General features: G+C 67.7%; 49 protein-coding genes, 3 tRNA genes and 1 other RNA gene (2 of these 53 cut by a window edge). 29 read left to right on the forward strand and 24 right to left on the reverse strand.

Annotation, left to right across the window (positions count from 1 at the left end):
* The 8 genes from CEP17_RS04930 to leuA all read left to right on the forward strand — a co-directional run.
* Positions 1-318, forward strand: the 3' end of a protein-coding gene (locus CEP17_RS04930) for a 16S rRNA (uracil(1498)-N(3))-methyltransferase (protein ID WP_112931468.1). It extends 435 nt beyond the left edge of the window; 318 of the gene's 753 nt are visible here — the last part of the coding sequence; its start codon lies off the left edge, out of view; it ends in the stop codon at positions 316-318.
* Positions 319-341: 23 nt separating this feature from the next.
* Positions 342-689, forward strand: coding sequence for an HIT domain-containing protein (locus tag CEP17_RS04935; protein ID WP_036315526.1), 348 nt, complete (start codon positions 342-344; stop codon positions 687-689).
* A gap of 64 nt (positions 690-753) precedes the next feature.
* Entirely contained in the window at positions 754-1,824 is a 1,071-nt protein-coding gene (locus CEP17_RS04940; RefSeq protein WP_239498620.1) for a PhoH family protein, read from the forward strand.
* Positions 1,821-2,288, forward strand: coding sequence for an rRNA maturation RNase YbeY (gene ybeY, locus CEP17_RS04945; RefSeq protein WP_036315531.1), 468 nt, complete (start codon positions 1,821-1,823; stop codon positions 2,286-2,288). The genes CEP17_RS04940 and ybeY overlap by 4 nt, the downstream gene beginning before the upstream one ends.
* Positions 2,285-3,604, forward strand: coding sequence for a hemolysin family protein (locus tag CEP17_RS04950; protein WP_112931470.1), 1,320 nt, complete (start codon positions 2,285-2,287; stop codon positions 3,602-3,604). Before ybeY ends, CEP17_RS04950 begins: the two co-directional genes overlap by 4 nt.
* A complete protein-coding gene (era, locus tag CEP17_RS04955) occupies positions 3,601-4,503 on the forward strand; it encodes a GTPase Era (protein ID WP_112931471.1) in 903 nt (300 codons plus the stop codon). Before CEP17_RS04950 ends, era begins: the two co-directional genes overlap by 4 nt.
* 1 nt (position 4,504) lies before the next feature.
* Positions 4,505-5,452: an NADP-dependent oxidoreductase gene (locus CEP17_RS04960; RefSeq protein WP_036315536.1), complete on the forward strand. Its 948-nt coding sequence runs from the start codon at positions 4,505-4,507 to the stop codon at positions 5,450-5,452.
* A gap of 162 nt (positions 5,453-5,614) precedes the next feature.
* The gene (gene leuA / locus CEP17_RS04965) at positions 5,615-7,375 is read left to right on the forward strand and encodes a 2-isopropylmalate synthase (RefSeq protein ID WP_112931472.1); all 1,761 of its coding nucleotides are present in this window, start codon (positions 5,615-5,617) and stop codon (positions 7,373-7,375) included.
* Between the two features lie 64 nt (positions 7,376-7,439).
* On the opposite strand, the gene CEP17_RS04970 is transcribed toward leuA, so the two are convergent.
* Positions 7,440-8,126: a TRIC cation channel family protein gene (locus tag CEP17_RS04970; protein WP_036321079.1), complete on the reverse strand. Its 687-nt coding sequence runs from the start codon at positions 8,124-8,126 to the stop codon at positions 7,440-7,442.
* 55 nt (positions 8,127-8,181) lie between these two features.
* On the opposite strand from CEP17_RS04970, the gene recO reads away from it, so the two are divergent.
* The 3 genes from recO to CEP17_RS04985 are packed head-to-tail and all read left to right on the forward strand — an operon-like array spanning position 8,182 to position 10,417.
* A complete protein-coding gene (gene recO / locus CEP17_RS04975) occupies positions 8,182-8,910 on the forward strand; it encodes a DNA repair protein RecO (protein WP_039415914.1) in 729 nt (242 codons plus the stop codon).
* Positions 8,907-9,722 (forward strand): isoprenyl transferase, encoded by an 816-nt coding sequence (locus CEP17_RS04980; RefSeq protein ID WP_039415915.1) that lies wholly within the window; start codon positions 8,907-8,909, stop codon positions 9,720-9,722. Before recO ends, CEP17_RS04980 begins: the two co-directional genes overlap by 4 nt.
* A gap of 29 nt (positions 9,723-9,751) precedes the next feature.
* On the forward strand, positions 9,752-10,417 hold the full coding sequence (locus tag CEP17_RS04985) for a DsbA family oxidoreductase (protein ID WP_036318389.1): 666 nt from the start codon (positions 9,752-9,754) through the stop codon (positions 10,415-10,417).
* A gap of 105 nt (positions 10,418-10,522) precedes the next feature.
* On the opposite strand, the gene CEP17_RS04990 is transcribed toward CEP17_RS04985, so the two are convergent.
* Positions 10,523-11,026, reverse strand: coding sequence for a glutathione peroxidase (locus CEP17_RS04990; protein ID WP_036318388.1), 504 nt, complete (start codon positions 11,024-11,026; stop codon positions 10,523-10,525).
* A 62-nt stretch (positions 11,027-11,088) separates the two neighbouring features.
* On the opposite strand from CEP17_RS04990, the gene dusB reads away from it, so the two are divergent.
* The 6 genes from dusB (at position 11,089) to CEP17_RS05020 (ending at position 16,943) form a co-directional block, all read left to right on the forward strand.
* Positions 11,089-12,255 (forward strand): tRNA dihydrouridine synthase DusB, encoded by a 1,167-nt coding sequence (gene dusB / locus CEP17_RS04995; RefSeq protein ID WP_112931473.1) that lies wholly within the window; start codon positions 11,089-11,091, stop codon positions 12,253-12,255.
* Positions 12,245-13,633 (forward strand): deoxyguanosinetriphosphate triphosphohydrolase, encoded by a 1,389-nt coding sequence (locus tag CEP17_RS05000; protein WP_036318387.1) that lies wholly within the window; start codon positions 12,245-12,247, stop codon positions 13,631-13,633. The genes dusB and CEP17_RS05000 overlap by 11 nt, the downstream gene beginning before the upstream one ends.
* Complete coding sequence (gene dnaG, locus CEP17_RS05005) at positions 13,633-15,525, forward strand: DNA primase (RefSeq protein ID WP_036318386.1); 1,893 nt, start codon at positions 13,633-13,635, stop codon at positions 15,523-15,525. The genes CEP17_RS05000 and dnaG overlap by 1 nt, the downstream gene beginning before the upstream one ends.
* Positions 15,526-15,593: 68 nt before the next feature.
* A complete protein-coding gene (locus CEP17_RS05010; protein ID WP_036318385.1) occupies positions 15,594-16,364 on the forward strand; it encodes an ATP-binding cassette domain-containing protein in 771 nt (256 codons plus the stop codon).
* Positions 16,365-16,437: 73 nt separating this feature from the next.
* A tRNA-Asn gene (locus CEP17_RS05015) sits at positions 16,438-16,510 on the forward strand.
* A 58-nt stretch (positions 16,511-16,568) separates the two neighbouring features.
* Positions 16,569-16,943 (forward strand): bleomycin resistance protein, encoded by a 375-nt coding sequence (locus tag CEP17_RS05020; protein ID WP_036318384.1) that lies wholly within the window; start codon positions 16,569-16,571, stop codon positions 16,941-16,943.
* Between the two features lie 20 nt (positions 16,944-16,963).
* Here the strand turns inward: CEP17_RS05020 and def are convergent, their stop codons facing one another.
* On the reverse strand, positions 16,964-17,530 hold the full coding sequence (gene def / locus CEP17_RS05025) for a peptide deformylase (RefSeq protein WP_112931474.1): 567 nt from the start codon (positions 17,528-17,530) through the stop codon (positions 16,964-16,966).
* 42 nt (positions 17,531-17,572) lie between these two features.
* Here def and CEP17_RS05030 point away from each other — a divergent pair, with 42 nt between their 5' ends.
* The 3 genes from CEP17_RS05030 to CEP17_RS05040 all read left to right on the forward strand — a co-directional run bounded on the left by CEP17_RS05030 (position 17,573) and on the right by CEP17_RS05040 (position 19,363).
* Positions 17,573-18,640 carry a DMT family transporter gene (locus tag CEP17_RS05030; RefSeq protein WP_112931475.1) on the forward strand — a complete coding sequence of 356 codons (1,068 nt, stop codon included), beginning with the start codon at positions 17,573-17,575 and terminating at the stop codon, positions 18,638-18,640.
* A gap of 14 nt (positions 18,641-18,654) precedes the next feature.
* Positions 18,655-18,731, forward strand: a tRNA-Ile gene (locus CEP17_RS05035).
* A 119-nt stretch (positions 18,732-18,850) separates the two neighbouring features.
* Positions 18,851-19,363 (forward strand): DUF3145 domain-containing protein, encoded by a 513-nt coding sequence (locus CEP17_RS05040; RefSeq protein ID WP_036318382.1) that lies wholly within the window; start codon positions 18,851-18,853, stop codon positions 19,361-19,363.
* Positions 19,364-19,509: 146 nt separating this feature from the next.
* Here the strand turns inward: CEP17_RS05040 and CEP17_RS05045 are convergent, their stop codons facing one another.
* The 7 genes from CEP17_RS05045 to CEP17_RS05075 form a co-directional block, all read right to left on the reverse strand.
* Entirely contained in the window at positions 19,510-20,748 is a 1,239-nt protein-coding gene (locus tag CEP17_RS05045; RefSeq protein WP_036318381.1) for a beta-ketoacyl-[acyl-carrier-protein] synthase family protein, read from the reverse strand.
* 67 nt (positions 20,749-20,815) lie between these two features.
* On the reverse strand, positions 20,816-21,064 hold the full coding sequence (locus CEP17_RS05050; protein WP_005049448.1) for an acyl carrier protein: 249 nt from the start codon (positions 21,062-21,064) through the stop codon (positions 20,816-20,818).
* Between the two features lie 93 nt (positions 21,065-21,157).
* Complete coding sequence (locus tag CEP17_RS05055; RefSeq protein WP_036318380.1) at positions 21,158-22,174, reverse strand: beta-ketoacyl-ACP synthase III; 1,017 nt, start codon at positions 22,172-22,174, stop codon at positions 21,158-21,160.
* The gene (locus CEP17_RS05060) at positions 22,171-23,091 is read right to left on the reverse strand and encodes an ACP S-malonyltransferase (protein ID WP_039415923.1); all 921 of its coding nucleotides are present in this window, start codon (positions 23,089-23,091) and stop codon (positions 22,171-22,173) included. The genes CEP17_RS05055 and CEP17_RS05060 overlap by 4 nt, the downstream gene beginning before the upstream one ends.
* Positions 23,092-23,184: 93 nt before the next feature.
* Positions 23,185-24,408: a PucR family transcriptional regulator gene (locus CEP17_RS05065; RefSeq protein ID WP_036318379.1), complete on the reverse strand. Its 1,224-nt coding sequence runs from the start codon at positions 24,406-24,408 to the stop codon at positions 23,185-23,187.
* A gap of 8 nt (positions 24,409-24,416) precedes the next feature.
* Positions 24,417-27,146 (reverse strand): pyruvate dehydrogenase (acetyl-transferring), homodimeric type, encoded by a 2,730-nt coding sequence (aceE, locus tag CEP17_RS05070; RefSeq protein WP_039415924.1) that lies wholly within the window; start codon positions 27,144-27,146, stop codon positions 24,417-24,419.
* Positions 27,147-27,314: 168 nt separating this feature from the next.
* Positions 27,315-28,067, reverse strand: a complete 753-nt coding sequence (locus CEP17_RS05075; RefSeq protein WP_239498590.1) for an alpha/beta fold hydrolase — start codon at positions 28,065-28,067, stop codon at positions 27,315-27,317.
* 51 nt (positions 28,068-28,118) lie between these two features.
* On the opposite strand from CEP17_RS05075, the gene CEP17_RS05080 reads away from it, so the two are divergent.
* Entirely contained in the window at positions 28,119-28,541 is a 423-nt protein-coding gene (locus CEP17_RS05080; RefSeq protein ID WP_112931479.1) for a MarR family transcriptional regulator, read from the forward strand.
* 1 nt (position 28,542) lies between these two features.
* Here the strand turns inward: CEP17_RS05080 and CEP17_RS05085 are convergent.
* Both CEP17_RS05085 and CEP17_RS05090 read right to left on the reverse strand, forming a co-directional pair.
* Positions 28,543-28,615: transfer RNA gene (locus CEP17_RS05085), tRNA-Val, on the reverse strand.
* A gap of 30 nt (positions 28,616-28,645) precedes the next feature.
* Positions 28,646-30,148 carry an amino acid permease gene (locus tag CEP17_RS05090; RefSeq protein ID WP_112931481.1) on the reverse strand — a complete coding sequence of 501 codons (1,503 nt, stop codon included), beginning with the start codon at positions 30,146-30,148 and terminating at the stop codon, positions 28,646-28,648.
* Positions 30,149-30,265: 117 nt separating this feature from the next.
* Here CEP17_RS05090 and CEP17_RS05095 point away from each other — a divergent pair, with 117 nt between their 5' ends.
* Both CEP17_RS05095 and CEP17_RS05100 read left to right on the forward strand, forming a co-directional pair.
* Positions 30,266-30,997 (forward strand): C4-type zinc ribbon domain-containing protein, encoded by a 732-nt coding sequence (locus tag CEP17_RS05095; RefSeq protein ID WP_112931483.1) that lies wholly within the window; start codon positions 30,266-30,268, stop codon positions 30,995-30,997.
* On the forward strand, positions 30,994-32,721 hold the full coding sequence (locus CEP17_RS05100) for a bifunctional 3'-5' exonuclease/DNA polymerase (RefSeq protein ID WP_112931484.1): 1,728 nt from the start codon (positions 30,994-30,996) through the stop codon (positions 32,719-32,721). Before CEP17_RS05095 ends, CEP17_RS05100 begins: the two co-directional genes overlap by 4 nt.
* A gap of 31 nt (positions 32,722-32,752) precedes the next feature.
* On the opposite strand, the gene CEP17_RS05105 is transcribed toward CEP17_RS05100, so the two are convergent.
* Positions 32,753-34,540: a DUF4012 domain-containing protein gene (locus CEP17_RS05105; protein WP_112931485.1), complete on the reverse strand. Its 1,788-nt coding sequence runs from the start codon at positions 34,538-34,540 to the stop codon at positions 32,753-32,755.
* A complete protein-coding gene (locus tag CEP17_RS05110; RefSeq protein WP_112931486.1) occupies positions 34,533-35,201 on the reverse strand; it encodes an LPXTG cell wall anchor domain-containing protein in 669 nt (222 codons plus the stop codon). The genes CEP17_RS05105 and CEP17_RS05110 overlap by 8 nt, the downstream gene beginning before the upstream one ends.
* Positions 35,202-35,308: 107 nt before the next feature.
* Here CEP17_RS05110 and rnpB point away from each other — a divergent pair.
* Positions 35,309-35,684: RNase P RNA component class A (gene rnpB, locus CEP17_RS05115), an RNA gene on the forward strand.
* Positions 35,685-35,693: 9 nt separating this feature from the next.
* Here rnpB and CEP17_RS05120 read toward each other — a convergent pair.
* A complete protein-coding gene (locus CEP17_RS05120) occupies positions 35,694-36,452 on the reverse strand; it encodes an ROK family protein (RefSeq protein ID WP_039415929.1) in 759 nt (252 codons plus the stop codon).
* Positions 36,453-36,553: 101 nt separating this feature from the next.
* On the opposite strand from CEP17_RS05120, the gene CEP17_RS05125 reads away from it, so the two are divergent.
* From CEP17_RS05125 to CEP17_RS05135, 3 genes are all read left to right on the forward strand, one after another.
* Complete coding sequence (locus CEP17_RS05125) at positions 36,554-36,739, forward strand: hypothetical protein (protein WP_036285081.1); 186 nt, start codon at positions 36,554-36,556, stop codon at positions 36,737-36,739.
* A 105-nt stretch (positions 36,740-36,844) separates the two neighbouring features.
* Positions 36,845-38,182 (forward strand): type I glutamate--ammonia ligase, encoded by a 1,338-nt coding sequence (gene glnA / locus CEP17_RS05130; RefSeq protein ID WP_036285083.1) that lies wholly within the window; start codon positions 36,845-36,847, stop codon positions 38,180-38,182.
* A 3-nt stretch (positions 38,183-38,185) separates the two neighbouring features.
* Positions 38,186-41,185 (forward strand): bifunctional [glutamine synthetase] adenylyltransferase/[glutamine synthetase]-adenylyl-L-tyrosine phosphorylase, encoded by a 3,000-nt coding sequence (locus CEP17_RS05135; RefSeq protein WP_112931487.1) that lies wholly within the window; start codon positions 38,186-38,188, stop codon positions 41,183-41,185.
* Here CEP17_RS05135 and CEP17_RS05140 read toward each other — a convergent pair.
* The 5 genes from CEP17_RS05140 to CEP17_RS05160 form a co-directional block, all read right to left on the reverse strand.
* Entirely contained in the window at positions 41,176-41,739 is a 564-nt protein-coding gene (locus CEP17_RS05140; RefSeq protein ID WP_112931488.1) for a hypothetical protein, read from the reverse strand. The two genes, CEP17_RS05135 and CEP17_RS05140, sit on opposite strands and share 10 nt — an antisense overlap.
* Positions 41,736-42,095, reverse strand: coding sequence for a hypothetical protein (locus tag CEP17_RS05145; RefSeq protein ID WP_036316919.1), 360 nt, complete (start codon positions 42,093-42,095; stop codon positions 41,736-41,738). Before CEP17_RS05145 ends, CEP17_RS05140 begins: the two co-directional genes overlap by 4 nt.
* On the reverse strand, positions 42,092-43,879 hold the full coding sequence (locus CEP17_RS05150; RefSeq protein WP_112931490.1) for a TIGR03767 family metallophosphoesterase: 1,788 nt from the start codon (positions 43,877-43,879) through the stop codon (positions 42,092-42,094). The genes CEP17_RS05145 and CEP17_RS05150 overlap by 4 nt, the downstream gene beginning before the upstream one ends.
* A gap of 104 nt (positions 43,880-43,983) precedes the next feature.
* Entirely contained in the window at positions 43,984-44,316 is a 333-nt protein-coding gene (locus CEP17_RS05155; protein WP_061683163.1) for a YbjQ family protein, read from the reverse strand.
* 388 nt (positions 44,317-44,704) lie between these two features.
* Entirely contained in the window at positions 44,705-48,841 is a 4,137-nt protein-coding gene (locus CEP17_RS05160) for a hypothetical protein (RefSeq protein ID WP_162722408.1), read from the reverse strand.
* A gap of 376 nt (positions 48,842-49,217) precedes the next feature.
* Here CEP17_RS05160 and CEP17_RS05165 point away from each other — a divergent pair, with 376 nt between their 5' ends.
* A complete protein-coding gene (locus CEP17_RS05165) occupies positions 49,218-52,799 on the forward strand; it encodes a hypothetical protein (protein WP_162722409.1) in 3,582 nt (1,193 codons plus the stop codon).
* Positions 52,800-53,117: 318 nt separating this feature from the next.
* On the opposite strand, the gene CEP17_RS05170 is transcribed toward CEP17_RS05165, so the two are convergent.
* The 3 genes from CEP17_RS05170 to glnA (CEP17_RS05180) all read right to left on the reverse strand — a co-directional run bounded on the left by CEP17_RS05170 (position 53,118) and on the right by glnA (CEP17_RS05180) (position 56,708).
* Positions 53,118-54,275, reverse strand: a complete 1,158-nt coding sequence (locus CEP17_RS05170; protein ID WP_162722410.1) for a hypothetical protein — start codon at positions 54,273-54,275, stop codon at positions 53,118-53,120.
* 529 nt (positions 54,276-54,804) lie between these two features.
* Positions 54,805-55,008: a helix-turn-helix domain-containing protein gene (locus CEP17_RS05175; protein WP_112931497.1), complete on the reverse strand. Its 204-nt coding sequence runs from the start codon at positions 55,006-55,008 to the stop codon at positions 54,805-54,807.
* Positions 55,009-55,283: 275 nt separating this feature from the next.
* Complete coding sequence (gene glnA, locus CEP17_RS05180; protein ID WP_036289844.1) at positions 55,284-56,708, reverse strand: type I glutamate--ammonia ligase; 1,425 nt, start codon at positions 56,706-56,708, stop codon at positions 55,284-55,286.
* Between the two features lie 131 nt (positions 56,709-56,839).
* On the opposite strand from glnA (CEP17_RS05180), the gene CEP17_RS05185 reads away from it, so the two are divergent.
* A complete protein-coding gene (locus tag CEP17_RS05185) occupies positions 56,840-57,289 on the forward strand; it encodes an RDD family protein (RefSeq protein WP_039415935.1) in 450 nt (149 codons plus the stop codon).
* A 3-nt stretch (positions 57,290-57,292) separates the two neighbouring features.
* Here CEP17_RS05185 and CEP17_RS05190 read toward each other — a convergent pair whose 3' ends face one another.
* Positions 57,293-57,671, reverse strand: the 3' portion of a protein-coding gene (locus CEP17_RS05190) for a DUF4191 domain-containing protein (RefSeq protein WP_112931498.1). 332 nt of this gene lie beyond the right edge of the window; 379 of the gene's 711 nt are visible here — the last part of the coding sequence; its start codon lies beyond the right edge, outside the window; its stop codon occupies positions 57,293-57,295.

Raw genomic sequence — 57,671 nt, forward strand, 5'->3', positions numbered from 1 at the left:
GCCAAGCAGGCGCACCGCCCGTGGGTTCCACGCGTGTCGGCGCCGGTGTCCGTCGCCGGCCTCGCCGCACGTGCCGCGGACGCGCGCGTTCTCGTGCTGGAGCCCACAGCCGCCACGGCCTTGAGCGCCGTCCCTGTGGCCGACGGCGCGGAGATCGTTCTCGTCGTCGGCCCCGAAGGCGGCATCGCTCCCGACGAACTCGACGCGCTCGCGGATGCCGGAGCCATCGCCGTCCGCCTCGGCGACACGGTGCTGCGCACCTCCACCGCGGGACCGGCTGCCCTCGCCGTGGTCAACGCCCGCCTCGGCCGCTGGTGATGGGCGCTGACTACACTCGGAGTATGAGCGAACCGTCCATCTTCACGCGCATCCTGGAGGGCGAGATCCCGGCCGAGATCCTTGCCGAGACCGAGAACGTGTTCGCGATCCGCGACATCGCACCACAGGCACCGGTGCACCTGCTGGTGATCCCCAAGAGCGCCGCCTACCGCGACGTCGTCGAGCTCGCCGCATCCGACCCGGCTCTCATGAGCGAGATGGTGGGGCTGGCGAACACGCTCGCCGCCGAACACGCCGACGGCGACTTCCGCCTCGTGTTCAACACCGGTCCGGCCGCCGGCCAGACCGTGTTCCACGTCCACGCGCACGTGCTCGCGGGAGGACTGGACGAGGGGAGCCTCGGTGGCTGATTCCACCGACGACGCGAACGCGACCGCACCCGCCGTCGACCGGATTCTCGCCGACGGCGTGGCGATGGTCCAGCTGCTCGGACCGCAGGACCGGCTGCTGCGGGTCGTGGAGCGCGAACACCCCGACGTGCAGGTGCACGTGCGCGGCAATGAGATCACACTGACCGGCATTCCCGCCTCCGTCGCCCGCGCCCGCGCTCTGGTCGACGAGCTGATCGCCATGGCCCGCGCAGGTCAAGGTCTCGAACCCTCCGACGTGCAGACCTCGAACCGTATTCTCCGCGCCGACACCGGCGAACGCCCGTCAGAAGTGCTCGGCGAGGCGATCCTCAGCTCGCGCGGGCGCACGATCCGCCCGAAGACGCTCGGTCAGAAGCGGTATGTCGACGCGATCGACGAGAACACGATCGTCTTCGGCATCGGTCCTGCCGGAACCGGAAAGACCTACCTCGCGATGGCGAAGGCCGTTCAGGCCCTGCAGCGCAAGGAAGTCGACCGCATCATTCTGACTCGACCGGCGGTGGAGGCGGGGGAGCGCCTGGGCTTTCTGCCCGGCACCCTGACCGACAAGATCGACCCGTACCTGCGCCCGCTCTACGACGCGCTCAACGAGATGATGGACCCCGAGATCGTCCCCAAGCTCATGGCGTCGGGCACGATCGAGGTCGCTCCGCTGGCGTACATGCGCGGGCGGACGCTCAACAACTCGTTCGTCGTCCTCGACGAGGCCCAGAACACGACGCCGGAGCAGATGAAGATGTTCCTCACGCGTCTGGGCTTCGGCACCCACATGGTCGTGACCGGTGACATCACGCAGGTCGACCTGCCGCAAGGAGCCTCGGGGCTGCGGCTGGTCACCCGCGTGCTGAAGGACATCGACGACATCCACTTCGCGATGCTGACGAGTGAGGACGTGGTGCGCCACAGCCTCGTCGGCCGGATCGTCGACGCGTACAGCGTGTACGACGAGCAGCGTCTCGCCGCGCGGCGAGAGCGCGACGAGGCCGCCGAGTTCGCCAACCGCGCCGAGCGGCGCAGCGGCATCCCGCGCTCCAGCGGACCGAGAGACCACCTGCCGCCCCGGGACAACCGGGGACACCAAGGCCCCCACGGAACACAGCGAGGACGCTCATGACCATCGAGATCACCAATGAGTCCGGCGTCGAGATCGACGAGACCGTGCTGCTGCGTCTGACCGAGAACAACCTCGCCGAGCTGCACGTCAGTCCGGATGCCGATGTCGCGATCCTCCTCGTCGACGAGGGCGCGATGGAGGCCCTGCACGTGCAGTGGATGGACGAACCGGGTCCCACCGATGTGCTCAGCTTCCCCATGGACGAGTTGCGACCGGGAACGCAGGAGCAGCCCACGCCGCCGGGTCTGCTCGGCGACATCGTGCTCTGCCCCCAGGTCGCCGAGACGCAGGCCCAGGCGGCGGGCCACACGACCGTCGACGAGCTGATCCTGCTCACCACGCACGGACTGCTGCACCTCCTGGGCTTCGATCACGCCGAGCCCGAGGAAGAGCGCGAGATGTTCGGTCTGCAGCGCGATCTGATTGCGGCATTCCACGCGTCGGAGCGCCGACGACGCGCATGACAGAGATCCTCCTCCTCATCGCGGCAGCCCTCCTGGTCGCGCTCGGCGGTCTGATGGCGGCGCTGGATGCGGCGCTCGGCGTCACCTCGCGCGCCGACCTCGCCGAGATGGCGACGACAGGACGCAGCGCGGCCGCTCTTGGCCGGATCGGCGCCGATCCCGAAGCGCACGGCAACGCCGTCGTATTCATCAGGATCCTCGCCGAGACGACGGCGGCCGTCGTCGTGACCGTGGCGTTCACGATCGCGTTCGACAGCATCTGGTGGGCTATGCTGGCCGCTGCGGTGCTGATGACCGTGGTGTCGTTCGTCCTGGTCGGGGCGAGCCCTCGCGCCGTGGGCCGCCAGCACGCGCGCGGACTGCTGCGGGCGTGCGCCCCGCTCGTGCGCGGCGCGCGCATCGTCCTCGGCCCCCTCGCGCACCTGCTCGTCATCGTCGGCAACCGCGTGACCCCCGGCATCCATCGCGGAGCGTCGTTCGCCAGCGAGGAGCAGTTGCTGAGCATGGTCGACGAGGCCGCGTCCCAGGACCTCATCGAGGAGGACGACCGCGAGCTCATCCACTCCGTGTTCGAGTTCACCGACACGTACGTGCGCGAGGTGATGGTTCCGCGCACCGACATGGTGACGATGGATGCCGCCGCCACCACGCAGCAGGCGATGCAGCTCTTCCTCGACAAGGGCGTCTCGCGCGTGCCCGTCGCCGACGGCGAGGCCGACGACATCACCGGCGTCGTCTACCTCAAAGACCTCGTGCAGTTCGCGTATCGCGACGAGACAGCATGGCGTGACGCGCCGGTCGCACAGATCGCCCGCCCCGCCGTCTTTGTCCCGGAGTCGATGAAGGCCGAGACGCTCCTGCAGCAGATGAAGCGGGATGCCGTGCACGTCTGTCTCGTCGTCGACGAGTACGGCGGCGTGTCGGGACTCGTGACCCTCGAAGACCTCATCGAGGAGCTCGTCGGCGAGATCTCCGACGAGTACGATGCCCGCTCCAACGAGATCGTCGACCTCGGCGAGGGACGTTTCCGCGTGAGCGCACGACTGGGACTCGACGAGGTCGGGGAGTTGTTCGGCCTGGAGCTGGAGGACGAGGACGTCGACTCGATCGGCGGCCTGCTGGGCAAGCTGCTCGGCCGCGTGCCCCTGCCGGGGGCGACCGCGGAGTACTCCGGGCTGCGGCTGACGGGAGGGGCCTCCCGCGGACGCGGACGAGGCCTGGCCACCGTGTTCGTCGAACCCACCGACAGCCTGCTCGCCGTCGACGCCGCCTTCGGCGACGACAACCGCACCGATCGGGAGGACTCCCACCGATGACCGCCAGCCCGCAGACCCGCTCCGGGTTCGTCACCTTCGTCGGCCGACCCAACGTCGGCAAGTCCACGCTGACGAACGCCCTGGTGGGTGAGAAGGTCGCGATCACCTCCGACAAGCCACAGACGACGCGGCGCGCGATCCGCGGCATCGTCAACCGCCCCGCCGGCCAGCTCGTCATCGTCGACACCCCCGGCATCCACAAGCCGCGCACGCTGCTCGGCCAGCGCCTGAACGACCTCGTCGAGCAGGTCCTCGGCGACGTGGACGCGATCGGCTTCCTCGTGCCGGCCACGGAGAAGGTGGGTCCGGGCGACCGGCGTATCGCGGCATCCCTCGACGGGTACCCCCGCGCGAAGAAGGTCGCCATCGTCACGAAGACCGACATCGCATCGCGCGACGAGATCACCGAACGACTGATGGAGGTCGACAGTCTGCGCGAGGACTGGGATGCCGTCATCCCCATCTCCGCCGTCGCGAACGAGCAGCTGGACGTGCTCGCCGACGAGCTGCTGACGCTCATGCCCGAAGGACCCGCCCTCTACGAGGACGGTGTCGTCACGGATGAGTCGCTGGAGGACCGCATCGCCGAGATCATCCGCGAGGCGGCGCTGGAAGGCGTTCGAGACGAACTGCCGCACTCGATCGCCGTCACGATCGACGACATCTCCCGCCGCGACGAGGGCGAGCTGACCGACATCTACGCGAACCTCGTCGTCGAGCGCGACAGCCAGAAGGCCATCATCATCGGGCACAAGGGCTCGCGCCTCGCGTCGGTCGGCGCGCGCGCCCGCGCCCAGATCGAACCGCTCGTGGGCACCAAGGTGTTCTTGAAGCTGCACGTGCGCGTCGCCAAGGAATGGCAACGCGATCCGAAGCAACTCGGAAGGCTGGGATTCTGACATGACGCACACGACGGCACGGCAGTGGCGGGCGGTACGGGCCGGTGGGCCCGAGACGTGGGAACTCGCCGAGGTCGAGGTTCCCGCCCCGGCCCCCGGAGAGGTGACGATCCGCGTGCGCGCGGCGGGCATGAACCCCGCCGACGCCAAGCACGTCGCCGCCGAGAACGGGCAGTCCTGGCCTGTGCCGATCGGGTACGAGGTGTCGGGCGAGATCACCGCGATCGGTCTCGATACGGAGATCGGGTCGGGACCCGCGGCGAAAGGTGACGAGGTCGTCGCCTTCCGCGTGCAGGGCGGCTATGCGACGGAGATGACGGTGGATGCCGCGAAGGTGTTCCACAAGCCTGAGCCGCTCAGCCATCCGGAGGCGGCGAATCTGCTGCTGACCGGCACGACCGCCGCGGAGATGCTGCACGTCGTCGCGGCGAAGCCGGGAGAGACGATCCTCCTGCACGGCGCGTCGGGTGCCGTGGGCGTCGCCGTGCTGCAGTTGGCGGCGCTGCGCGGCATCCATGTCATCGGCACGGCGGCCGAAAGCTCGTTCGAGCGCGTGCGGCGCTTCGGCGGCGAGCCCGTCGCCTACGGACCGGGGCTCTTCGAGCGGGCGGTCGCGATCGCCGGTGACGTCCCCATCGTCGCGGCGCTGGATGCTGTCGGGACGGATGAGGCCATCGACGTGTCGCTCGCGCTGGTCGCCGACCGTGCTCGGATCGTGACGATCGTGTCGCCGTCGCGGGCGAAAGCCGACGGATTCCACTGGATCGCCGGGGCACTGCCCGACAGCGCGCGCTTCCGCGACGCGGCGCGGGCAGGCCTGATCGCGGCCGCGAACGCCGGCACTCTGGCCGTCCCGGTGGCACGTACGTTCCCCCTCACCGATGCGCCTGCGGCGCTCGCCCTGTTGGCCGAGGGACACGCCGGGGGAGCCCTGGCACTGGTCCCGTGAGTTTCGTCGAGTTCGGCGGACAGGTGTACGCTGTCCCCATGCGCGCGTTCGGCCTCCTTCTTAGCCGCCGCGACGAGACCTCGTTCTAGGGCCCTCCTCGTCGCGGAGCTTGTCATCGTCTGACACTCGGCCCGCACCATCTGACGAAGAGAAGCGAACCCCATGAAGAACATGCAGCAGCCTTCCGGCATGCCGATCCACAAGTACCGCCCGTTCCACGAGCAGATCCGCGTCGACCTGCCCGACCGCACCTGGCCCGATGCCCGCATCACGACGGCTCCGCGCTGGTGCGCCGTCGACCTGCGCGACGGCAATCAGGCCCTCATCGACCCGATGAGCCCCGAGCGCAAGCGCATCATGTTCGAGCTGCTCGTGGGCATGGGCTACAAGGAGATCGAGGTCGGCTTCCCCTCCGCGAGCCAGACCGACTTCGACTTCGTCCGTCAGCTGATCGAAGAGAACCTGATCCCCGACGACGTGACCATCCAGGTGCTGACGCAGGCGCGTGAGCACCTGATCGAGCGCACCTACGAGGCGATCGCCGGAGCGAAGCAGGCGATCGTGCACCTCTACAACTCGACGAGCGTCCTGCAGCGCGAGGTCGTCTTCCGCAGCGACAAGCAGGGCATTATCGACATCGCTCTGAACGGGGCACGGCTGTGCCGTGAGTTCGAGAAGCGCATCCCCGAGACCGCCGTGTACTACGAGTACTCGCCCGAGTCCTACACCGGCACCGAGCTGGAGTTCGCCGTCGACATCTGCAACCAGGTGATCGAGATCTTCGAGCCCACTCCTGAGCGCAAGGTCATCATCAACCTGCCGGCAACGGTCGAGATGGCCACGCCCAACGTCTATGCCGACTCGATCGAATGGATGGGCCGTCACCTCGCGCACCGCGAGAACGTCATCATCTCGCTGCACCCCCACAACGACCGCGGGACGGCCATCGCCGCCGCCGAGCTCGGCTACATGGCCGGAGCAGACCGCATCGAGGGCTGCCTGTTCGGAAACGGGGAGCGCACCGGCAACGTCGATCTCGTCGCATTGGGCATCAACATGCTGACGCAGGGCATCGACCCGCAGATCGACTTCAGCGACATCGACCAGGTCAAGCGCACGGCCGAGTACTGCAATCAGCTGCCCGTCCCCGAGCGCAGCCCCTGGGCCGGCGACCTCGTCTTCACCGCATTCAGCGGCTCGCACCAGGATGCGATCAAGAAGGGGTTCGAGGCCATGGAGGCGCGGGCCGCGGCATCCGGGGTCACCGTCGACGACATCGAGTGGGCGGTGCCGTACCTGCCGATCGACCCGAAGGATCTCGGTCGCTCCTACGAGGCCGTGATCCGCGTCAACTCGCAGTCCGGCAAGGGCGGCGTCGCCTACCTGCTGAAGACGGACCACGCGCTGGATCTGCCTCGCAAGCTCCAGATCGAGTTCTCCGGTGTGGTGCAGGCCAAGACGGATGCCGAAGGCGGCGAAGTCTCCAGCGACCAGATCTGGGCGATCTTCACGGATGAGTATCTGCCTGCGCGTGAGGCGGACGAGAAGTGGGGGCGGTTCGAGTTGCTGTCCACGCGGACGCAGAGCGACATGTCGGGCGAGGTTTCGCTCGAGGTCACCCTCCGCGACGGCGAGGAGACCGTTGCCACACGCGGCGTCGGCAACGGCCCCGTATCGGCTTTCCTGGAAGTCGTGCGTGCGCAGGGCTTCGACATCACGCTCTACGACTACGTCGAGCACACGCTCAGCGCCGGGGGCGACGCGCAGGCCGCGTCGTACGTCGAGCTGCAGGTCGATGGTGAGCGCTTGTGGGGCGTCGGCATCGACGGTGACATCTCGACCGCGTCGCTGAAGGCGATCGTCTCCTGCGTGAACCGCGCCATCCGTACGCGCGAGCGCTCCGGCTCGCTCGCCGCCGTCTGACGCCGCGTTTCGACTCGTCGCTGCGCTCCTCGGTCGTCGGGGGAGCGCAGCGCGTCGAAACGCCTCAGGGCCGGATGATCGGGATCGCGCTGGTCTCCACCGCGACTTTGCGCCGGTACAGCGCGCGCTGTTCGGGCAGCGAGATGTCGAAGATGACCGCGAGCAGTCGGATCACGGTCGTGACCACGACCGAGGCGATCGCCGCGGCCACCAGCGGCGCACCGACGGCGTGTGCGAACGCGAGCAACGCGCAGCCGACCGCGGCCGCGACGGCGTACAGCGATCCGACGTGCATGATCGCCACCGGCAGGCCCATGATCACGTCGCGAAGAATGCCGCCGCCCACCGCGGCGCAGACCCCGACGAAGACCGCCGGGACGGGGGGAAGGCCGAGCGCCAGCGCCTTGGAGGTGCCGAAGGCACCGAACAGACCGATCACCACGGCGTCAAGGGCCACGATCACCGCGTTGAGGCGCTCGAAGATGTTGGCCAGCAGCATGCCGACCAGAGCCGCGCCGACGGCCGTGATCAGGTACCAGTTGCTCTTCAGCGTCGCGGGTTCGACGTTGAGCAGGAGGTCGCGGATGATGCCGCCACCCATGCCCATCACGGTGCCGACGATGACGACGCCGAGCAGGTCGAGTCGGCGCTGTCCGACGAAGCCCGACGAGAACAGCGCGCCCTGTACACCGCCGAGTCCCACGGCGAGGAGGTCGGCCCAGAGGGGGATCACGAACAACTGTTCCGTCACCTGACCATTGTCTCCAATGCCGCCCGATGTCGGCACCGGCGGGGATAATCGAGGGGTGCCCACCTACCGCGACGAGGTCGTGGTCCTGCGCACCCACAAGCTGGGTGAAGCGGACCGCATCGTGACCATGCTCAGCCGTCGCCACGGCAAGGTACGCGCTGTCGCAAAGGGTGTGCGCCGCACGTCGTCGAAGTTCGGGGCCCGCCTCGAGCCGTTCATGGTCGCCGACGTCCAGCTCTACCAGGGGCGCTCGCTCGACATCGTGCAGCAGGCCGAGTCGCTCGGCTCCTACGGGGCCGCGATCGTGGCGGACTACGACCGTTACACGGCTGCGCACGCCATGGTCGAGACCGCCGACCGGCTGAACGAAGCCGAAGCCACCCCCCAGCAGTACCTGCTGCTCGTGGGAGGACTGCGCACCCTCGCCCAGGGCGGACGGGAGTCGCGTTCCGTCCTCGACTCGTACCTGCTGCGCGCGATGTCGCTGTCGGGCTGGGCTCCCGCCCTCTTCGATTGCGCGCGATGCGGCGCGGCCGGCCCGCACGATTGGTTCGTCGCGCAGCTCGGCGGCGTCGTCTGCGGCGACTGCGCTCCGGCCGGCTCGGCGCGCCTTCGTCCGGAGACGGGTGCGCTGCTGCGCGCCCTCGTCGCGGGAGAATGGGATGTCGTGGATGCCGCGACCCACGCCGCCACCGCCTCGGCATCCGGCCTCGTCGCCGCCTACGCGCAGTGGCATCTCGAGCGCGGCATCCGTTCCCTGTCCCATGTGGAGAGCACCCGTTGAGCCCCAAGCCCTACACGCATCGCGATGCCGTGCCGTACCGCCCCCTCGATTGGACCGGCATCCATCCGCCGCGTTTTCCGAAGGGCGGTGTGCCGAACCACGTTGCGATCGTGATGGACGGCAACGGACGGTGGGCCAACCGCCGGGGACTGACACGAATCGAAGGACACCGGGCGGGCGAGGAGGTGCTTCTCGACGTCGTGGCCGGCGCGATCCAGGCCGGAGTGAAACACCTCAGCGTCTACGCCTTCTCGACCGAGAACTGGGCCCGCTCACCGGAAGAGGTGCGCTTCCTGATGGGCTACAACCGCGACGTGCTGCACCGCCGCCGTGATCAGTTGAACGAATGGGGCGTGCGCATCCGCTGGGCGGGCCGCAAGCCGCGCCTGTGGGGATCGGTCATCAAAGAGCTGCAGTACGCCGAGCAGCTCACCGCCGGCAACGACACGCTCACCCTGACGATGTGCATCAACTACGGCGGCCGGCTCGAGCTCATCGACGCGATGCGCGCGATGGGCGAACAGATCGCCGCGGGGCGGCTGAAGCCGTCGGCGATCACGGAGAAGACGCTGCGCACGCACCTGTACGTTCCGGACATGCCCGACGTCGACCTCTTCCTGCGCTCCAGCGGCGAGCAACGCACCTCGAACTTCCTGCTGTGGGAGTCGGCCTACGCCGAGATGGTGTTCCTCGACACGCTCTGGCCAGACTTCTCGCGCACGGATCTGTGGGGCGCGATCGAGCTGTATCTGGGTCGCAGCCGCCGATTCGGCGGCGCGATCGATGCTCCCACCGCTGACGCAGCGGAATAGACCGACGCCCGCGGAGAGTTGCACCCGACATGACAGACAAGATCACCATCGACGTGTGGAGTGACATCGCCTGCCCGTGGTGCTACATCGGCAAGCGCAATCTCGAGGCCGGCCTCGCTCAGACGGCGGCCGACACCGACGCCCCGCAGGTCGACGTGACCTTCCACTCCTTCGAGCTCTCTCCCGACACTCCGGTCGACTTCGAGGGCGACGAGGTCGACTTCCTTGCCGGACACAAGGGAATGCCGCGAGAGCGCGTGCGCGAGATGCTCGACCAGGTCACCGGCGTCGCCGCGAACTCCGGGCTCGAGTACCGCTTCGATCTGCTGCAGCACACCAACACCGTGAAGGCGCACGAACTGCTGCACTTCGCGAAGGCGCAGGGGCGTCAGTACGAGATGGCCGAGCGCCTCATGTCCGCATACTTCACCGAGGGCAAGCACGTCGGACGCGTCGACGACCTCGTCGACCTCGCCGTGGAGGTCGGCCTGGATGCCTCGGACGTGCGTGACGCACTCGAATCGGGCCGACATCTGGCCGATGTGCGCGCCGATCAGGCACAGGCGCAGGCTTACGGCATCCAGGGCGTGCCGTTCTTCGTGATCGACGGCAAGTACGGCGTGAGCGGCGCGCAGCCGGCCGACGCGTTCGCACAGATCACCCGACAGGTGTGGGCGGAGAAGCAGGACGCCTGAGACGTCGCGTTTCGACTCGTCGCTACGCTCCTCGCTCAACGACCGGCAACGAACCTCTCCGGTCGTTGAGCGAGCGCAGCGAGTCGAAACGGGCCGCAGCAGGGCTCAGGCGGGGAGGCTGGCCTCGATCGCCGCGATCACCTCGGGCGCGTCGGGCTTGGTCTGCGGACGGAAACGGTGCACCTCGCCGGTCGGCGTGACCAGGAATTTCTCGAAGTTCCACATGACCGGGCCCTTCGCCCCCTCCACGTTCTTCGCCTTCTTCAGCGCCTTGTAAAGGGGAGCGGCGTGCGAGCCGTTCACCCGCACCTTGTCCATGATGGGGAAGCTGACGCCCCACGTGACGGCGCAGTACTCCAGGATCTCCTCCATGGAGCCCGGCTCCTGACCCATGAACTGGTTGCAGGGGAAGCCGATGACCTGCAGACCCCGGTCGCCATAGGTGCGCTGCAGCTCTTCGAGCTGCTCGTACTGCGGCGTCAGACCGCACTTGGATGCGACGTTGACGATGAGAACGGCGCGATCGCCGAACTCGGAGAGGGTGTGCTCTGCGCCGGTCGCGTCGGTGTAGGGGATGTCACGAAGCTGCGCTGTCTGTGTGTCGGCCATGTTGTCCACGATAGAGGCGCAGACCGGCGCACCGGCCGCGTGAGTCTGGGAGAATGGACAGGATGTCCCTCTCCGTCTCAGCCGGCGCCGCGCTGCGCATCGGCCCCATCGCGCTCGACGCACCCGTGGTGCTCGCGCCGATGGCCGGTATCACCAACACCGCCTTCCGTCGGCTCTGCCGCGAGTACGGCGCGGGACTCTACGTCTCGGAGATGATCACCACTCGCGCCCTGGTCGAGCGCAACGCGACCACGATGCGTTTGATCACGCACCACGAGTCGGAGACTCCGCGCTCGATCCAGCTCTACGGCGTCGACCCGGCGACCACCGAAGCGGCCGTCCGACTTCTCGTCAACGAGGACCGCGCCGATCACATCGACCTCAACTTCGGCTGTCCCGTGCCCAAGGTCACGCGCAAGGGCGGGGGAGCGGCACTGCCGTGGAAGCTCGGCCTGTTCCGCGAGATCGTCACGCGCGCCGCACGCGCCGCCGGCGACGTGCCGCTCACCGTCAAGATGCGCAAGGGAATCGACTCCGACCACCTCACGTTCCTCGACGCCGGCCGCATCGCGGAGGATGCGGGCGTCGCCGCGGTGGCCCTCCACGCGCGCACGGCCGCGGAGTTCTATTCCGGCCAGGCCGACTGGTCGGCGATCAGCGCTCTGAAGCAGGCGGTGACGAGCATCCCCGTTCTCGGCAACGGCGACATCTGGTCAGCGGAGGATGCGGCACGCATGATGACCGAGACCGGGTGCGACGGTGTCGTGGTCGGCCGTGGGTGCCTCGGTCGACCGTGGCTGTTCGGTGACCTCGCGCGAGCCCTCGGCGGCCCGGATGCCGCCAACGGCGCCCCCGTCGACGCGACCCTGGGCTTCGTCGCGGCCGCGTTCCGCCGTCATGCCGAGCTGCTCGTCGAGTTCTTCGAGGACGAGGGTCGCGGATGCCGCGACATCCGCAAGCACGTCGCCTGGTACTTCAAGGGCTACCCCGTCGGGGGCGAGACGCGCGCACAGCTGGCGACCGTGTCGAGCCTCACCGAGATCGACGATCTGCTCGCGACGCTGGATCTCGACGCCCCCTACCCGGGCGCCGCCGCCGAGGGCCAGCGCGGTCGTGCCGGCACGCCCAAGCGCCCGGCACTGCCCGACGGGTGGCTGCTCAGCCGCGATATGAGCGGCGACGCCGCGCGCGCGCTGGCTGACGCGGAGGTCGACACCAGTGGCGGCTGACGGCAGCAGCGTCGGCATCGCCTCGGGCCGACCCGCTGGCTACGACGACCACGATGCCGACCGTTTCGTCCCCGAACAGCATCGATCCCAGCGAGACGGGTTCGCCCGCGATCGCGCTCGAGTGCTCCACTCGGCGGCCCTGCGCCGCCTCGCCTCGAAGACCCAGGTGCTCAGCCCCGCGAGCCCTGCGGACTTCGCGCGAAACCGACTGACGCACTCCCTCGAAGTCGCTCAGGTGGGCCGCGAGCTGGCGATCGCCCTGGAGCTGTCACCCGACGTGGTCGACACGGCCTGCCTCAGCCACGACATCGGCCATCCGCCCTTCGGCCACAACGGGGAGCGCGCTCTGAACGACTGGGCCGAGGACATCGGAGGGTTCGAGGGCAACGCACAGACGCTGCGGATCCTCTCGCGTCTCGAGCCGAAGGTGCTGGATGCCGGGGGGCGCAGCGTGGGGCTCAACCTGACCCGCGCGAGCCTCGACGCGACGTGCAAGTACCCGTGGACGGTCGAGCACGGTGTTCCCGACCCCGGTGGACGAGAGAAGTTCGGCGTCTACCCCGAGGACGAGGATGTCTTCCGCTGGATGCGCATCGGCGCGCCCGGTCGCGTGCGCTGCATCGAAGCAGAGGTCATGGACCTCTCCGACGACATCGCGTACTCCGTGCACGATTTCGAGGACGCGGTGCTCAACGGCTACCTCGACCCGGCGCGCCTCGCCGACGCGCGCGAGCATGACGCTCTGCTGACGGCGATCCAGGCGTGGGTGGGCTTCGGCTTCACCCGCGACGAGCTGGCGGACGCGCTGTACCGGCTCACACGCATGCCGGAGTGGCTCACCGGATTCGACGGCTCTCGCGCCGCACTGGCCGGCCTGAAGAATCTCACGTCCGATCTCATCGGCCGCTTCGCGCGCGCAGCCACGACGGCGACGCGCGAGCACTACTCGGTGCCGGTGCTCACGCGCTACCGCGGCCGCGTCATCGTGCCGCGGGTGATCGAGGCCGAGATGGCCGTGCTCAAGGGCATCATCGGCGCCTTCGTGGTCACGATCGACGGTCGCCGCGGGCTGTACAAGGAACAGCGTCGCGTGCTCAAGCGCCTCGCCACCGCACTGTGGGAGCGTCCCGAGCACCTCGACCGGCTGCACGCGGAGGACTTCGCCGCGGCATCCACCGATGCCGCCCGCAAGCGCGTGGTCGTCGACCAGGTCGCGAGCCTCACCGATCGCTTCGCCATCGAGTGGCATGCCCGACTGATCGGCCCGGTCGATCTGCGCGAGCTCGGCCTGCGCTCCGGCGACGACCGCACGATCGCCCCCAGCGGTTTCGCTCTTCCCGAGCCGCTCGCCGGGCTGTGGCCGGCGGAGGGTCACTGATGGCACGGATCCGGCAATCCGACGTCGACGAGGTCAAGGCCCGCACCAACATCGGTGACATCGTCGGCGAGCGGGTCGCCCTCAAGTCAGCCGGCGTCGGGTCGCTGAAGGGCCTGTGCCCCTTCCACGACGAACGAAGCCCGAGCTTCCACGTGCGCCCGCAGGTCGGCTACTACCACTGCTTCGGGTGCGGCGAGTCGGGCGATGTCTACTCCTTCCTGCGCGCCATGGACCACCTGTCCTTCACCGAGGCGGTCGAACGCCTGGCCGCGCGCATCGGCTATACGCTCCACTACGAAGACGGCGGCGCGGCGCCGGAGACCAGCGGCCGCACGCGTCTCTATCAGGCCAACTCGGCCGCTGCGGAGTGGTTCCGCACGCAGCTGTCGTCTCCGGAGGCCGACGCCGGCCGCCGCTTTCTCGGTGAACGCGGCTTCGACGCAGGAGCCGCGGCCCACTTCGGTGTCGGCTACGCGCCGAAGGGTTGGAACAACCTTCGCGACGCGCTGCACAGCCAGGGCTTCACGGACGAGGAGCTGTCGGCCGCGGGGCTCGTCTCCCAAGGCCAGCGCGGCGTGTACGACCGCTTCCGTGGCCGTGTCGTGTGGCCGATTCGCGATCTGACCGGCCAGACGATCGGTTTCGGGGCGCGCCGTCTCTACGACGACGACCAGGGTCCGAAATACCTCAACACGCCCGAGACCACGATCTACAAGAAGGCGCAGGTGCTCTACGGCCTGGACCTCGCGAAGAAGGATGTCTCACGTTCGCACCGCGTCGTCGTCGTCGAGGGATACACCGACGTGATGGCCTGCCATCTGGCGGGCGTCACGACGGCGGTGGCCACCTGCGGGACGGCGTTCGGCTCCGACCACATCACGGTCCTGCGACGGGTCATGGGCGATGACAGCGCCGCCGGCGACGTCGTGTTCACGTTCGACCCCGATGCCGCGGGGCAGAAAGCGGCCCTGCGCGCCTTCGCCGACGCGAAGCGCTTCAACGCGCAGACCTATGTGGCGACCGGCCCGCAGGGACTGGATCCCTGCGATCTGCGACTCGAGCGCGGCGACGCGGCGGTGCGTGCGATGCTCGACACGAAGGTTCCGATGTTCGAGTTCGTCATCGATCAGCGCCTCTCGGGGTTCGATCTCGCGAGCGTCGAGGGCCGCGTCGGGGCCCTGCGAGCCGCCGCACCGGTCGTGGGTGAGCTGCGCGACCCGCTGCTGCAGCCGGAGTACACCCGCGTGCTGGCCCGCCGCCTCGGGATGGACACCGAGGATGTGCGGCGCGAGGTCGACCGCGCCGCTCGCGAGAGCGTGCGCCGCGAGGGCGACATCCCGCGCTCCTCGTCGACCGTGAGCGCAACGGCCGGGGTCGACGGCCCCGCTCCCACGCCGTCGGTCGGCGAGCCCGCACTCCGGATGAGTCTGCGAACGCTGCCGCGCACCGCCGATGCAACACTGGAGCGTGACGCCCTCATGGGAGTGCTGCAGTACGGTCACCTCGTCGACGGCGAGGAGGTGGATGCCGCGCTCGCGCTACCCATGCAGATCCCCGCTCTCGACGCGGTGCGCCAGTCCCTCGTCGCGCAGGGAGACCGCAAACGCATCGGCTGGGCGTCGAGGGCGGTGGAGTCGGTGCGCGAGCCCTACCGGTCGCTGGCGGTGGAGTTGCTGACGGCCGATTTCCCTGCATTGACGGAGGCGGAGGCCGCGGCCTACACACGCGGGCTCGCGCGCAAGCTGCGGGTGCGCGCGGTCGACCGGGAGAAGAACGAGTTGCTCGGCACGATCCAGCGGCTTCCCGCCGATTCGGAACAAGGGCGGGCGGTCCGTCTGGCGCTGCGCGAGCTGGACGCGCGCCGGCGCGCTCTCACCGAGGCGTCGCTCTGACCCCGTGGCGCGGTCGCACGCCCGGTCGCACGGTGGCGCCCACGGGTCAGAGCGGGCAGGATGAGCGCATGCCGCGTCGTGCCCCCACCGACAATCCTGCCGCGCTTCGTTGCGACGACCTCTCGATTGCGCGCGCGGGAGTGCGCGTCGTCGAAGGCGTCAGTTTCCGGGTCGACCCGGGCCGCGCGCTGGCGGTCATGGGCACGACCGGATCGGGCAAATCGACCCTCGCGACACTGCTCGCTGGCACGAGCGACGACTCGCTGTCGGTGGTGGGAGGCGACGCCTGGGTCGATGGCACGGCCGTTCGGCGCAGGGGGCGCGCTGCGCGTGTGCGCGCGTACTACACCGGGTATGTCCCGCAGCGCGCGGGAGCCGGCCTTCCGGCTCGACTGACCGTCGGAGACGTCATCGGCGAGCCGATCACGAGCCGAGATCGACGTGTCAATCAGCGCGCGCTGGCCGTCCGCGTCGCGGGGTTGCTGGACGAGTTCGAACTCCCGCTCGGCGCAGCCACCCGGTATCCCTATGAGCTGAGTTCGGGGATGCGCCAGCGTGTCGCGATCGCTCGCGCCCTCGTGCTCGGCCCGAAGGTCTTCATCGGCGACGATCCGTACGCGAACCTCGACGTCGAGGTGAGACATGCCGCGCGCGACGCGCTGCTGCGCCGGCGCGACGAGAACGGCATGGCGATTCTCATGGTGACCAACGACGCCGAAGCCGTGCGAGAGCTCGATGCCGATGTGCTGGTGCTCCGAGCAGGTCTGCCCGTCGCCTACGGGCATGGCATCGCGGATCTGCTCTGGACTCCGGACGGCGGTGCCCGCCTCGTGTCGTGAAGACGCGTATCGTGTCACGAGCACACCCCGACGTTTGCTAATATGGACGGGTTGCCCGCTCGCGGGTGATTGATCCTCGGTAGCTCAATTGGCAGAGCAGCCGGCTGTTAACCGGCAGGTTCTTGGTTCGAGTCCAAGCCGGGGAGCGAACGGCCCCAGACTCCACTCTGGGGCCGTTTTCGTTTCCACCGCTAGGCTTCGGACATGCCAGACCGTGCTGTCCCGAACCTGCCATCGCGTGATTTCGGCGGCACGGTCCGCTTCTACGGGGGTTTCGGATTCACTCCGAGCTACCGTGACGACGCGTGGCTGATCCTTCGTCGGGGCGAGCTGGTGCTCGAGTTCTTCCGATTCGACGACCTGGTGCCCGAAGCGAGCTCCTTCATGTGCAGCGTCCGCGTCGACGACGTGGACGAGCTGTACGAGGACATCAAGCGATCCGGCGTCCCCGAGCACGACGCGGGCCTTCCGCGGCTGCGACCCGTTCAGACGCAGTCCTGGGGACAGCGAGCCGGATTCCTCGTCGACGCAGACGGAACCCAGCTCACCCTGATCGAAAACGGCGCACCCGACGCCTAGCGATACCCGACCGGGCTCGCTCACCCCTCCAGATCGTCGACTCCCGGCGTCCAGGACGCGCCGGCGCGACCCCAACCGCGCTTGCGCGCGATCTTCTGGACGGTCCTCCAATCGCCGTCGTCCAGACGGTCCACGTAGAGGATGCCGTCGAGGTGGTCGAACTCGTGCTGCATGATGCGCGCACGCCAGCCGTCCACCTGGATGCGTACGGCCTCGCCGTCCAGGTCGATACCGGTGACCAGGACTTCATCCGAGCGGCGCAGGGCGAAGCGCTCACCGGGGAACGACAGGCACCCCTCGGACTCGTCGTCCGGGTCCGGCGCGCCGGGTACGGGAGGCCGCATCCACAGCTCCGGGTTGAGGATCACACCGCGCCAAGGCTGCCCCTCATCGTCTTGGTAGCTGTAGGTGTAGATGCGCAGACCCACGCCCACTTGCGGGGCGGCGAGGCCGACACCGGGCGCGGCATCCATCGTCTCGAACATGTCGGCGACGAGGGTGCGGATGTCATCGGTGATCTCGGCGACGGGATCGGCGGGGGAGTGCAGGACGGGATCGCCCATGATGCGAATCGGAAGAACAGCCACGTCCTGAGCCTATCGAGCGCACCTGGCCGTTAGTGTCGAGGGGTGCATGCCGCCCTCAACGACCTCGGAGATGTGACCGACAAGCTCGTCGGCGTCTTCGCGGACCCCGGCATCCTCATCGGCATTCCGCTCGCCCTGCTCGGCGCCGTGTTCATGTCCTTCGGCGCGCAGTATCAGCACCGCGGGGTGCAGAAGGTCGAACGTCTCACGGCGACCGCCGGGGGGACCGGTCTCACCGGCGGCCAGATCTGGAATCTGCTGCGCCGGCCATCGTGGGTGGCCGGCACCGTGATGCTGGGCCTGGCGATCGTCTGCCAGCTGTCCGCCCTGTCGTTCGCACCCCTCATCCTGGTGCAGCCGCTCGGCGCCGTCTCGTTGGTCATCACGACGCTGTTGAACGCGCGGATCAGCGGTCTCAAGCCCACGAAGCGCTCCCTCACCGCCATCGGCCTCTGCGTCGCCGGCATCTTCGTGTTCGTCACGATCGCCGCCCTGTACGCCACCGAGACCCCGATCAGCGACGGACAGCTGATCACCGTGCTGCTGATCCTCGCCGGTGTCGCCATCGTGCTCACCGCACTCTGGCTGTGGCTGCGCGCTCGCATGGGAGCACTGTTCTACATCGTCGCCGCCGGCATCATGTACGGCTTCGTCGCGACACTCGCGAAGGTCGTACTCAGCCGGATCCGCACGGGCGACTTCGAGTGGCTCACGATCGTGTGCATCGTCGCCCTGCTCACCGGCACTGCGATCGGCGCCTACTTCGTGCAGACTGCCTACGCGTCCGGCCCGCCCGACCTCGTCATCGCCGGTCTCACCGTCATCGATCCGATCGTCGCCATCGTGATCGGCCTGGCCGTGCTGCGCGAAGCCGACGGCGCCCCCCTCTGGGCCTACGGCGGCTTCGTCGTCGCCGGCGCGCTGGCCGTCACCGGCGTCTTCCAACTGGCTCGCCACCACCCGCAGGTGATCAGCGACAGCCAGGAGATCCCCATCACGCGCGGGAGCGGCGAACAGGTCTCGCCCGGATCGCAGCGCCTCACGGATGCCGTGGCGAAGGTGTGGCCCGAGCCACCCGTGCGCGATCGAGACGACCCGCGCCCCCGCTAGACTTCCGGGGACAGGGGGCGGTGGCCAAGCTGGTCAAGGCAGCGGGCTCATAACCCGACGATCGTGGGTTCAAGTCCCACCCGCCCTACCAATGACACGGTTGTGATTCCGCGTCGTTATCGGCCATAATGGGCCCACAACCACATAGGCGCCACGCATCCGACACTCAGGTCGTAGGGGAAGACGTACCTGAAGAAACGGAGAATCGCGATGGCGACCACGTCGACCCCACAGGCGCGCGGAGTGATCTACATCCACTCCGCGCCACGTGCGCTGTGCCCCCACTTGGAGTGGGCTGTCGGTCGCGCCCTCGGGCGCGCGGTGAGCTTCGAGTGGGCGGACCAACCCGTTCTCACGGGCAGTCGCCGCGCTGAGTTCTATTGGGAGGGTCCCGCCGGCACCGGCGCCGCCCTCGCGACCGCGATCCGCGGGTGGGAGCACCTGCGCTTCGAGGTCAGCGAAGACCCGACCCCGCGCTCCGATGGCGGGCGGTGGATGCACACTCCGGATCTCGGCATCCACTATGCGCAGACCGACACCGCGGGCAACGTCGTGATCGGTGAGGATCGCATCCGCTACGCGATGGAGATCGCCGCCGGCGACCCGTACGACTTGCAGCGCGAGCTCCAGGTCGCGCTCGGGTCGACCTGGGACGAGGAGCTCGAGCCGTTCCGTCACGCCAGCGACGACGCACCGGTCGTCTGGCTGCACAAGGTGGGCTGAGAGACCCGCCACCGACCTCAGACGGGTGGAGGCGCCAGTACCGGCTTCGGACGGCTTCCCGGAGACCGAGACCGCGCATCCCCGTCTGACACGAAAGACGCCCCCGCCATCCTCACGGATGCGGGGGCGTCTTCACGCGCGAATGCTCAGACCGAAGCGAAGGCGGCGACGGCGTTGTGGCCGCCGAAGCCGAACGAGTTGCTGATCGCGAGCTGCGGACCGTCGCCCAGCGGCGTCGGCGCGCCCGACAGACGGAACGGGACTGCGGGATCCTGCTCCGTGATGTTGATCGTCGGAGGGGCCACCCGGTCGCGGATGGCCAGGATCGTGAAGATCGCCTCGAGCGCGCCGGTACCACCGAGCAGATGACCGGTCGAGGCCTTCGTCGCCGACACCGGGATTTCGTCGATGCGGTCACCGAACACACTCTTCAGCGCGACGTACTCGTTCGGGTCGCCGACCGGCGTCGAGGTCGCGTGGGCGTTGACGTGGGTCACGTCGTCGGGGGAGGCATCGGCCATGGCCAGAGCCATGTTGACGGCGCGCGCGGCGCCCGTGCCCTCGGGATCGTTCGCCGTGATGTGGTACGAGTCCGCCGTGACCCCTCCGCCCACGACGACCGCGTAGATCTTCGCGCCGCGGGCCTTGGCGTGCTCCTCCGTCTCGAGGATCAGCACGCCGGCACCCTCGCCCATGACGAATCCGTCGCGGTCGATGCTGCCCGGACGCGACGCCGTCTCGGGGGAGTCGTTGCGCTTGGAGAGCGCCTGCATCGACGAGAACGAGGCGATCGTGACGGGGTGGATCACCGACTCGGTGCCTCCCGCGATCACCACGTCGGCGAGGCCGTCACGCAGGTGCTCGATGGCGTTGACGATCGACTCCGTGCTGGACGCACAGGCGCTGGCGACCGTCCGCGCATACGCGCGGGCACCGAAATGCAGCGACAGGTTGCCCGCCGCCGCATTGGGCATGAGCATCGGAACGGTCATCGGCAGCACCCGACGCGGGCCCTTCTCGCGAAGCGTGTCCCACGCATCCAGGAGGGTCCAGAGACCCCCGATGCCGGTCGCGAAATCGACCCCCAACCGTTCCGGGTCCACCTCCGGGCTCCCGGCATCCGCCCACGCCTCCATCGCGGCGACGAGCGCGAACTGCGAGGACGGGTCGAGACGCTTGGCGATCGGGCGCTCGAGCACGGTGTCCGGGCGCACGGCGGCCTGCGCCGCGAAGGTGACGGGCAGGTTGTACTGCTCGACCCAGTCGTACTCGAGGGTGCGAGCGCCGGAGGCGCCACCCAGCAGCGCGGCCCAGCTCTCCGGCGCGGTGCCCCCGATGGGGCTCGATGCGCCGATGCCGGTGACGACGATTCGGGGAATGCTCATGGTCTCCTCGGATGCTCCGGTGGGGGCACGACGGCCCCCACCGGGGTGCAGGTGGCGAGGCCTGAGGTCAGGCCTGGTTGGTGGTGATGAAGGTGACGGCGTCGCCGACGGTCTTGAGGTTCTTGACCTCTTCGTCGGGGATCGTGACGCCGAACTTCTCCTCGGCGTTGACGACGATCGTCATCATCGAGATCGAGTCGATGTCGAGGTCGTCGGTGAACGACTTCTCCAGCGCGACCTCGTCCGCCGAGATGCCGGTCTCGTCCGTGATGAGCTCGGCGAGCCCTGCGAGGACCTCGTCGTTGCTGAATGCCATGGGATTCTCCTTGTTTATCGGGGTTTCACCGGCCCTGCGGGGCCGACGTTCAGTCTAGGTGCGACGGCTGTCGCGACCGGGTATCTCGGGCCGTCAGGGAAGGACGACGACCTGCGCGCCGAAGACCAATCCGGCGCCGAATCCGATCTGCAGCGCCAGCCCGCCGGACAGTTCCGGGTGCTCGGAGAGCAGGCGGTGGGTGGCGAGGGGGATGGATGCCGCCGACGTGTTGCCGGTGGTCTCGATGTCGCGGCCGATCACGACCGTGTCAGGGAGCTTCAGCTGCTTGGCGAACTCGTCGATGATGCGCATGTTCGCCTGGTGGGGCACGAAGGCAGCGAGGTCGGAGGGCTGCACACCGGCCTCTTCCAGCGCCTGGCGGGCGACCTTGACCATCTCCCACACGGCCCAGCGGAAGACCGTCGGACCCTCCTGACGCAGCGTCGGCCAGGGTGCCGTGCCGTCGCGGAACTCGGTGAGCGTGTGGTTCATCCCGACCGCGTCGGCCTTCGAGCCGTCCGATCCCCAGACAGTGGGACCGATGCCCGGAAAGTCGCTCGGTCCGACGACCACGGCGCCGGCGCCGTCACCGAGCAGGAACGAGATCGAGCGGTCCGTGGGGTCGACGACGTCGCTGAGCTTCTCTGCGCCCACGACGACGGCGTAGTGCGCGGCGCCGGCCCGGATGAGGGCATCCGCCTGGGCGACGCCGTACGCGAAGCCCGCGCAGGCGGCGTTCAGGTCGTACGCGGCCGCGGGGTTGGCGCCGATGCGATCGGCGACGATCGCCGACACCGAGGGAGTCTGCTTCGGGTTCGAGATCGTCGCGACGATCACGGCGTCCACCAGCGACGGGTCGATACCGGCGCCGGCGATGGCCTCGGCCGCGGCGTCGGCAGCGAGTTCGATCGCCGTCGTTGCGGCATTCGCGCGCACACGCGTGATGATGCCGGTGCGCTGGCGGATCCACTCATCGCTGGAGTCGATGGGGCCCACGAGGTCATCGTTGGGCACGGCGTTCTCGCCACGGGCAGCGCCGTAGGCGTAGATGCGGGTGTGTGCCGGTCCCGTCGCCTGGACGAGGGTCGGTCGGGTGGGCGCGTCGGTCACGCGTCGCCTCCTGTCAGCAGGGCGGCCGCAGCCGCGAGGTCGTCGGGTGTCTTCACGGCCACGGTGGGCACGCCGCGGAGGGCGCGCTTCGCAAGGCCCGTCAGCGTTCCGGCCGGCGCGAGCTCGATGATGCCGGTGACCCCCGCATCCGCGAACGATTCCATGCACAGATCCCAGCGGACGGGGGAGGAGACCTGCGCGACGAGTAGGTCGAGCGCCTCGCGGCCGCCGTCCACCCGGGCGCCGTCGCGGTTGGTCCAGAGCGTGAGACGGGGGTCGGATGCCGAGACCTCGGCGGCCGCGGCGCGCAGGGTGTCGACGGCCGACGCCATGTAAGACGTGTGGAAGGCGCCGGCCACCTGCAAGGGGATGACGCGGCTGCCGGCGGCGGGGTGGGCCGCAAGCTCCGAGAGGGCGTCCAGCGCGCCTGCGGCGACGATCTGTCCGGCGCCGTTGTGGTTGGCCGCGGTGAGCTCCAACTCGTCGAGCAGAGCGAGCACGGCGTCGCGGTCGCCGCCGAGGATCGCGCTCATGCCCGTCTGCTCTTGCGCGGCGGCATCGGCCATGGCCCGTCCGCGAAGCCCGACCAGACGCATGCCGTCGTCGTCGCTGAGGACGCCAGCGGCGACGAGGGCCGCCACCTCACCGACCGAATGTCCGGCGACGCCGGCAGGCGAGACGCCCGCGGCATCCTGGAGAGCGGCGTACGACAGCAGGCTCGCCGCGACGATCAAGGGTTGCGCGACCGCCGTGTCACGAATGCGGTCGGCGTCCCACTCGGTGCCGGCGGACACGAGGTCCACCTGCGCCGCTTCTGCATAGCGTTCGAGACGCTCGCGGGATCCCGCGAGTTCGAGCCACGGTGTCAGGAACCCGGGGGTCTGCGACCCCTGACCGGGGAAGACGGTGATGATCACGTGCCTATCCTTCCAAGTTCTGCGCCGCCGCGCTGGCGACGACGTCACAACAAAAGCGAGATGCTTTGTGTCAGAGCGACAACGGCACGAGGCTCAGTCCGCGCGCGCGGACCGTCGCGCTGCGCTTCCGCGCCGTCGCGTCGCCTCCGTGCCGATCGATCCGATGATGAGCGCCGTCTGCAGGATGAGGGCCTCACGCGGGCCGGTCGCATCCCAGCCGATGACATCGGAGACCCGCTTGAGTCGGTAGCGCACGGTGTTGGGATGGACGAACAGCTCGCGGGCGGTCGCCTCGAGGGAGCGGCCATTGTCGAGATAGCTCCACAGGGTCGCGACCAGATCGGCCGAGTGCGCCTGCAGAGGACGGTAGATCCGCTCGACGAGCGTCGCCTTCGCCATGGCGTCGCCGGCGAGGGCACGCTCGGGCAGCAGGTCGTCGGCTTCGACGGGGCGCGGCGCGTGGCGCCAGGCACCGGCGACGGCGAAGCCCGCCAACGCGGCACGGGCGCTGAGCCCGGCATCCACGAGTGCGGGCACCGTCGGCCCCAGCACGAGATGCCCCGGCCCGAAGCCCGGCTCCAGACGGAGGGCGATCTCCGTGAACGGCAGCTCTTCGGCGACGGGCTCACGCCCGGGCAGCACGGCGCGGCCGATCACGAGCACGAGACGAGATCCCTGCACGCCGATGAGGACATCGACACCCAGCTTGCGTGCCACTCGGCGCAGATGATCGACGTCCAGTTGCGGCGGAGTCGTGCCGACGAGAACCGCGACCTCGCCGTGGCCGTGCCAGCCGAGGGCGGCGATGCGGCTGGGCAGCTCCTCGTCTGCTTCGCCGGTGAGGATGGAGTCGACGACCAGCGCTTCCAGGCGCGCATCCCACAGCCCGCGCGCCTCCGCCGCCCGCGCGTACACGTCCGCGGAGGCGAAGGCGACCTCGCGGGAGAACAGCAGGATGCTCTCGCGGAGATCCTCCGCCTTTCCCGCGACGCGTTCCTCCGTGACGGCGACGGTGACGCGGATCAGCTGGAGAGTCTGTGTCAGGCTGACGCTGCGCAGCAGCTCACGGGGAGCAGCGGCGAAGATGTCGGCAGCGATCCACGGCGTCGAGCCGGGATCCTCGTACCACTGGATGAACGACGCGATGCCCGCCTGCGCCACCAGGCCCACCGCCGAGCGACGGGCCGGAGGCATGTCGGCGTACCAGGGCAGCGACTCTTCGAGCCGCTTGATGGTCGCCGTGGCCAGGTCTCCGGAGACCCGGCGGAGCCACGCGAGTGTCTCCGCCTTCTCCTGAGGGGTGGGGCGGGCGGGCATCGAATCGATCAGCTTTCGCCGCCGGCGTTTCCGCTCGTTCCGGCGGTCACATCGTGCAGGCGGTACTTCTCGATCGCCTGTGCCGACAGCGACCGGTCGACGAGCCCTTCGTCGGCCAGCGCCTGCAGGGCACGGACGACGATGGACGGTCCGTCGATCTTGAAGAACCGACGCGCCGCGGCCCGGGTGTCGGAGAAGCCGAAGCCGTCCGCGCCGAGGGTGACGTAGCGACGGGGAACCCACTCGCGGATCTGGTCCTGCACCGCGTGCATGTAGTCGCTGACGCCCAGGACGGGGCCCGCGGTGTCGCGAAGCTTCTCGGTGAGGTACGCGGTGCGCGGCTCGGCCAGCGGGTTCAGGAAGTTGTGCTCGTCGGCGGCGAGTCCGTCGCGGCGCAACTCCGTCCAGCTCGTGACCGACCACACATCGGCGGCCACACCCCAGTCCTCGCGCAGCAGCTGCTGGGCCTCGAGCACCCACGGCACACCCACACCGGACGCGAGCAGCTGCACGCGATGTCCGTCACCGGCCCCCTCCGAGATGCGGTGGATGCCGCGGACGATGCCCTCGACGTCGACGCCCTCGGGCTCGGCGGGCTGCACCAGCGGCTCGTTGTAGAGCGTGATGTAGTACATGACGTTCGGATCGGGGTGGTTGCCGCCGTACATCCGCTCCAGGCCGGAGCGGACGATGTGGGCGATCTCGTACCCGTACGCGGGGTCGTACGACACGGTGGCCGGGTTCGTCGAGGCCAGCAGGTGGGAGTGGCCGTCGGCGTGCTGGAGTCCCTCACCGGTCAGCGTCGTGCGGCCCGCGGTGGCACCCATGATGAAACCACGCGCCATCTGGTCGGCGGCGGCCCACTGCGCGTCGCCGGTGCGCTGGAAGCCGAACATCGAGTAGAAGATGTAGACCGGGATCAGCGGCTCACCATGCGTCGCGTACGAGGTTCCCGTGCCGGTGAACGCCGCCACCGCTCCGGCCTCGTTGATGCCGACGTGCATGATCTGTCCCTGCGGGCTCTCCTTGTAGGCGAGCAGCAGTTCCCGGTCGACCGACGTGTAGTTCTGGCCGTTCGGGTTGTAGATCTTGGCGGTCGGGAAGAAGGCGTCCAGACCGAACGTGCGCGCCTCGTCGGGGATGATCGGCACGATGCGGTTGCCGAAGTCCTTCGAGCGCAGGAGGTCCTTCAGCAGGCGGACGAACGCCATGGTGGTCGCGACCTCCTGCGTTCCGGATCCCTTCTTCGGCAGCGCGTACGCACTGTCGTCGGGGAGGCTGATCGGAACGTGGTGGGTACGGCGCTCCGGGAGGAACCCGCCGAGGGCGCGACGCTTCTCCACCATGTACTGGATCGTCTCGTCTTCCATACCGGGGTGGAAGTACGGCGGCGCGTACGGGTTCTCCTCCAGCTGAGCGTCGGAGACGGGGATGCGCATCGAGTCGCGGAAGTGCTTGAGGTCGTCGAGCGTCATCTTCTTCATCTGGTGCGTCGCGTTGCGCCCCTCGAAGTGATGACCCAGGCCGTAACCCTTGATCGTCTTGGCGAGGATGACCGTCGGCTGACCCTTGTGCTCGGTCGCCGCCTTGTAGGCAGCGTAGAGCTTCTGGTAGTCCAGACCGCCGCGGCGGAGCTTTCCCCAGATGTCCTCGTCGGACCAGTCCTTGACCATGGCTGCGGTGCGCTCGTCACGACCGAAGAAGTGGTCGCGGATGAACTTTCCGTCCTCGGCGCGATACGTCTGGAAGTCACCGTCCGGGGTGGTGTTCATCAGGCGCACGAGGGCGCCGTCGGTGTCGACCTGCAGCAGCTCGTCCCAGCCGCGGCCCCAGACGACCTTGATGACGTTCCAGCCCGCACCGCGGAAGAACGCTTCGAGTTCCTGGATGATCTTGCCGTTGCCACGCACGGGGCCGTCGAGGCGCTGCAGGTTGCAGTTCACGACGAACGTGAGATTGTCCAGGCCCTCGTTGGCGGCGACCTGGAGCTGTCCGCGGCTCTCGACCTCGTCCATCTCTCCATCGCCGAGGAACGCCCAGACGCGGGAGTTGGAGAGGTCCTTGATCCCTCGGTTGGTCAGGTACTTGTTGGTCATCGCCTGGTAGATGGCGTTGATGGGGCCGAGGCCCATCGACACGGTCGGGAACTGCCAGTACTCCGGCATGAGACGCGGGTGCGGATAGGAGGGGATGCCGTCCGGTGCCTTCGACTTCTCCTGCCGGAAGCCGTCGAGCTGATCGGCCGACAGACGTCCCTCGAGGAACGAACGGGCGTAGATGCCGGGGGAGGCGTGACCCTGGATGAAGATCTGGTCTCCACCGTTGGGGTCGTCGAGACCACGGAAGAAGTGGTTGAAGCCGACTTCGTACAGCGAGGCGGACGACGCGTAGGTGGAGATGTGACCTCCGACGCCGATGCCCGGACGCTGCGCGCGATGCACGGTCAGTGCAGCGTTCCAGCGGATCCACCGGCGATACCGGCGCTCGAGCTCCTCATCACCGGGGAACTCGGGCTCGTTCTCCGGAGCGATCGTGTTGATGTAGTCGGTCGTCGGCACCTGGGGAACGTTCAGCTGCAGCTCGTGCGACTTGTTGAGCAGGCTGAGCATGATCTCGCGGCCACGCCCGGCGCCCTTGCTGTCGACGAGCTGCTGGAGCGATTCCTGCCACTCGTGCGTCTCTTCGGGGTCGCTGTCCTGCGGGCCCTGGGAGTACGGATCCTGATCGTTGACCGTCACGAGACACCTTTCTTCGTCTGGCAGATCATGCCAGGGACGGGGCTTCTGATACGCGCGGCTTTGTGCAGCGTCGACAACGCATCCTGGATCAGCCTAGTCACATCTCGCTGGAGTGGATCGCGCCGGCAGCGAGTGGCCCCCGCGCGGTGCGCGTCACGCACGGAGTCGTCAGGGCAAACTCCTCGGTGCTGCGAGGAAGGCGTCGATGATCGCCCACGTCGCCGCAGGTTCCTCGAGGTGGGGGAGGTGCCCTGCGTCCGGGATCTCCGCGAACGATGCCTCGCCGATCGCCGCCGCGACTGCGCGACCGTAGGCCGGTGTGACGATCCGATCGCTCGCGCCATACAGGAGCAGGGTCGGGACCTCGATCGCGCCCACGCGCTCGAGCAGGGTCGCGTCGCTCATCGTGGGGCCGGTCAGCGCCGCCATCGCCTGCCGGTTGGACTGCAGGACGGCACGCTCCGCTTCCGACATCGTTGCCGGGTTTCGGTATCCGCGCTCGGCGTCGTGCCACGCCGCTTCCGCGAGGCCGCGCGCGTCGAGCGCGAAGAAGTCTGCGCCCGGCTCGCCCTCGATCACGAGGCCGGTCCCGTCGATACTGACGATCGCGCCCATCGTGCCACCATCCTGTGGGTCGCCGGCTGCCTGCACACCCATCTCGAGCGCGATCCACCCGCCGATCGACGAACCGACGACGACGACGTCGCGCTCGTCGTCGGCGCGCAGGCGTGCGAGGTAGACCTTCGCAAGATCGGCGATCGATGCGATGTCGTCGGTGCGGGCCGTCCCGTCCCAACCCGGATGTGTGGGCGCGATCACACGCATCGATGTGCCCAGGTGAGCGACGATCGGCGCCACGGTTGCGGGACCACCGCCGCCGTGCAGAACGAGTGCGGTGCGGGTGAGATGTCTGGGTGTCACGATCATTTCCTTATCAATATGTTTATCTACGAATGTTGATACGCTAGCACCGTGGCAACGAATCTCGAACTGCTGGGCCAGGCGATCAAGCGCGCGCAGTATCGCAACCATCGGGCACTGGACGCTGCACTGCGCGACGCCGGTGTGACGCTCGTGCAATGGGACGCGCTGCGCGCGATCGATCGGATGCCGGGAGCAACCGGGCACACGCTGGCGTCAGCCACTTTCCAGAGCGATCAGGCCTTCGGCACCCTCGCCAATCGCCTGCTCGGCCGTGGGTTGATCGAGCGGACGGCGGGGCGGGGTCGGCGCATCGAGCACACCCTCACCGCGGCCGGTCGAGCAGCCCTGGCCGAGGGGAATCGCATCGCCGACGCAGTACGAGAGGCACTGTTCGCTCCTCTCGATGAGGCCGCACGGGAGAGCCTGGCCGCCATTCTCGAGAACCTCGTCGGCCACGACATCGAATCATGAGTGGGCCCTGCCGGGATCGAACCGACGACATCCACGGTGTAAACGTGGCGCTCTACCAGCTGAGCTAAAGGCCCTGACGTCGACAGTCTACGAGTTCGCGGTGCTCACTCGTCGCGTCCGACCACCGTCGGCTCCGCGGGATTGAGATACGGATCGCCGTCACGGCCGAGCCGGGAGTGCCCACGCGAGTAGGCGACGTAGACCACGACGCCGATGACCAGCCACACGAGGAATCGCAGCCACGTCTCCACCGTCAGGTTGAGCATCAGATAGAGACAGATCAGCGCGGCCAGAAGCGGCAGGACGGGGCTCCAGGGCACGCGGAAGCCCCGCTTCAGATCCGGCCGGGTGCGGCGCAGCACGACCACTCCGACCGAGACGAGCACGAACGCCGACAGCGTTCCGATGTTGACCATCTCCTCGAGGACTCCGACGGGGGTGAGCCCGGCCACAAGTGCGACGACCACGGTGACGATGATCGAGATGACCCATGGTGTGCGCCGCGTCGGGTGCACCTTCGCGAGCTGCTGGGGGAGCAGGCCGTCGCGCGACATTGCGAAGATGATGCGGGTCGCACCGATGAGCAACGTGAGCACGACGGTCGTCAGACCGGCGACGGCTCCCGCGGAGATCACCGTCGCCATCCAGGTCTGCCCATGGAAAGCGAAGGCGTTCGCGAGCGCCGCGGCCGGGTCGAGCTCGTCGAAGCGCACCATGCCCGTCACGACGAGCGCCACCGCGCAGTACAGCAGCGTGCAGATCGCAAGAGACGCGATGATGCCGATGGGAAGGTCCCGCTGCGGGTTCTTGGTCTCCTCCGCCGTGGTGGCGACCACATCGAACCCGATGTACGCGAAGAACACGAGCGCGGCTCCGGCGAAGATGCCGCCGACACCGAACGCCATGGGCGCCGAGCCGGAGATGAACTGCAGCAGCGGCTGCATGAGGCCCGTCGCGGCCTCGCGCGGCGCGGCATCCGGGATGAACGGCGAGTAGTTCGCGGGGTTGACGAACATGATCCCCGCGACGATCACGAACAAGACGATGAAGAGCTTCACCCCGACCAGCACGAGGTTCACGCGCATCGATTCGCGGATGCCGAGTGTCATGAGGGCACCGAGCACGACGACGAGGACGATCGCCATCACATCGACCGCACCCCCGTAGCCGATCACGGCGGGCAGCGGGATGCCGAGCTGCCCGAGGAGAACGCCGAGGTAAGCGCTCCAGCCCTGAGCCACGACGCTCGCACCGAGGAACATCTCGAGGATGAGATCCCACCCGATGATCCAGGCGAACAGCTCGCCGAGCGACGCGTAGGAGAACGTGTACGCGGATCCCGAGACGGGCACCGTGGAGGCGAACTCGGCGTAGCACATCGCCGCCAAGGCGCACGCGATCGCCGCGATGACGAAGCTGACGACGACGGCGGGGCCGGCGACCTCATGGGCGGCGCGACCCGTGAGCGTGAAGATGCCGGCGCCGATCACGACACCGACGCCGAAGACCGTGAGATCGAGGGCTGACAGCGACTTGCGGAGCCGGAACTCCGGCGCTTCGGTGTCGGCGATGGACCGTTCGATCGACTTCGTGCGCATCAGGCTCATGGCGTCTCCCTGCGAGAACGAACGGCACCCTCGCAGCGCCGCGGTTGGTGTGGTCATGCTAGTGGGGCGCGACCTCACCGGGGATGCACTGTCCACGTGTCGCGGTAGGTTGGGACCGTGAAGTCCCGACCCGCAGACCAGCAGCTCCTGCTCGAACTCGCCAACCTCGACGGCGTGATCCGGGCCGCCGAGCACGCCCGCCGCACCCCCGAGCAGGCCGGTCGCGTCCAAGAGCTGCTCGCTCGCCGGCAGAGCCTGTCCGCGGAACTGACGACGCTGTTGGGGCGCCGCGACGACATCACCGCCGAACTGGCGCGGGTGGAGTCGGACGTCGCCGTGGTCGAGGCGCGGGCCGCCCGAGATGCCGAACGACTCGCGTCGTCGGCGAACGCCAAGGAAGCTCAGGGCCTCGAGCACGAACTGGCCTCGCTCGCCAATCGCAAGAGCGACCTCGAAGACGCCGAGCTCGAACTGATGGAGCAGCTCGATGCCGCCCAGACCGCCGTTTCCGCAAAGGAAGAGACGATCGCCGCGGTGAACGAGGAGGGCGCTCGTCTCAGCGCGGCGGCGAAGGACGCGGTGGCGGCGGCCGCCGCCCGGGGGGAGGCGGCGACCCGCGACCGCGCCGCGGTCGCCGCGCGCGTACCCGCCGATCTGCTGGCGATGTACGAGCGTCTCGCTGCCCGCGGCGTCGGAGCCGGCCTGTTGCACCGTAAGACGTGCGAGGCGTGCCGCATGGTGCTGTCCGGAACCGATCTGCAGACGATTCGACAGGCCTCCGACGATGACGTCGTGACCTGCCCGGAGTGCGGGGCGATTCTGGTACGCACCAACGAATCGGGGCTGTGACGACCAGCAGCGCGGCGGCGATCGCGCCGCGCTGGCGACTCGTGGCGAGCGAGGGCGACACCGTCGTCATCACGACGGTCGACGCCGACCTCGACGTCACGGACGTGCAGCGCCGCTCACGGGAGAACTGGTGGGACGCGGACGAGGCCGGCACACGATGGGTGTGGTCGGATACGAATCGTTGGTATCCCGGCATCCTGGACGCGCGATCGGTGGTCGCGCGGTGTCACGATCTTCGCCTGACCCACGCGATCCTCCGCCGCAGTGCGCTCGTCACCGACCCGGATGCCCTTCGGACAGCGACGCAGTGGGATGTTGCTGCCACAGAGGAGGTGCCGCCCGTGACGGTGCCCACCCTTTTCGACGTCGAGGCCACTGTCCCCGCCGGCGTCCCGGATGATCCGGACGAGGTGCTCGCGGAGTTCCGCCGGCAGCAGCAGGCTGTTCGCAGCTCATCCGAGGCCGCGCGGTTGCGCCTGCTCGTGGCGGCGGAGTCAGCCGGAGCGCTCCTGGCCGTCGAGATGCACAGCGCCGGACTGCCCTGGGATCGGGGGACCCACGAGCACATCCTGGAGGAGACGCTCGGCACACGTCCGCCCCCGGGAGAACAGCCCGAACGCGTGCGCGAGGCCGCGGCGCGGGTCCGCGAGGCGCTCCAGGATCCGACGGCGAATCTCGACTCCCAGCCCAAGCTGCTACGCAGCCTTCATCGCGTCGGCATCGCCGCGGACTCCACGAATCGATGGGAGCTCGCCGAGTACGACCATCCCGCGATCGCCCCACTGCTCGTCTACAAGAAGCTCACGCGGTTGATGAGCGCCAATGGCTGGGGGTGGCTCGACGAGTGGGCGCCCCACGGTCGATTCCGTCCCGTGTACGTTCCCGGCGGCGTCGTCACCGGACGGTGGGCATCGTCCGGGGGCGGAGCGCTGCAGATCCCGCGCCAGCTGCGCCCCGCGGTGCGCGCAGACCCCGGCTGGTGTCTCATCGTCGCGGACGTGGCTCAGCTGGAACCGCGGGTCCTGGCGGCGATGTCCTCAGACGAGGCCCTCGCCGCCGCGGCGCGCGGACAGGACCTGTACGAGGGCATCGTCAGCAGCGGTGTCGTCCACACGCGGCAAGAGGCGAAGATCGCCGTCTTGGGGGCGATGTACGGCGCGACGACGGGTGACAGCGGACGGCTGGTGCCTGCCCTGCGACGCGCTTACCCTCGCGCGATGGGTCTCGTGGATGCCGCCGCGGCGACGGGGGAGCAGGGCGGCGTGGTCTCGACCTGGCTCGGACGGACCAGTCCCGGCGCATCGACGCACTGGCGCGACATCCAGTCCGCCGCCGCGCTGCCGGAGGCGACGGAGAGCGATCGGACGCGGGCACGGCGCGCCGCACGCGATCGCGGGCGTTTCACCCGCAACTTCGTCGTGCAGGGCACGGCAGCCGAGTGGGCGCTCGCGTGGCTCGCCGACCTCCGTGGTCGACTGGCGGCGCTCCCGCCGGTCGACGAGAGGGATGCGGCACGGAACTCCGGGGCCGTATTCGAGCGGCGTCCGCACCTGGCCTTCTTCCTGCACGACGAGATCATCGTCCATACACCTGTCGTGCACGCCGACGCCGTGGCCGACGCCGTGGGTCAGGCCGCCGACGGCGCAGCGCGCCTGCTCTTCGGACGGTTTCCGGTCGACTTCCCCCTCGACCTCCGCATCGCGCAGGACGCCGCCAAGAGCTGACCGCGGCAGCACCGTCCGCACCCGCTCGCCCTCAGCCGCACGCCGTCGACGCCACCTCGGCGACGCTGACGTCGTTCATCATCGGCGTGTGCACGAGCACCGGTCGCAGCTGCGCGCCGTTCTTCGCGACGAACCCGAACGCGAGCGTCTTCTGCTCGCCGGGCCGCAGCGTCACCCGCGCCAACGAGGCGGAGGAGTCACTGCCGTCGGCCGCGGTCGCGGACACGTCCACGCCGTCGAGCGTCACACCGCCGACGAACCACTCGCGGGGGACCATCACCGTCACATCGGTCGTGATATCGCCGGGCGCGGCGGGATTCGCTGCTCCCGTCATCGATTCCGCGAACGTGCGCGCGCCGGCCGGCGCAGCGCTTCTGAGAGTCACGGCGACCGTCACGTCGGCGGCGCCGTCCGCGCGGCACGTCCGCACGGACGCCGCGAGATCGACGTGGAGGAACGTGTCCATCTTTCCGGTCGTCGCGTCGTTGAAGTACACGCCCACGGCATCGGGCCCGGCAGCTCGGAACCTCCCCAGCGTTCCGGAGAACGCCCCGTCGGTCACCGCGACCTGTTCGTCACTGTGCGTGCTGAAGATCGAGATCCGCCCGTCGGCGACCGGCTTGGCGAGCGCTCGCACCCAGCGCAGGGGGTCGATGGGCGCAGACGTGATCTGAGCGAAAAGGCGGTCGAACAGGTCGCGCTGCACCGCCGTCTGCTCGACGGGCGTCTTGTCGAGATACGGCGTGACGAGCACGTCACCCACGACATCGGCAGGATCGACGATCGTGCCGTCGCCGAGGGTGATCGGTCCCGTGATCGTGAGCATCGCGGTGAGCACCGCAGGATCGATCGCAATCACCGCGTCTGGAGCCGGACGGCCGATCGACTGCCACCAGGCCGAGGCCAATCGGGCGCTCAGCGCGAAGTCAGTCGTCATGGTCGCGTTCATGACGAATCGTCCGGGGGACTGTCCGTAGAGAGTCACGAGATCAGCGGGCAGTTCTGCGATCGGCGTCTCGCGATGAGGGAACATGCTCGAGTCGACCTGGTCGACCACCGCGAGCCGGTCACCGTCGGCGCGCAGCAGGATGAACGATCCGGTGATACCCCCACCCGTGCGCACTTCAGCCGAGTTCTGCACCATGACCAGGATCGATCGGGCCCCGTGCGCTCCCAGCATCGCCGGCAGGATCTGGGCGACCGAGGCTGCCTCCGCCATGGTCGGAGCCGCCGCGGCGACCGCAGCACGCAGACGCGCAGTCGCTGCCTCGACAGGCCCGACCAGACCCGCGGTCGACATGCCGCCCAACGACCCGTCGACACGCGAGAAGACCGCGGCGAAGTCGTCCACCGGCTGCGCGGCCGCCGACACCGCCGTCAGGTCGAACCCTCCCTCGCCGCTGCGCGACGGCGTCGAAACGTGCAGCACCGGTTGCGCGGCGACGGCGAGGTCGCGCACGCTCTCCGCGACGATGCGCACCGCCGCGGTGTTGGCTCCGATGATCGGGACGGCTTCTGTGGCCCGCCAGATCGGATCGGTCGTCAACTCCGCCGCGCGACGCGCGTGCTGTTCGGCGTCGGTCACCACGGCGGCGAGTGCGTCGACGTCGCCCGCCGCCATCGCCGAGCTCAGCCGCGGCTGGAGGGCGGCGACGTCGTCCAGCTCGCCTTTGGCCATCCACCCGCGGATGCCGAGCCACGCCAAGCCCAGCACGACGACGCCGACGGCGACCAGGACGACGGCCCCGATGCGACGCCGGCGGGAACGCCGGCGGTCGCGGTCGCGGTGCTGCGCTGAGCCGGTGGTGGCCTCAGTCACGGGCGCGACGGGTGCGGCGCACGTACAGCAGCACACCTCCACCGACGAGCAGGACGACCGCCCCGCCGAGGAGCGGAAGCACCGCGGCGACGTCGCCTCCCGTCGCCGGCAGCGACATGCCGGCCGCCGCGACGGCACCCGACATTCCGACACCCGCCGGATCGGTCAGGCACGCCGACGTGGACGGCGGGTACGACAGGGCGACGCGCAGCGACGGGTTGACCTCCACAACAGCGGAGATGTCGCCCCGGGTCCACGCGAAGTTGCCCGACGATGCAACCCACTGACCGTTCTCGAACGCCCATCCGGGCCATCCGTTGCCGACGCCGTTCGCGTCGACGGACGCGCCGGGCCACAGGACGCGCCCCGACAGTCGCCCGTTGACCAGCTCCCCGAGCGGGATCGTGGTCGACTGGTTGCCGTCGCTCAGCACGATGCGGGCCGTGTGGCTCGTGGCAAGTCCGCTCGGATCGGTCATGACGACCGAGTAGTTGATCCATGGAACGTCGGATTCGCACGACGGTGCGACCATCGTGCCGACCAAGGTCGGCGCCGGTGGCGTGTCGGGCCCGTACCCGTCGGAATCGGCGGCGACCGCGGCCGTCGCACCCCCCGACAGCAACAGGACGGCGAGAACAGCGGACAGTGTGTACTTGCGCATGATGAATGCCTCCCCCAGGCGATGCGAGCCCAAACCCCCCAGCCGGGTCTCGTGGCGACACCGTATCACGATCGACCGTTGCCGACCAGTAGGATCGAGAGCGCGAATGGGTCGGCTGGACGGTCGCGTGGCGGGGTCATCCCGCACCGAGGAACGTCCGGGCTCCACAGGGCAGGGCGGTGGGTAACACCCACCCGGAGCAATCCGCGAGACAGTGCCACAGAGAGCAGACCGCCCCGGACTCCGCCGGTCGGAGCACCGGGGTAAGGGTGAAAGGGTGGTGTAAGAGACCACCGGGATCGTGGTGACACGATCCGCACGGTAAACCTCGCCCGGAGCAAGGCCAGACAGGGGATGCCGACGCGGCTCGCCGAGTCCCCGGGTAGGCCGCTGGAGCGGCACGGCAACGTGTCGCCGAGAGAGATGACCGTCCACGGAGCATCAGCTCCCGGACAGAACCCGGCGTACAGGCCGGCCCATTCGCCCCGTCGGTCAGACGGCCAGCGCAGCCGCGCCGATGATCCCGGCGTTGTTGCGATGCGTGGCGGGCACGATCGGTGTCGTCAGCGTCAGCATCGGCAGAAATTCGTCGGCGTGCTTGGAGACGCCGCCGCCGACGATGAAGAGGTCGGGGCTGAGCAGGAACTCGAGGTAGCTGTAGTACCACTGCAGGCGCTTCGCCCACTTCTTCCAGGTGAGCTCGTCGCGCTCCATCGCCGAGTAGGCGGCCCAGGCCTCGGCATCCTTGCCGTGGTTCGCCCGCTGCAGGTGACCGAGCTCGGCGTTCGGGATGAGCGCGCCGTTGTAGAGCATCGCCGTGCCGATGCCCGTGCCCAGGGTCGTCAGCAGCACCAGCCCGGGAACATCGCGCGCGGCACCGTAGCGCGCCTCGGCGACACCGGCGACGTCAGCATCGTTGGCGAAGTGGATCTCGCGCCCCAGTCCGTCCTCGAAGAACTTCTCGGCTTCGAACCCGACCCAGGTCTCGGCGACGTTCGCCGCGGACAGGGTCTTGCCGTTCTTGACGATCGCCGGGAAGGCGACGCCCAGGGGAATGTCGGCATCGCTGACGCCGAGCGTCTCGAGAACGGTCTTCACCGCGCCCAGCACGTCGTCCGGCTCTGCGCCGGCCGGTGTCGGAACCTTGACACGGTCGCTGAGCAGGTTTCCCCCCTCCAGATCCACGAGGGCACCCTTGATGCCGGTTCCGCCGATGTCCACACCGACCGCGCGGGTCGCCTTCGTCGTCATGGCGTCCAGCCTATCCAGGTCGTCGGTGCCGCTCGTTAGGATCGAGCCAGAGCCCGCAGATCGGGACCGGTGGGCGTACGCCCCGACAGGAAGGACGCGCCATGACGTCAGGCGAAGACAAGTACTGGTACAACTTCTCCACCGGCGCCGTGGAGCGCGGCTTCGAGTCGCCGGCGATCGACCGCGCCGGCCCGTTCGACACCGCCGAGGAGGCGGCCAACGCTCCGCAGCTGCTCGCCCAGCGCTCTCGCGAATGGGCCGAGGACGACGAGCGCGAGAACGACTGACGCGCGCCCGGCGACACGTCGGACACGAGCCGGGACCGATAGTCTGGGCGTGGGCCCGGCTTCCCTTCGAAGCGGCATCTGAGAAGCGGCATCTGAGAGGACGCGATGGACAAGCAGCGGGACTTCGTACTGCGCACGATCGAAGAGCGGGGCGTGAAGTTCGTCCGCCTCTGGTTCACCGATGTGATCGGCACCCTGAAGTCGGTCGCGATCGCTCCGGCCGAAGTCGAAGGGGCGTTCACCGAGGGACTCGGCTTCGACGGCTCGGCGATCGAAGGACTCACGCGCTCCTACGAGTCGGACCTTCTGGCGCACCCCGACCCGACGACGTTCCAGACTCTTCCGTGGCGCGGGGAGATCGACCCCACGGGTCGCATGTTCTGCGACATCACGACTCCCGACGGGCAGCCGGCGGTCGCAGATCCCCGCCACGTGCTCAAGCGCACGCTCGCGAAAGCGGCGGATGCCGGGTTCACGTTCTACACGCACCCCGAGATCGAGTTCTACCTGCTCAAGTCGTCATCTTTCGGGGCGGAAGGCCCCGAGCCGGTCGATTCGGCCGGGTACTTCGACAACGTTCCCGGCGGCACCGCGCACGACTTCCGCCGTCGCAGCGTCCGCATGCTGGAGGACCTCGGCATCTCCGTCGAGTACAGCCACCACGAGGGCGGTCCCGGTCAGAACGAGATCGACCTGCGCTACGCCGACGCCCTCGCCACCGCCGACAACATCATGACCTTCCGGACCGTGGTCAAAGAGGTCGCGATCGAGCAGGGCGTCTACGCGACGTTCATGCCGAAGCCCCTCTCCGGCAAGCCCGGCAGCGGCATGCACACCCACATGTCGCTGTTCGAGGGCGACCAGAACGCCTTCTACGAGGAGGGCGCGCAGTACCAGCTCTCCAAGACGGGCCGACAGTTCATCGCCGGCCTGCTGACCCACGCGAACGAGATCGCGGCCGTGACCAACCAGTTCGTCAACTCGTACAAGCGCCTCTGGGGCGGCGATGAGGCCCCCAGCTTCATCTGCTGGGGCCACAACAACCGCTCCGCCCTCGTGCGCGTGCCCATGTACAAGCCGAACAAGGGGCAGTCCACGCGCGTCGAGTACCGTGCGCTGGATTCTGCCGCGAACCCCTACCTTGCCTTCGCGCTCATGCTGGCCGCCGGCCTCAAGGGGATCGAGGAAGGATACGAGCTTCCCCCCGAGGCCGAGGACAACGTGTGGTCGCTGACGGATTCCGAGCGGCGTGCGCTCGGATACGCACAGCTGCCCGCGAGTCTGGACCACGCCCTCGAGTACATGGAGGAGTCGGAGCTGGTCGCCGAGACTCTCGGCGAGCAGGTCTTCAACTACGTGCTGCTCAACAAGCGTCGCGAGTGGCAGGAATACCGCGCGCAGGTGACGCCGTTCGAGTTGAAGAGCAACCTGGAGATGCTCTGAGCCGTGTCGTCGAACGAGCGCACGTCGGTTCTCACACAACTGGCGCGCGACGGATTCGGTGAGCTCGGCGACGCCGATGCGCTGCTGACCGAGCTCGTGGATGCGCTCGGAATGGGACGGCAGGAGATCCTGCGCGGAGCCGCAGAGGCGGGCGACCCCGACGCGGCTCTGTCCGCGCTGGCGCGCATCGCCCGACGTGACGGGCCCGCCGTCGCGGAGGCGCTGCGTCGCGTCTCCTCGACCGTGTGGCGGCTGCTGGGCGCCTCCAACGGCTTCGCGGACTTCTACCTGCGCCATCCCGACGAGCTGGCTCACCTCACGGGCGCGGGCACACCGCTGCCAACGGCCGACGAACTTCGAGCAGAGCTCACGAGCGCGGTCGGAGCGGATGCCGAGGGCTTCGCCGCCAGCGGCGACGAGAGCGCGTGGGTGGCGCTGCGTGTGCGCTATCGCCGGATGCTGGCGCGCATCGCGACCTATGACCTCGGCGCCCACGATGCAGTCGAGGTCTTGGCGCCCGTGGCCGCCAGCCTCGCGGACGCGGCGGGGGCAGCTCTGGAGGCATCGCTGTGCGTGGCACGTACACGAGTCGCCGGCGGTGCCCCCGGCTCCGGATTGTTCCCCCACGAGCAGGTCTCTGCCACCCGGCTCGCGATCATCGGGATGGGCAAGACGGGCGCTCGAGAGCTCAACTACGTCAGCGATGTCGACGTGATCTTCGTCGGCGGTGGCTCGGATGAACTCGTCGAGCGGGTGGGGGAGAGCCGCGTCATCGACATCGCCACGCGACTCGCCGTGCAGACCATGCGGGGCATCTCGGGCATGGAGGTCGAGCCGCCGTTGTGGGAGGTCGACGCGAACCTACGCCCCGAAGGAAAACAGGGCGCCCTCGTCCGCACCCTCGACTCGCACCTCTCCTACTACGACCGCTGGGCCAAGAGCTGGGAGTTCCAGGCCCTTCTGAAGGCACGCCCACTCGCGGGCGATCGCATGCTCGGCGAGGCCTACGTCGCTGCGGTCCAGCCGAAGATCTGGACGAGCGCAGCGCGGGAGAACTTCGTCGACAGCGTGCAGCGCATGCGCGAACGTGTCACCGATCACATCCCCCCGGGGGACGTGGCCTACCAACTGAAGCTGGGGCCGGGTGGCATTCGCGACATCGAGTTCACGGTCCAGCTGCTGCAGCTCGTCCACGGATTGACCGACGACAGCATTCGTCAGCGCGGCACGCTCGACGCACTGGAGGCCCTCGTGGGCGCCGGGTATATCGGCCGCGAGGATGCCGCGACCTTCTCCCGCGACTACCGGATGCTGCGCGTGCTCGAGCACCGCATGCAGCTGAGGGATCTGCGACGAACGCACCTGATGCCGCAGCAACCCGAGGGGCTTCGTCTGCTGGCGCGCTCGTCCGGGCTGGCCGAGACCGGACCCGCCGTGTGGGCGCTGTGGGAAGGGATCAAACGCGAGGTGCGCGAGATCCACGTCCGTCTGTTCTACCGTCCGCTGCTGTCGGCGGTGGCGGCGCTCAGTTCGGACGAGCACCAGTTGTCGCCCGACCAGGCGCACGATCGGCTCGCCGCGATCGGTTTCCATGACCCGGCCGGTGCCCTCCGTCACATCGGTGCCCTCACGGGCGGTTTGAGCCGCAAGGCGACGATTCAGCGTCATCTCATGCCGGTGATGATCCGTTGGTTCGCCGACGGCGTCGACCCCGACTACGGTCTGCTCGCCTTCCGACGTATCAGCGAGCGCCTCGGCGACACGCCGTGGTTCTTGCGCATGCTGCGCGACTCCTCCGGCGCGGCGGAGCGTCTCACCCGCGTGCTGTCCGGGTCGCGTTACATCGGCGAACTGATGGAGTGGATCCCGGAGTCGGTGGCGTGGCTCGACTCCGACGAGCAGCTGCGTCCGCGCGGCGGGCACGCACTGCAGGAGGAGGCGCGGGCGATTCAGACCCGCCATGAGACGGTCGGCGACGCCATGCGCGCCGTCCGGGCGCTGCGTCGACGAGAGCTGCTGCGTCTGGCCTTCGGCGCCATCCTCGGGACCCTCACCATCGACGAGCTGGCGCAGGGACTCACCACGGTCAGCGAGGTGACGATCCAGGCCACCCTCCGTGCGGTTCGGCGCGAGATCGTCGCGCCGGAAGATGCCGCTCTCGATTTCTCGGTCATCGCGATGGGGCGCTTCGGCGGCGCGGAGCTCGGATTCGGGTCGGATGCCGATGTTCTCTACGTCTACGAAGCCAACGGCATCGATCCGCAGCGTGCGCACGACCTGGCCCTGCGACTCGTCAGCGGCCTGCGCTCGTACTCCGAAGACCACCGCGTTCCGTTCGATCTCGACGCCGATCTGCGGCCCGAGGGGCGCAACGGGCCGCTGGTGCGTTCGCTCGACTCGTATACCGAGTACTACCGCCGCTGGTCGCTGTCCTGGGAAGCGCAGGCGCTGCTGCGGGCCCGCGGCGTCGCCGGCAGCGTGAAACTCATCAACCGTTTCATGGCCCTCGCCGACGAGGTGCGCTACCCCGCGCGGCCTGCAGTGCAGGATCTGCGGGAGATCAAGCGGATCAAGGCCCGTGTCGAGAACGAGCGTCTCCCTCAGGGCGTCGATCGCGCACGCCACCTCAAGCTCGGGCCCGGCGGCCTGAGCGACGTCGAATGGCTCGTGCAGGTGTTGCAGCACGAACACGCGCACGATGTCCCCGCCCTCCGTACGACGTCCACCCTCGAGGCTCTCGAGGCCGCGCGCGCCGCCGGACTGGTGCCTGACGGCGCCGCGCAGCGTCTGCACGATGCGTGGCGTCTCGCCAGTCGGCTGAGGTCGGCGAACACGCTCCTTTCGGGGCAGACGAGCGACGTCCTGCCGACCGACCGCGGCAAGCTGGACGGCATCGGTCGACTCCTGGAGTATCCGGCACGGTCGGCGACGCTGGTCGAAGAGGAATGGCTGCGTACGGCGCGACGAGCGCGCCGTGACTTCGAGAAGCTCTTCTACGGCTGAGCCGCGCCCACCGACGTCCCGGCACGTGCCCATCGAGCCCAAGCTCCGATGAGTGCGATGGCCCCGACACCGATCAGCACCCAGGCCACCGCAGCCCCGAGCGCACCGGTCACGAGCAGACCGAGCAGCATCGCGACGATCGTCGCGAGTATCACGGCGGCGGCGGTCACGACCAGACCGGCCGCCGTGCGCCACGGATGCCGGCGCATGGCTGTGGCCGCAGCGGGTGGGGACCCCGCCGCGATGAGCGGGCTTGCGATCGCCGCGACGATCGGAATCGCGATCGGCGCCGCCACAGCGGAGGCTGCGAGGGCAACCCCCGCGAGGAGAAGCGTCAGCAGGGCGCGAGCGGAAACCGCGCGCAGGGCGAGTGCCCAGAGCGCAGCCGCGGCGACGAGCATCACGAGACCAGAAGCGACGGCAAGGGCGATCGCCCCGGCATCCAACGGCAGTCGCGGTGCCACGGCGACGAACGCCGCCTGCGCACCCGCGTGCACCGCGACCACGAGCGCGGCCGTGACACGGCGACGGGCGGGGGAGCGCAACACGTTCATCCGCGCGCCGCCTCGTCCAGCACCTCGGTGAGCGCACCGGAGTAGATCGTCTCGCCGCCGACGGCGACCACCAGTTGCGCACCGGATGCGACGCTCGAGGTGACCGTGATCTCGCGACCATCGGCGCTGGTTCCCACACAGGTGACGAGCGGCCCGGTGTCCGCCTGTGCGCACACCGGCGCCGTCAGCAGGGCGACGTTCTTCTGCTGAAGGACGTCGATCGCAGCGAAGCGCACCTCGGCGAGCCCGTTGCCGCCGACCGGAGCGAGAGCGGCGATCTGAGAACAGCCCGTCAAGGCCAGGACCGCGAGCACAGCCGCGAAGGACGCGGCGGCGCGAGAACGACCCGACGTCATGACAGGGCTCCCTCGTGCGCGAGGATGCGGGCGCGCGCGGTGAGATGCTGCGTCTCCAGCGCCGCGTCGCTGATCGTGGCGAGATCGAACGGCGCCGGAAGCAGCAGCTCGGTGTTGCGGTCGAGCGGCGAACCGCGTCGCATCAGAGGCGTCTCGGCCCAGTCGTTGGATGCCAGTTCACGGCTGCGCGACGCGAGGGCGAGGTAGTCACCGCCACTCCCCGGCACCGGATCAGCCGCGTGGTCGACGACCGTCGTGAAGATGGAGAGTGTGCCGTCCCGATTGTCGACGAGCTCGACGGTCTGCTGCTGCTGCGGGAAGTCGATGCAGGATGCCGTCGTGATCTCCCAGAAGCCGCCGCCCGTCGACGCGGGATGCGCGAGAATCTGGTTCAGGTGCGTGTGCCCGTTCAGCCACGCCACGACGACGGGATAGCGGGCGAGCATGGCCACGAACTCGTCCGCTCCGATCAGCACCTCGTCCTGTCCGGGGCGTTGGGCGCGGTTCTCGAGGGTGTCGCTGTTGTGGTGGCTGAGAACAATGGCGAGGCGGTTCTCCTTCGTCGCCACGGCGAGCTCGGCCTCCAGCCAGTCGAACTGGTTCTTCGGGACCGCCCCGTCGGGCCCGGCGACCTGATTGCACGTGTCCAGCCCGAACGCGCGCACATTCGCGGACAGGTCCGCTTTCCACCACGTCTCGCCGGTGCTGAGGTTGTGGTCGGTGAAACCGTGCCCCACGGGACCGGGGCGATCGGCCGTGCGGAAATGCTCCTGCATGAACTCCTGCTGGGTGAAGAGTGCACGGTCGCGGTTGGCGGGCACAGCCTTGAAACCCGGACGCAGCCCGAGCTCGAGCCCCCACGCGTCGAGCGTCTGTTGGACGGCGCTGGTGCGCGCGGCGTACCCGCCCAAAGCCATCGCGGCGGTCGCTTCCAGCGTGTAGGACTTGCGACCGCCCACTGCCAGGGCACGCAGTTGGGTGTCCAGATCGAAGGTGCCCAGCAGGAGCGTCTCGTGGTTGCCGTACACGGTGTACCAGGGTGCGGGAAGGCCCACCGAGGCGACGGGGCGGGCGATGGCCTCGTCGAGCAGCGTCGGCAGCGTCGGGAACCCGTACGCGCCGAACGCGCCGCCCGTGGGATCGGCGGGGCGGTAGGCCCACACGGCCTCGGCCCACGCCTGCACCCCCTCGAACGTGTCGCTGGTCCGCGGATCCACGCTGAGGCCGTCCAAAAGGTCGATGTACCACCGCAGCTCCCGGTGAGAGTGCATGTCGGCGCTGTCGCCGGTGACCACGGCGGCATCCATGGGCGCACCGGTGACGGGGCTGTAGCGCAGATCCGAGATCGACTTCGTCATCGCGGCGATGACGTGGGGACTGAGCGGATCCTGCGGATGGAAGGCCGAGCCCCACGCGGAATGGTCCTGGACGATCATCGGCTCGATGCGCCCCGGTGACTGCGCGTCGATCACGTGCATGTCCGACAGGTGGGCGAGGTACAGCAATGATCGACGGGATGCCGCGCGTCCCGCCACCGCGGCGCGGCGCAGCACATCGAGTCGCGGCAGGTGCGGCTCGCCCGGACCTGCCACCAGCCCGCGGTAGGAGCCCTTCTGCACCGCGCCCTGCAGGATCGTGCGAGTCAGCGTCGAGGGAGCCTCGGCGACCGCCGCACGGGGCGGTGCTGTCGCCAGAGCCTGCGCCAGCTGATCGCGCGGGAGCGCGCCGGCGGCGGCGAGGCCACCGACGACGGCGAGGAACTGGCGGCGGGAGAGCACGCCCACGGGCACCTCCGGGTTGGTGCGTGACGCTATCGGGTGCGCTCAATCTAGCGGGCAGAGCGTCTCGACGACCACAACGGCAAGCCCGCGTCGCGGCAGTGTCGCGATCAGGCCTGCGGCGGGTCGATCGGCTCGACGACCACAGCGGTTCCGTACGCGCAGAACTCGGTGAAGTTTCCGATCGAGCCGGAGTCGAACCGCATGGCGACGACCGCATTCCCCCCGCGCTGCTGCGCCTCCGCCCACATTCGCTGCATCACCTCGAAGCGCGACTCGTAGATCACCTTCGTGTATTCGGGCATCTCGCCGCCGGCGAGCGAGCGGAAGCCGGCGGTGAAGTTCTGGCCGAAGTTCGCCGAACGAACGGTCAGTCCCATCACCTCGCCGAGCACTTTCGTGATGCGGTAACCGGGGACGTCATTGGTGGTGACGGCGAACATCGATCCTCGTCTCTGTCGTCGTATGCCCGCGGCCGTGGGTGGTGCGCGGGGGAGAGCGACGCCACGATCCTACGGATGCGGCGGCATCCTTCGCGAGGGGATGACGGCGAAGAGCCCGCCGGCGCGATGCCGACGGGCTCTTCGGGTGGGCGTCGCTCAGACGCCGAAGTACAGCTCGTGCGGGAATCGGGAACGTGTAGCCGCGGATTCACGCAGATTCCGACACTCGCGAACGAACTCGAGTTGACCGGCGCATGCCAGATCATGTGGAGTTTGTGTCGCGCTAGAGTCGCGAGACGCTGCGCTCCGCAACGAACGTTTCAACGACGCTGAGACGCCGAATAGCGGTGCACGCTTTGCGATAGGCCGCTTGGGTTCACACCGGACTTCAGCCTTCGCGGCGCCGGGTCGGCCAGTCGATCTTCGACACTTTCCTGGGACCGACTGCGAATTGGCCAGCGAGTGAGTGAACAAGCTCAATCCGGTCCTCTGCCAGTCGGTAAGAGGCACTCGCAGTGATCCAGCGGTAATCGCCCCCAGGAATTCCGTGGTCACTGGCGGAGTGCTCATGCCCAACGAGCACGGTCCAAAACAGTTCGTACCCGGCGTCCCTAATCGTCGGCAGCAGGTCCCGGCGTAGGAGGAGAGCGTTCGGGCCTCCTGAGGACGCCGCTGGATCGAAGATGGCCACGCCCAAGTCATCTCGCCATACGAAATCTACTCCGCTGGTGAGGTGGAGGATCTCAAACAGCCGGCGAGATGGAACGAAAGCACGCGTCTCTTCATCGGCCGACGAGTCCCGGTCAGTTCCCGTGCCGCCGTACCACGCACCGCACTGCAGAAGCTCGGCCGGTTGTTCACCCCCCGAATGCGAGTTCCAGTCTTCGATCACTCCGCTGGCCCACTTCCATTCGGGGGCATGGGGATGTGCGCCCAATAGAGCATTGGCGACGTCAGCCGAGTCAGGCATCCACCGGCCATACCAATCTCGGTCCTGCGCCCAAGCGAAGAGCGCTTCCGCGTCTTCGCTTGGGACAAGGTAGGCGTGCAGCTGCATCCATGAGTCTCGCGTCGGCGGGCGTAGCGCGAGGATCTCGGGTGGGTGCTGTTGCTTCCATCCCGGGAAGCTCAACAGTGTCAGCCACCCTTGACCGTCAGGGTCGGTCACTGCGAGCAGATCCAGAGGATCCGGCACTCCGCTGAGATCGTCCGGGTACTCGTTCACCACGCCACGGGGGAACTCGACCAGCTGAGGCGAGAACCACTGGGGACCCTCGTCCAACGCGCGCTCAGGTTCTCGGACCAGCACGGTCACATCGATGTCTCGCCAGATGAGCTGTTCGGCGTATGAGTACGCATGCGGGGAAGAAGTCGACCACCTGTCGTCTACCTCCAGTTGGTCAGATACCGCTCCGAGAACTTCGTAGAAGCCGATCCACTGATACTTCTTGCCTATTCGTTCGACCGGCCCATCCGAGCGGCCACGCGACAGCCCCCTATCGATCTCGTCTAGCAGCTCCGGCGTCCACCCGAGGTCGCGCACGCGGTCGAAGACGGCCTCCTCGACCGACGCTTGTAGAGCGCGTCGATCCGGTGTCACGAAGTTCCGCACCGCCGGCTCGATCTTGTAGCGCCCGAAATCGCCCATTCCTGTGAGCGAACGCCAGATCGATCCGTACTTGTAGTCCGGACGTGCAGTCAACTCCTCGATCTCGTCGCGAGCAGTAGTCTCGATGGGCCACGACGCCCCGTACGGAGGTTGCCCTTTCGGTCCTACCCACCCGGATCGCCCTGCGGTTTCGAACACCCGCCGAACATAGTCGCGTGTAAGGAGATGTCGTGGCCATCCCCCGGCTACCCACTCTGCCAGCGGCACTGCGAGGCGAGTCGCCCGAGCTTCGTCGCGGAGCGCTATCCCGCAGGCAGCAGCAACAGCCCGCTCCACCACGTAGGGGTCGTTGACCCGAACCAGCTGCGACAGTGCAGACGCCAAAGCGTCGACCTCGTGCTCGCCGAGTGAAACGAGCGCCTTCGTGGCGCTGTCCCGGACTCGGCGGTCGGTGGCGCTTGTGCACCAGCCCAGCAGAAGCAGGGCAAGTTCTGAGGTGTTGCCGTCCGTGCGCGCAAGCGCAGTGGCGCTCTTGGGCCAAGCCCATTCGATCACGGTGCGTACGGGTGAACGCTCGTCAGGGTCGAGCGCTCCGATGAGCCACAGCGACCACGTTGCGTCGCGCTCGGGCAGGTTGAGAGAAGTCAAGTATTCGTGAAGCCAGCGCGCGTTCAAAGGATGACCTGGGATACAGGCCACGCGCACGAGCTGAGCCCACGCCTCAGTTTGGTGCCGAGGCGTCTTCAGTAGTGCCCGCACGATGTGCTCCGCCCGGGCGCCTGAGGCTGCGGGCTCACGAAGCGAGAGACTTTCCATGAACGCGTCGACCACGTCGTAGGGGATACCTGCAGAGTGGTCGAAACAGTCGATGAGCTCCAGGCCGTGCACTTCCGGCAGAAGCACCGCGAGCGCGCCTAGGACGCCTCGCTCGACCCAACTCGCGGTCCCTAGGGATTGCACCCACCCGGTGATAGCCGCAGGCGTTCTAGCAGCGATGATCTGGGCCCGAGCGACGTCACCCAGACGCTGGTAACCGAAGCTGACGTCTTCGGTTCCGACCTCGATGAGCACACCCTCGTCGAGTAGCCCCTTCAGCAGACCCTTTGACCACGACCGGCCGGGCAGGAGAGCTGTGCAGATGTCATTCGCGATGACGCGGGTAACCCGCCTTCCCTTCAGCGCCGCGAGTTGACGCACAGCTGCGGCGACCAAGTCGGTCTTCGAGTCGTAGTCGCAGCGGTCGGCGGCGGCCAAGCGAACGTTCGCTGCCTCGATGAATGCCCCGCACACCGTAGTGAGCCCCGCCGAGCCCAGCATGAACCTGCCAGAGCCCAGGGTGGTCAACGCTTCACAGGTCAGCCGCAGGAACAACGGGTTGGAAAACTCAGGATCGAAGACGGGGAACGTCGGGACGTCGAGGCCATACTCGGAGGCGAAGCGCCGCACCGCGGCCTCGGTCGACTCCTCGAAGCCAAAGTGCTCCGCAGCGGGGAGATCGGACTCGCCAACTACCGGCATCACAAACTCAGTCCGGCATGAGATCACGAGCCCCACCGAGGGGTGGCGGGACGATTTCGACCTCAGCGCCTGCACTACTGCGGACCACCGCTCGGGCTTCTCGCTCTCGTTCACAGCGTCTACGACCAACAGGGCCCTATTCCCCGACGCTTCTGCGGCCGCGCTCAATAGCGCGAGAATCTCGTCCACGTTGCCTGGCAGTTCAGCGAGCTCCGGAAGCTGCACGAGGAGGTTCCGCGCGTCAAAGTCCTGGCCGAGCAACATAACAGTCGGGAGCCCCGCGGCGATCCGGTTCATCGCCACGTCGCAAAGGAGATGCGTCTTTCCAGCGCCTGCCCGACCCGTCAGCAGCAGCTCGCCTTGCACGGCCGCAGCAGTCGCCGGCGATGCACAGAGGCTGCGCGCCGCGCCCAGAGCGCTGAGCGAATCGTGGACGTTGCTGTGCAGCGACCCAGCATCGCCAACGTAGTAGCCACCCTCGGTGCGAGACCGGTGGCGCAGCAGCGTGCTCACTTCTTCGAGCGCGGCGAGTGCAGCGAGCACCTCCGCGGTTGGGACCTCCAACTCGCCGAACGTTCGCACCTGCCCGATGATCCGGTCAATCCGCGCGTCTGCCGTGTTCAGGGCGGTCTCGCAGGATTCGAGAGCATCTCGGAAGGCATCCTCGTCGCCTTCGGGAGCTCTCCACGACCACCGGCGGGCGGACCTCAAGTCCGCCAGGATTCGCTGCCACCGCGAGATGTACACCGATGTCCGGCCCGCGCCGTCAAGGACTTGAACTGCATCGACCTCTACATGAAGTTGCGGGCTGTAGCGCCGCCCCAGCTTTGCTGCGACATCCTGGATGCGTTCCTGCTGCTGCGCCTGAGTTAGGACGCGTTCGTCGAACCAGTAATGGACTCGCCCGGCGTTGCTGGACTTGGTAAGCGCGGCAATCAGTTCATGCGCTCCGAGGAACTCGACCGTGACTGCGCGCTCCTGCTCGTCCGCGATCTGCTCCCATTTCTGCTTCTCCTCTTCCCAGAGAGTGAAGGCTGACTTCGACTTCTCAGTGTCACCAGCGGGGAGATCGATGGGCATCGTGACGAAGTAGCGCCGGAGCGCCGGCTCGGTGTCCAGAGTGCGCAGGAACGACTTCTTGACCTGACTAGCGGCCGAGGAGTCGAATGAATTCACGTACTTCGCTTGCCACGCCCACACGTCACCGTTCGGGAGGACCCCTCGTCCTTCTCGTCCACCGTCCGGATTCCCGAACTTGTGAAAGCGTGTGCCCGTCGGCCACTTGATGATGTCATCGCGGATCAGGATTGAGGCGAGCTCCTCGAATCCGCTCGGGCGAGACGCCGGCTTGCCGTGCGGTCGGATGCGGGCGAAGTCGATGTCGCGAGGTGAAGGCACGATTCATTATCGCGTTCGGCAATACCGGGAGAATGGGCGAAATGATTCGACTTGTCGAGACGCAGCCCAGGTCCTCGGACAGTTCGGTAGTCCAGCCGACCGGTAACGAGGTCGAGGTAACGGCAGCAACTCTGCTTCAAATGGGCACCCGCATGTCGCCTTTCGCAGATAGCCTGAAAGTCCGCTCAGTGACCACCAATCAGCACTTTTTTGATGCGTAGGAGGTAACCGACCGTCATGGCCCGAGTTCCCATACCCAAGCAGAAGGTGACGCGTGAACCGACCCACTTGGTTGCCGCCGACGAGCGTCTGCGCGGGCAGGAGCCGAGTGAGTACTTTGGGTCGAGATGTTGCGATCGGAGAGGCGGATTCGTAGATGCCCGACTTCGGCCCCTTTTCCGTTGAGCCAGCGCAAGTAGCGGCACTCGGTGGAGCAAACTTCGGCCAGTTCGTGAGCCGATTACTCGCGACTGAGACGGCTGCGCACGGCATGACCGGCGAGACTCTCGAAACGACGTACCTCGAGAACGTCGGAGATGGCGGAGTCGATGCGGGTGTTCGACACGCGATCGCGACGCGATGGATCCCCGCAGGCGAGAGCGCCTGGCAGTTCAAAGCGGGTGACTTGACTCCCGCGAAGTGCAAAACCGAGCTGAAAGGTGCTACGTGGGCAGCCGAGATTCTCCGCAATGGCGGGAAGTATCGCCTTGTGCTCGGCGCGAGCCTGACCTCCGCGAAGCTGGCACTTCGACGTGCCAAGTTGATTGAGGCCGCCACTGATCTCGGTATCACCGACCCTGAGTCCAAGATCGAGATTGTCGCCGCGGACCGACTCGCAGCTTGGATCGAGGAGTATCCTGCGCTTGCCGTGAGCCCGCTCCTGCGAGGCACCGGCGTGATCGGACAGACCCTCGACGAGTGGAGCCGCTCCAACCGCCACGCGACCTCGTGGGTGTCGTCCAACGATCGCGACAACAAGATCGAAGCGATCCGCAACCTGGTTTCTGGCTCGGATCCGCTGGACTTGCACCTTGACGGAGTGAGCGGCCTCGGAAAGACGCGATTAGTACTCGAGGCGTTGCGTGGCCAAGACTGCGAACCACTCGTCGTGTATTCCCTCGCGGCAGATAGCTTCCCTGTCACCGTGCTGAGCCAGCTCCAGGCCCAAGGTCGGACAGCGATCGTTGTGGTTGATGAGTGCGATGGCAAGCAACATGAGATCTACGCCTCCGCCTTGGTAACGGGGTCATCTATTCGACTGATTACGGTTGGAGAACCCGGAGGGATCGCAACCCGAACGCCGATGATCAAACTCGGCGCGTTCGGCGACGAAGCGATGAAGGAACTTCTGCGGGCGAACCGGCCGCAGCTCTGGCCAGAAGCGGAACGCGTGGTAGTCGAAGTCGCCTCCGGCAACATCGACTACGCGTTGAAGCTTGCACAGGCTCTACTCGAGCGCGGACCAGGGTCGGCCGGGACTCTCGTCACCGACGACGACCTTCGGGCATTTTTCCGAGCGCAGCTCCCGGACGGGCACCTTTTTTTAGCTAGTTGCGCGCTGGCGCTCTTCACTCGCTTTGGCCACGACGGGGAAGTCACGAATGAGATTGACACGATCGCTACCGGACTGGGTCTCGCGCCTGCTGACTTGAGGGGTGCCGCTGCGGCACTGCAGCGACAGGGTCTTCTCTCCAAACAGGGGCGATTCAGAGCCGTCTCGCCACACCCGTTGGCGCTCTACCTCGCCGGGCAGGCATGGGCACAGTTTGGGCACGAGATTGTCGCGGTTCTCCTGCCGACGCTGGACCCCGAACTCTCCGAACGGCTGTTTCGCCGCGCGGCGGAGATCGGAGAACTTGAGAGCGACAGCCCGGCGATCACCGCCGTCCTTGCAGCGGGTGGGCCATTGGCTTCTCTGGAGTCGCTCGCCGCGGACCGGAACTCAGCGTTGCTGATTCACTTCGCAATTCTCGCGCCGGAAGCTGTCACGGAGCGATTGTCTGAGATCATCAGTCGGGCCTCCGGTGAGGAGTTGCGCGGCGGGAGAGCAATACGGCGCGACCTCGTCTGGGCCTTGGAAAAGCTGGCGTGGCACTCCCGGACGTTCGCCCAGGCAGCTGACTCGCTCCTCGCCCTCGCGGTTGAAGAAAACGAGACCTACAGCAACAACGCGACCGGGACCTGGATTGAGTTCTTCGGGACTATGCTCCCCGGAACTGCCGCGTCACCAGATTCGCGGATTGCCTACCTCTCCTCTATAGCGACTTCGCCTAGCTCGCGTGTTCGCCTGTTGGCTGCAAAAGCGGCCGGGCGCGCCCTCGAGATCCACGAGACGATCATGGTCTCAGGAGAGGTGCAGGGTGGAGTGGTCGTCGAGCCACGTGGACGCCCCGCGACCTACGGTGACGCCTGGGCGTATCGAAATTCGGCGATTGACATCCTTGCTGAACTCGCTCGCGACGGAGATGCCGGGGTGGCCGACGCGGCCCAGAAGGAGCTTGTCGGCTCCATCCATGGTCTGCTTGAGATTCGTTCGAACAGGGAACATCTTGCAAGCATGCTCGCCGGTCTGCCAGAGACCGCGATCTCGCGTGTTCGTGTTGAAATCGAGGGCCTCAAGTCGCTCTTCGATCGGGCCGACGTGAGGGATGGTCGTCCGGCAGCACTTAAGTCCCTCGAAGCGCAACTGCCGGTGGAGACGCCCGCTGCACGCCTGAAGGTGATCTGCAACACTCACTCGTGGGATCGCCAGGTCGAAGAACTTGCATCCGAAATTGCGGCTCTGGCGCGGAGGACGAACGCACTCGAGCCTGCCGAACCACTTCGAGCCCTTTTGGACCAAGACTCGGAGATCCCCGCCGCCTACGCGATTGGTCGAGCGCTCGTATCGCTCGGGATTGAGTACGAGGCGGGGATTGAAATCGTCGGCCCGCTCGCGGACAGCATTCACTCCGAGGCGCTCTATGGATTCCTGCACGGTCTAGTCCTGGCTGGAGACGACGCGGCCTTCGACACGTTCCTCGATGGCGCGGATCTTCCGGCGCTGTCGGTGCTGCGCGCGTCGGTGAGGGGGCCAAGGACTTCGCAAGCCGAGGAGCGTGTTCAGCGGCTAGTCCAGGAAGTGCCCGTGGCTGAGGGAGCACGCCTGCTGTTTGCGTGGACGCGTGACGCGACGGAGGCAGAGCGTGCACGGTACGTGCGAGAGTGGTCCACTCGGCTGCGAGACCAGGCCGACTACAACGCACTCGTGGACTACGCAGCAATGCAAGTGTTTCGCGAGAATGAGCCCCTCGAGGAACTCGACCCCGTCGTTGCGGAGTTGGTCTCAAGACGTCGCGAGTTCCCTGCCGTAGGGCACGAGGAATGGGACTGGACCGTGCTTGCTCGTAGGCAGCTCGCAAAAAACGCGGTCGGGCTTGGCGCGCTCCTCGCCGACCTGATCGAGGCCGACGCGCTCACCGCCTACTCGTCCTCAGAAGAGGCGAAGCTGTTGCAGGACGTTGTCGAGCTGGGCGGCGAACCGGTGTGGGTGGACCTGATGAACCGTCTCGAACGAGGCGAGTGGCGCCTCTCGTTCTCAGTGCGCGATTGGCTTGGGGACGCCGTACCGTTGGAGGTGGCAAGTAACTGGGTTGGCGAAGGAGTTGACCGTGCGCGCGTCCTCGCTGGTGTCACGAAGCCAGGTGGGTCGACCTTGACGCCCGCAGCACGATTCCTCATCGAGTCGTTCGGCACGGATGACCGCGTCCTCTCACACCTCGTCGGCCAGTTTTACAGCGGGATGTGGAGCGGCAATGAATCGGATCGGATTGCCAGCCAGATCTCCGAAGTTCAGTCATGGGTGGACGAACCGGGTCAGTCCGTGGCGGTAAAGTCCTGGGCTCGTCGCCTTGCCCAGAATCTTGCGGCACGCCGTCGAGAGGTTCTCCAACGCGAAGAAGAAGATCCCCGGTATTAGTCGCGAGGTCCGGCATGGCTGAGCGAGTGACGCGTTCAGGTGACGTCGCGATGACACGTTGCAGAGCTTCGTCTTTGACGGCTCATCGAGCGACGGCTGCTTAGTCTCAACACCACACGGATTCATGGCGCGGAATGGGAGCATGGTGCGGCCCGGCTATTAGAGCCGGGCCGCACAGCCGCCGATCAGGACTCGAGAGGCTCTTCAAAGCCGAATAGTCGGTCCACGGAGTCGGACGACACGTACTTCGTCTCCGGGGCGACGTAGGCGCTCTTCGTGATACGTGTATCGGAGTGTCCGAGGAGCACCGAAGCCTGCTCAAGCCCGAGGCCGCGTGACACTACCGACCGGCGGAGCGTGTGTGGCGTGAGCTGCTTTGAGCTGAGGTCGGTGGTGGCGAGAGCTTCGACGACGGACGCACGTTTCGTGACGATGTCGAAGTGGAAGCTGATAACCGCCGGATTGATCCACGGCTCGTCGACGCCCCTGGTTTCGACCCGGCGCAGCAGCGGCTGCTCTGGCCCGCGCTCGTTCGGACCGCATTGCTCGAGTGCTGCCCGAAGCGCGCACATCCCGACACCACCTGACAATGCGCGCCTGTCCGTCCCGCTTGAGCTTGTCCTGCCGCTGCAGCGGCTCGTGGGGGAGATACACGAGGGTGCCGTTGATACTCGCCGTGCAGTTCTCGAAGTCGACGTCGCGGTGCCGGAGCGGAAGCGCCTCCGAGATCCGCAGCCCGCCGAGTCCGAGGATGATGTCGACGGCGAGCTGCGCTTTGCGGCGGTTGGAGTCGCGCACACCCTCCTCCACATACTCGGCGAACGCGCGGCGGAAGGACTGCACCTGCTCGACATTGAGTGCGACGGGCGGGCCTTGCTCTGCCGGACGCACCGGCTCGAGTGAGTCGAGAGGATTCGCGCTCAGGAGCTCGGCACGGACGGCGTATCGGAAGGCCTGTTTCAGGACTGTCTTCAGAGCCTGGAACTCGGATGCCGTCTTGCACTTGGCGAGGTCATTCATCACGATCTGCATGCGTCGAGGAGGGAGCTCGGCGATCTCGAGTGCGCCGAACTCGCGCTTGAGGCGGTTCGCCTTGGTGCGGTAGGCGGAAACGGTCTGCGGGCGGATGTTCCGGCTCTCGACGATGTCCCTGAGCCAGACATCGAGCAACTCGCCGAGCGTCGAGGCTCCCGAGAGTTCACCGGGCACTAGCCCTAGTCGGGCTGCGCGTGCTCGGAGTGTGGCCATTGCTTCCTCGGGCGTCGATCCCGATGCTCGAATGCGACGCGAGTTCCCGGCGGCGTCGCGAGTGCTTCCCTGCGCATGGACTCGTGTGCCGATCTGCTTCAGGTTTATGGTGCCGACTTGGCCGACCGAGAGCTTCGGCCGGCCTGAGTCGGCGCGACGCGCGTCGTTGGTGTTGCTGGACGGGTGGACGTTGGTCTGACCGTGGAGGGCCTCGTTGTCGTTGTTCACATCCCTTCTATGCGCGGCGAGAAGTTGAGCCCAAGACCACTAGCAGTGAGGCATCCTTAGCGTCCAGCAAAGAGCAACGGCGGAGACCTCCCGTAGTTGCTCGAACGAACAAGTGATCCTTGTGCGTTGAGCGCCACTCTCGGTGGGTGCGCAGGCAACCGTGCCGGCACGGGCCAACATGGCGGGATTCCCGCGAAGGCCCCCACACACACTGCGAGCCCAACTGCCTGGAACTCTCGGGCAGTTGGGCCCGCTGCCGTGGACTCTGATGGGCAGCTACCGCTTGACCGGGGTCGGCGTAGGTTCGCTCAGCCACTCACACAGATGAGGGGCAACGCGTCCGCATCAGATGTCGAACGAGCAAGAGATCCTTGCGAGTTGCGCGCCGTCCATGTTGGAGGCAAGCAGGGAGCTCGCCAGCAGTAGTAAGAGCTGATGGGTCCTCCCGAGAGACGCCCAACTGGCCGCGAGGCCAACTACCCGGAAATCCTGGGTAGTTGGCCCCGCGGCCGTGGAGTAAGAGGCGCAACTATCTCTCGGTCGGGGTGACCTTGCGCTCGTTCATCCAGTCGATCAGGGCGTCGTCGGGGTACCAGACCTGCCGGCCGAACTGAACGAACGGCGGTCCGCCGGCGCGAGCACGCCAGGCTTCGAGCGTTCGGGCCGCCACGTCCAAGTAGTCGGAGAGCTCGACGGTGGAGAGGAGTCGGGGCAGCTTGCTCTGTGCAGTCATGCTCCTTCTATGCGCGAGAACGAGCCGAAGTGACGGTCTCCGCGTCGATGTGGAGTTTCTGTAGCCGTCATGGCCCGGCGTGCGCCGCCCGCGCCTTGGTGCGGGGGGAGTGCGCGCGGCTGCGGGTGGGAACGTCTGAGCCCCGGGCCAACTGGTCTCAATCAAGAGAATCCAGTTGGAACCGGGGCTCGGGACGTGGAGGTGACCTCCGGGGTGAAACGAGGTACGTACCGCTACGTGTAGCTACGCATTCCTACGCATTCGCCTCGTTTGGCTCATACTCCGAAGTACAGCTCGTACTCGAACGGGTGCGGACGAGCGGCGAGCGGCTTGATCTCGTTCTCGATCTTGTACTCGATCCAGGTCTCGATCAGCTCGGGCGTGAACACACCACCGGCCAGGAGGAACTCGTGGTCTGCACGCAGCGCCTCCAGCGAGTCGAGCAGCGAGTTCGGAACCTGAGGGATGTTCTTGGCCTCCTCGGGCGGCAGCTCGTACAGGTCCTTGTCGACCGGCTCGTGCGGCTCGATGCGGTTCTTGATGCCGTCCAGGCCCGCCATCATCTGGGCGGCGAAGGCGAGGTACGGGTTGCCGGAGGCGTCGGGCGCGCGGAACTCGATGCGCTTGGCCTTCGGGTTGCTGCCCGTGATCGGGATGCGGATCGCGGCCGAGCGGTTACCGGCCGAGTAGACCAGGTTGACCGGAGCCTCGTAGCCCTTGACCAGACGCTTGTAGGAGTTCAGCGTCGGGTTGGTGAAGGCGAGGACAGCCGGCGCGTGCGCCAGCAGACCGCCGATGTACCAACGAGCGACGTCGGACAGGCCGCCGTAGCCCTTCTCGTCGTAGAAGAGCGGCTTGCCCTCGAGCCACAGCGACTGGTGGGTGTGCATCCCCGAGCCGTTGTCTCCGAAGAGGGGCTTGGGCATGAAGGTCGCGACCTTGCCCCACTGCTCGGCGACGTTCTTGACGATGTACTTGAACTTCAGGATGTCGTCGGCCGCGTGCACCATCGTGTCGAAGCGGTAGTTGATCTCCTGCTGACCACCGGTGCCGACCTCGTGGTGCGCACGCTCGAGGATCAGGCCCGCGTCGATGAGGTGCAGGCTGATGTCATCGCGGAGGTCGGCCGTCTTGTCGACGGGGGAGACGGGGAAGTAGCCGCCCTTGTAGGCCGTCTTGTTGGCGAGGTTTCCGCCCTCCTCCGCGCGACCCGTGTTCCAGGCGCCCTCTTCGGAGTCGACGCTGTAGAAGCTGGCGTTCTGCTTCACCTCGTAGCGGACGTCGTCGAAGATGTAGAACTCGGCCTCGGGAGCGAAGAACGCGGTGTCGGCGATGCCGGTCGAGGCGAGGTACTTCTCGGCCTTCTTGGCGACCTGACGCGGGTCCTTGCTGTAGATCTCGCCGTTGCGCGGGTTGTAGATGTCGAAGAGCATGATGAGCGTCTTCGCCTCGCGGAACGGGTCGATGTAGGCGGTGGACACGTCGGGGATGAGCTGCATGTCCGACTCGTGGATGTTCGCGAAACCGCGGATCGACGAGCCATCGAACAGCTGGCCGACCGTGAAGAACTCCTCGTCGACGGTCGAGGCCGGGATGTTGAAGTGCTGCTGCACACCAGGCAGATCCGTGAACCGGATGTCGAGGAACTTGACGTCCTCGTCCTTGATGAACTTCAGAACCTCGGATGAATCTTTGAACATGGAGTCTCCAAGATCGGGTGTGGAACACGCCTGAACGGGATCAGGCCCGCCTCGACGCTATCGATGACCGGTTGCCCGGCAGTATCCCCCGTGTTTCGGGGATGTTACAGCGACGCGGATAAGCTGACCCGGTGACGGCAGGTACCTCCGACAATACGGGACAACACGACAGCACCTATCCCGGCGAGCGGCTCGGGCTGCCACGGTCGGGCGCGGGGAGCATTGCGCGGATCGGTCGCCGCATCGGCGCTCTCGCCGTCGACCTGGCCACGGCGACACTGATCGCCTACGCGTTCTTCCCGACACTGGACGAGGTCACGGGGTTCCGATACGCCAATCCGGTCGCGTCGAACCTGATCTTCCTCGCCGTCCAGGTACTGTTCATCCCGACGCTGGGAGCAAGCCCGGGGCATCGGCTGTTCGGCATGCGGATCGTCCGTGTCGACGGAGGCTGGAGCGGCGTCTGGCGTCCGCTGGTGCGCACCCTCCTGCTCGCCCTGATCATCCCCGCCGTGATCTGGGACGGCGATCACCGCGGCCTTCACGACAAGATCGCGGGGACGGTCCTCGTTCGCGGCTGAGGCTCAGCGCGGGCGCGGCGCGCGCGCACGCATCGGGTCGATGCCCTTCGGGATCGGCAGCGAGGTGACGGATTGCGATACCGAGTCCACGCGCTTGACGACGGCAGCCATCGTCGTGCGGTCGACCTTCTTGGGGAACGACTTGATGGTCGCCGAGAGCTTCGAGATGGGGACATCCCCCTCGCCGTGACCGATGTAGAGCACGTTGATCGGGACTCCCGACGCGACGCGCTGGACCTTCATCTTCTCGTCGTTGACGAGTCGGGTCAGCCGCCCGCGCGCACCCTCACCCACGATGACGACACCGCCGCGGCCGATCACGCGGTAGACAGCGTCCTGCGTCTTGGGGTTGACGCCCACGGGCATCTCGGAGGCGACCCAG

The organism is Microbacterium sp. PM5 (assembly GCF_003293595.1).
Classification (GTDB): Bacteria; Actinomycetota; Actinomycetes; order Actinomycetales; family Microbacteriaceae; genus Microbacterium.

Excerpts from the sequence above, each read along its gene's own strand:
- CEP17_RS04935 (WP_036315526.1), top strand. The coding sequence starts at position 342 with ATGAGCGAACCGTCCATCTTCACGCGCATCCTGGAGGGCGAGATCCCG.
- CEP17_RS04940 (WP_239498620.1), top strand. The coding sequence starts at position 754 with ATGGTCCAGCTGCTCGGACCGCAGGACCGGCTGCTGCGGGTCGTGGAG.
- ybeY (WP_036315531.1), top strand. The coding sequence starts at position 1,821 with ATGACCATCGAGATCACCAATGAGTCCGGCGTCGAGATCGACGAGACC.
- CEP17_RS04950 (WP_112931470.1), top strand. The coding sequence starts at position 2,285 with ATGACAGAGATCCTCCTCCTCATCGCGGCAGCCCTCCTGGTCGCGCTC.
- era (WP_112931471.1), top strand. The coding sequence starts at position 3,601 with ATGACCGCCAGCCCGCAGACCCGCTCCGGGTTCGTCACCTTCGTCGGC.
- CEP17_RS04960 (WP_036315536.1), top strand. The coding sequence starts at position 4,505 with ATGACGCACACGACGGCACGGCAGTGGCGGGCGGTACGGGCCGGTGGG.
- leuA (WP_112931472.1), top strand. The coding sequence starts at position 5,615 with ATGAAGAACATGCAGCAGCCTTCCGGCATGCCGATCCACAAGTACCGC.
- CEP17_RS04985 (WP_036318389.1), top strand. The coding sequence starts at position 9,752 with ATGACAGACAAGATCACCATCGACGTGTGGAGTGACATCGCCTGCCCG.
- CEP17_RS04990 (WP_036318388.1), bottom strand. The coding sequence starts at position 11,026 with ATGGCCGACACACAGACAGCGCAGCTTCGTGACATCCCCTACACCGAC.
- dusB (WP_112931473.1), top strand. The coding sequence starts at position 11,089 with ATGTCCCTCTCCGTCTCAGCCGGCGCCGCGCTGCGCATCGGCCCCATC.
- dnaG (WP_036318386.1), top strand. The coding sequence starts at position 13,633 with ATGGCACGGATCCGGCAATCCGACGTCGACGAGGTCAAGGCCCGCACC.
- CEP17_RS05010 (WP_036318385.1), top strand. The coding sequence starts at position 15,594 with ATGCCGCGTCGTGCCCCCACCGACAATCCTGCCGCGCTTCGTTGCGAC.
- CEP17_RS05020 (WP_036318384.1), top strand. The coding sequence starts at position 16,569 with ATGCCAGACCGTGCTGTCCCGAACCTGCCATCGCGTGATTTCGGCGGC.
- CEP17_RS05040 (WP_036318382.1), top strand. The coding sequence starts at position 18,851 with ATGGCGACCACGTCGACCCCACAGGCGCGCGGAGTGATCTACATCCAC.
- CEP17_RS05045 (WP_036318381.1), bottom strand. The coding sequence starts at position 20,748 with ATGAGCATTCCCCGAATCGTCGTCACCGGCATCGGCGCATCGAGCCCC.
- CEP17_RS05050 (WP_005049448.1), bottom strand. The coding sequence starts at position 21,064 with ATGGCATTCAGCAACGACGAGGTCCTCGCAGGGCTCGCCGAGCTCATC.
- CEP17_RS05065 (WP_036318379.1), bottom strand. The coding sequence starts at position 24,408 with ATGCCCGCCCGCCCCACCCCTCAGGAGAAGGCGGAGACACTCGCGTGG.
- CEP17_RS05090 (WP_112931481.1), bottom strand. The coding sequence starts at position 30,148 with ATGAGCCTGATGCGCACGAAGTCGATCGAACGGTCCATCGCCGACACC.
- CEP17_RS05110 (WP_112931486.1), bottom strand. The coding sequence starts at position 35,201 with ATGCGCAAGTACACACTGTCCGCTGTTCTCGCCGTCCTGTTGCTGTCG.
- CEP17_RS05120 (WP_039415929.1), bottom strand. The coding sequence starts at position 36,452 with ATGACGACGAAGGCGACCCGCGCGGTCGGTGTGGACATCGGCGGAACC.
- CEP17_RS05125 (WP_036285081.1), top strand. The coding sequence starts at position 36,554 with ATGACGTCAGGCGAAGACAAGTACTGGTACAACTTCTCCACCGGCGCC.
- glnA (WP_036285083.1), top strand. The coding sequence starts at position 36,845 with ATGGACAAGCAGCGGGACTTCGTACTGCGCACGATCGAAGAGCGGGGC.
- CEP17_RS05140 (WP_112931488.1), bottom strand. The coding sequence starts at position 41,739 with ATGAACGTGTTGCGCTCCCCCGCCCGTCGCCGTGTCACGGCCGCGCTC.
- CEP17_RS05145 (WP_036316919.1), bottom strand. The coding sequence starts at position 42,095 with ATGACGTCGGGTCGTTCTCGCGCCGCCGCGTCCTTCGCGGCTGTGCTC.
- CEP17_RS05155 (WP_061683163.1), bottom strand. The coding sequence starts at position 44,316 with ATGTTCGCCGTCACCACCAATGACGTCCCCGGTTACCGCATCACGAAA.
- CEP17_RS05165 (WP_162722409.1), top strand. The coding sequence starts at position 49,218 with ATGCCCGACTTCGGCCCCTTTTCCGTTGAGCCAGCGCAAGTAGCGGCA.
- CEP17_RS05175 (WP_112931497.1), bottom strand. The coding sequence starts at position 55,008 with ATGACTGCACAGAGCAAGCTGCCCCGACTCCTCTCCACCGTCGAGCTC.
- glnA (WP_036289844.1), bottom strand. The coding sequence starts at position 56,708 with ATGTTCAAAGATTCATCCGAGGTTCTGAAGTTCATCAAGGACGAGGAC.